Consider the following 57671-nt stretch of genomic DNA (forward strand, 5'->3'; position numbering starts at 1 on the left):
TATTCCTCGGTAGCTCAATGGTAGAGCACGCGGCTGTTAACCGCGCTGTTGTAGGTTCGAGTCCTACCCGGGGAGCCAGAATTTTTCAGCCCTTTCTGTTGGGCTTTAAATTCCTCGGTAGCTCAATGGTAGAGCACGCGGCTGTTAACCGCGCTGTTGTAGGTTCGAGTCCTACCCGGGGAGCCAGGTTGTAAAACCCGTCGCTTATGCGGCGGGTTTTTTCATGCCGCGATCGCTGTTCGCGAACGTTACCGTATCAACATTTCGTGTCGAGGATGTAATCCCGAGGCCCGCCACCTCAACATGGCGCGGTCGTTGTAGAATATTCCAATGATTGCTCCCACGAGATGGTGCCGCGAGCACCAGATAAGGAGATTCTTGTGTCTGAGACCATTAACGGCAGCCTGAGCGTCTCGAACGACGTTATTGCCGATATTGCCGGTTATGCCGCGATGACGTGCTATGGCGTCGTCGGTATGGCCGAACAGCTCCAGGGCGCCGAGAGCGTGCGCCTGCTTGCCGGTCAGCGCCTCCGCAAGGGCGTGCTTGTCTCCGCCGACGAGAACGGCCTTACGGTCGATCTTCACGTCGTGCTCGAGAACGGCGTCAACATGAAGTCCGTCTGCCACAATCTTTCGAGCTCCGTTGCCTTTACCCTGCAGGAGATCGCCCAGATCGATCCCGCCAGCCTTAAGATCGGCATCCATATCGACGCGCTCAAGAGCCGTCTGAACTAGCATCCGAAAACGGAGATTCAAATACCCATGATTGCAAAGACCATTCGCACCTGTTTTCCGATCGCTGCGGCTGCCGTTTCCGACAAGGCCGAGGAGATCAACAAGCTCAACGTCTTCCCCGTACCCGACGGCGACACCGGCACCAACATGTCGCTCACGCTCGCCTCGGTGACCAAGGAGCTTTCCGCCCTTCCCGCCGATGCCGATATGGAGGCCATCGCCGGCGCCATCACCCACGGCTCCCTGATGGGTGCCCGCGGTAACTCCGGAGTCATCACCTCGCAGATTCTGCGCGGCGTGGCCGAGGGTCTTGTCTCTGCCGACGAGCCTATTACGTCCGCCAACATTGCCTTCGCCTTCCGTCGTGCCGTCAAGGTTGCCTTCCAGGCTGTCCGCAAGCCCATCGAGGGCACGATCCTCACGGTCCTGCGCGATGTCTCGACCAAGGCCGATGAGTGCGAGAAGAAGAAGTTCTCGGCCGAGGATGCGCTCGATGCTATCGTCGTCGAGGCGTACCAGTCCGTCGCCCGCACGCCCGACCTGCTGCCCGTTCTGAAGGAGAACGGCGTGGTCGACTCCGGCGCCTTTGGCTTCGCCATCTTCCTTGAGAACTTTGTGGCTGCAGCACTTGGCCGCAGCACCGTTGTCGAGGATTTCTCCGCCACGTTTGATTCCGCTGTCTCTGCCCGCGACGCGGCCCTTGGTCGCGTTGAGATCGAGGCCAACGACGATTGGGAGGGCTCGGAGTTCCGCTACTGCAACGAGTTCCTGTTTAAGGCCGACGCCCCGTTTGACGAGGACGAGTGCCTTAAGTTCCTGGGTTCCATGGGCGACTGCGAGCTTCTCGTGGGCGCCTATCCCGACTACAAGATCCATGTGCACTCCAACACCCCCAACCTGGTGCTCGAGCACATGCTGCAGCTCGGTCAGATCTATGAGGTCTTTATCCACAACATGGAGATGGAGGCCCACGACCGTACCGCCAAGATCCACGAGGATCAGGAAAAGGCCGCCGAGCCCGCCAAGGCGCTGGGCTTTGTCGCCGTTGCCGCCGGTTCGGGCGAGGCCGACATCCTCAAGTCCCTCGGCGTTGACGTGATCGTCTCGGGTGGCCAGACCATGAACCCCTCGACCGCCGATCTGCTGGGCGCCGTCGACCAGGTCAACGCGACCTCGGTCATCATCCTGCCCAACAACGGCAACATCCGCATGGCTGCCGAGGCCGCTGCCTCTGCCTGCACCGATAAGAAGGTCGCCGTCGTTCCCACCAAGACCGTTCCCCAGGCGTTCTCCGCGCTGTTCGCCGTCCTGCCCGATTCCGAGCTCGAGGACGCCGTCGCCGCCATGGTCGACGCCATCAGCGAGGTCCGCGATGGCGAGGTCACCCGCGCCGTGCGCGATTCCAGCGCCTCGGACGGCTCTCCGATTCACTCCGGTGACGTCATGGGCATCATCGCCGGTTCCATCGACGTGGTCGGCTCCGATGTGAAACAGGTCACCCTCGACTGCATCAACCGTATGCAGGAGGAAGAGGAAGGCGACGCGCTGACGATTCTGGCCGGCGAGGAGCTGTCCGACGAGGCCTTCCAGGAGATCGTCGACGCCATCGAGGAGGCTCAGCCCGACTTGGAGATTGATGCCCATCGTGGCGAGCAGCCGCTCTATCCCGTGATCTTCTCGATCGAGTAGGCATCTGAGCATGTCCGAGCTATGCTCCGTGCCGCGCGTCTCGGAGCGCTTTGCCCAGAGCAATGCGCTCGGCGAGGATATCGCGCGACTCAAATATGTTTCGGGTAAACGTGAGGAGGCCCTTCGCCGTCTGGGAATCCGGACGGTGGGGGACCTCCTTCTCCATATCCCGCATCGATATCTGGACTTTACCCGCTCATGGTCCATCGAGATGGCGCCCATCGGGACCGTGTGCACCATCGTTGCCACGGTCGACCGCATTGTTCAAAAGCAGCCTCGTCCGCGCATGCAGGTGACCGAGGTATCGCTCGTGGATGACACGGGTGTGCTGCAGGTCGCCTTTTTCCGCCAGCCCTGGATTGCCCAGCAGCTTAAGCGGGGTGACCGTCTGGCCGTGATGGGTAAGGTCGAGTTTGCCTACGGCTTTAAGCAGATGGCCTCGCCGCATTTTGAAAAGCTTGAGGATGGTCGTGCCGCGGGTACCATTTTGCCGGTCCACTACGTAAGTGATGGCGTAAGCCAGGCATGGATGCGTCGCATTGTGAGCGGTGCTCTTGAGCTCGTCGGCAATCCCTTTGATCCCATCCCGGCACCGCTGCGCGCAAAGCGCAAGCTCATGAGCAATGCCCGTGCGCTTCGTTCGATTCACTTTCCCTCGAGTATGGCCGAGCGCGACATTGCGCGCCGCCGTTTGGCCTATGAGGAATGCCTGTACCTGCAGCTCGCGCTTCGTCTGCGCAATGACGGCGGCTTGGTCGAGGTGGTTCCCTACGCCCACACCGCGGGTGAGCACCTTGTTGCTCTTAGGCAGGCCCTGCTGTTTTCGCTGAGCGACGAGCAGGAGGCCGCATTCCAGGATATTTTGCACGATATGTGCGATGATACGCGCGTCATGAACCGTCTGCTGCTGGGCGATGTCGGTACCGGCAAGACGGCCGTTGCCGCCTGTGCGTTGGCCGTAGCCGTCGATAGCGGCACCCAGGCCTGCGTCATGGCGCCTACGGGCGTGCTGGCTCGTCAGTATGCCGATAAGACCGGCCCTTTGCTCTCTCAGGCCGGCATGTCTTGGGCGCTCCTGACGGGCGCCACGCCGGCGGCGGAGCGCGAGCTCATCCATTCGCAGTTGGAATCGGGCGAGCTTGACGTGCTCTTTGGTACGCATGCCGTGCTTTCCGAAGACGTGAATTTTAAGCACTTGTCGCTCGTGGTCATCGACGAACAACACCGCTTTGGCGTGGGCCAGCGCAATGCCTTGCGCGCGAAGGGTCCCGGCGCGGACCTGCTCGTCATGACGGCGACGCCCATCCCGCGCACGCTGGCGCTCTCGGTCTACGGCGACCTGGACACGAGCATCATTCGCCATCGTCCCGTCCCGGGTGCCGGCGTGACGACGCGCGTCCTTACCGAGTCGAGCCGCGACCTGGCCTATGGTGCCATCCGTGAGGCACACGAGAAGGGCCAGCAGGCCTACGTGATCTGTCCGCTTGTGGAGCCGAGTGACTCGGCCGACGAGCTCGAGGATGTGCCCGGTATCGCCCGTGACGACGAGGGCCGCGTGACCGTCCCCGTGCCGCTGCACGATACGGCAACCGAGCTCGACCGCCTGCGCCTGGCGCTGCCGGGTCTTACTGTCGAGCGCCTCCACGGCCGCATGCGGGCGGGGGAGAAGGATCGCGTGATCGACGCCTTTAAACGCGGCGAGATTGACGTGCTCGTCTCGACCACCGTGGTCGAGGTGGGCGTCGACGTGCCCAATGCCACCGTGATGGTCATCGAGAACGGTGAGCGCTTTGGTTTGGCCGCCCTGCATCAGCTTCGTGGACGTGTGGGCCGTGGTACCGTGGCGGGCACATGCCTGGTCATGACGCACTCCAAGGGCAACGGCGGTACATCGGCGGCACAAGATCGCCTGCAGTCGCTCGAGAAGACCGCAGATGGCTTTACGCTTGCACAGATGGACCTGCGACTTCGCCACGAGGGCGAAATCTTGGGTTACCGTCAGCATGGTGGCGTGACCCTGCGTTTTGTCGACCTTGATGCCGATGAGGAGCTCATCGAGTGGGCGCATTTGGACGCGGTCGAGCTCTTGCGGTATGCTAGTAATCTTGACTCTGTGGCGACGCGTCCCCTGCGCGATGCGGTCGCCAAGCGATATCGACATATTTTTAAGGAGGTCAGCGGAGGATGAGAATCATCGGCGGTGAATGGCGCGGTCGCAAGATCGAAGAACCGCGCGGTCGCGATGTTACGCGTCCGACGACCGACCGCGTGCGCGAGGCGTGTGCATCCATGGTCCTATCGGCCTTCGGCTTTGATTTGGACGAGGTTCGCGTACTGGATGCCTTTGGCGGCTCCGGTGCCCTAGGCATCGAGATGCTCTCGCGGGGCGCCCGTTCGCTCACGACGTTCGAGATCGATCGCAATGCCGCGAGGCTCATAACCAAGAATATCGAGTCGCTCTGTCGCGATCGCGCGCGTTGGCGTGTGGTGACGGGCGATGTCCTTGCGAGCGCTTCGCGCGGCCGCGTGCCGGGCGGCCCCTTCGATCTGGTCTTGCTCGACCCGCCCTATGCTTTTGGTGCCAAGCCGGTCGATGAGCTGCTGCAGAACCTGGCCCAGCAGGGTCTGCTCACCCCGGGCGCCTATGCTCTGTTTGAGCATGCTGCCGCCGACGCGGGTGCACATCCTGCCGGCTTTGTAACCGTGCGTGAGAAACGCTATGGCATCACCTCGGTCGATCTGCTCCGTTGGGTCGGCGAGGGCGAGGATGACGACATCGCCACCGATGCCGATGACAGCGACGGCACGACGTTTCAGGAGGATGCCCATGAGTGACACCATTAACCGCGTCATCGTTCCGGGTACCTTCGATCCCATCACGTTTGGCCATATCGACGTCATCCGCCGCGCCCGCCGCATTTTTCCCAGTGTGATCGTGGCCGTTGCCGAGTCGCAGGGCAAAAACGGCGTGGGCACCACGTTTACGCTCGATGAACGCGTGGCGCTGGCCCGTGAGGCACTCGGTGATATCGATGGCGTCGAGGTCCTGCCCTTTACCGGACTGCTCGTCGACTTTGCTCGCGAGCAGGGTGCCGGTGCCGTGGTCAAGGGCCTACGCGCCATGACCGACTTTGAGTATGAGCTGCAGCAAGCCGACCTCAACTACCGCTTGGATAACGAGCTGGAGTCCATCTTTGTCATGAGTGCTCCGCAGTATGGCTACATCTCGAGCTCGGTTGTACGCCAGATCGCCTCGCTCGGTAGTGATGTTTCGACGTTTGTGCCGGCTAATGTGGTCGAGGCGCTTAAACATCGCTTTTCGTGACGTTTTTTATTGCCAGGTGGCATGTGGTAAACTAGCACGATGATATGTTACCTATGAAAGGAGACCGGATGCCGGGCGAGAATTTTCCTGGCGACAGGATCGTGAGCCTTGTCGACGAGCTCGAGGGGCTCATCCAAGAGGCTAAGACGCCGTTCGGCAAGAACGCCCAGATGAAGGTCATCGATGCCGACGTCTTCTTTAACATCCTCGATGAGATCCGCATGAGCTATCCCGAGGAATGGCAGAAGTCCCGCCGTATCCTCAAAGAGCGCGAGGAGCTTATGGCTTCCGCCGCCGCTCAGGCCGATTCCATCATCGCCGACGCTCAGCAGCAGGCCCTCACTATTGCCGGTGAGCAGGAAATTGTTCGCCTTGCGCAGCAGCAGGCCGACGATATCCGCGACCGTGCCCAGCAGTATGAGCGCGAGACGCGCTATGCTGCCGAGGATTACGCCGAGCAGGTCTTTACGCACCTGGAGGAGAACCTCAAGAGTCTGACCGGCACCGTCACCCGTTGCCGCCAGCAGCTCAATGAGGGCGCCGCCCAGCAGAATGGTCAGTGGTAATGGCTGAGTTCCCGAGCGTTACCGTCGATCTTTCCGAGCAGCTCGAGTTTCCCGGAGACTCGTATCCGCTGACCGGTAAGGTCGATGTCGCTGCCTACACGGTGGGCGAGAAAGAGTACCAGCTGCAGGACGGTATCGACTATGACGTGGTCTTTACCAATGCCGGCACCGGTGTTCTGCTTACCGGCATGGTTCGCGCGCACGCCACCGGCGAGTGCGACCGTTGCCTGGAGCCTGCCTCGTTTGACATTGCCGGCGAGATCGAGGAGTTCTATCTCTTCCATGAGCCCGAGGACCCCGAGGCCTACGAAGACGGCTATGAGCTCTTGGGCGAGGATCGCGTCGTCGATCTGGGCGAGCCCATCAACGACGCCGTTGTCATGGACACGCCGTTTGTTGTGCTCTGCAAGCCCGATTGCCGCGGTCTTTGTCCCGTTTGCGGCGCCAATCTCAACGTGGAGCAATGCGATTGTGCTGCCCAAGCCGAGGCCGAATGGGCCGAAGCCACGGAAAATCCATTTGCAGCATTGAAGAATCTCAAGCTTGACGAGTAAAACTGTGGTAGTATCGCTACTTGCGCGTAATCGCCACACTGGATAGTTCATAAGGAAGGTCACTATGCCCGTACCTAAACAAAAGCAGGGTCGTATCCGCACTCACACCCGCCGTTCCGCCAACATGAAGATCTCGGCTGCGGCTCAGTCCACGTGCCCCCGTTGCGGTGCTGTCAAGCTCCCGCACCACGTGTGCCCTAGCTGCGGTTTCTACAAGGACCGCGAGGTTATCGTTACCGAGTAACGGTATACTCTGGATACGATGCCGTTCCAACTGGAACCACAATGGCCGGCTCATTGAGTCGGCCATTTTTGTATAAGGAGCATGTATATGAGTAACGTTCGCGTTTGTGTAGACGTTGTGGGTGGAGACGAGAAGCCGCAGGTTGTCCTCGACGGTATTGAGGCTGCACTTGCCGCCGATCCCGATATCGAGGTCTTGGCAGCTGGTCCCGCCGAAATCGTCAATCCCTTTGCAGCTTCCCATGCACGTGTTGAGGCCCTTGAGGCGCCTGACGTTATCGCCATGGATGACGATCCCATTCGCGCCGTGATGACCAAGCGTAAGTCGTCGATCGTGCTTTCTTGCCGCGCCATTAAGAAGGGCAACGCGGATGCGTTCTTCTCCGCCGGCTCCACCGGTGCCATGACCGCCGCCGCCACCGCCTATGTGACGCCGTTTAGGTATCAGGCCGAAGGCAAGAAGCAGCCGGTGCGTCCCTGTCTGACCAATGCGCTGCCCAATCGCGCCGGCGGTCTGACGGTGCTGTGCGACATGGGTGCCAACCCCGATGTGGAGGTCGATGACATGGTGCGTTTTGCCCAGATGGGTAGCGCCTATGCCCGCGTCGTCCTGGGCATCGAGCATCCTCGCGTGGGCCTGCTTGCCAATGGCACCGAGGATGAGAAGGGCTCCAACTTTACCAAGGCCTGTTTCCCTGCTATGAAGGCCGCCGTTCCCGGCTTTGTTGGTAACTGCGAGGGCACCGACCTCACCTCAGGTAACTTCGATGTCGTCGTTGCCGATGGCATGTCGGGTAATATCGCTCTCAAAGCTACCGAGGGCGCTGCCAAGTTTTTGCTGCAGGAGCTCAAGGGCGCCTTTATGGCCTCGCTCGGCACCAAGATCGCCGCGCTGCTCATCAAAAAGCAGATGCGCGAGATTAAGGCCAAGCTCTCTGGCGACGCCAAGGGCGGCGCGATTCTTCTGGGCCTGCGCGGCGTGGTCCTGATCGGCCATGGCGCCACCTCGGTCGAGGCTGTCAAAAACGGTACGCTCGCGGCGGCCGAAGCCGTGCGCGCCGGGCTGGTCGAGAATGTCGCCAACTCTATGGACAGTATCGTTTTGTAAGAGCGAGTTAGAGCGCTGTTATGTGCTTCGCGGCGCACGTCGTGGGGTAGAATCAGAACCGTGTCTTGGTACCGCCCGGGCGGTACCATTCTTTTGGTATTCATGTACTATGAGAGGAAGCGCTATGGACCGCTCCGAAATCTTCGACAAGATCGCCGAGGTCGCTGCTGACGTTCTGGGCGTCGATGTTGCCGAAATTAGCGAGGAGACCACCTTTGACGACCTCGATGCCAACTCGCTCGAGCGCCTGCAGCTGGTTACGGCTATCGAGGACGAGTTCAACCTCGAGATCGATGACGAGACCCTGCTCTCGCTCAACTCTGTCGCCGACGCCGTCGACGCTATCGAAGCTGCCAAGGAGGCCTAAGTCTTGGCTTTATCCGAACGACTTACGCGCGCCCAGGAAATCCTGGGCCACGAGTTCAACAATAAGGTGCTGCTGCGCGCGGCCCTTACGCATCCCTCGGCAGTCGAGGGCCAGCCGGTTTCTGCCAGCTATGAGCGCCTTGAGTTCTTGGGCGATTCCATTTTGGGCGCTGTGGTCGCACGCTCCCTGTTTGAGTCCTATCCCGAGTTTGACGAGGGCAAGCTCACTCGCTTGAAGGTGTCGCTCGTCTCGGGCGCCACGCTATCCGAGGTTTCTCACGAGTTGGGCATCGACGACATCATTATCTTTGGTGCCTCCGAGACCGGTACCGGTGCGCGCGGCCTGCATTCGGCCCTCGAGAACGTCTATGAGTCGCTCGTGGGCGCGCTGTACCTGGATGCCGGCTGGGACGTTGCGGCGGAGTTCATTCACCGTACGCTTAAGCCGCATTTGGCTTCCGAGCGTGCCGAGCATCCTGCGAACCCCAAGTCGTTTTTGCAGGAGTGCGTGCAAGCCGACGGTCACGAGCCCCCGGCGTACAAGCTCGTTGGCTCCGAGGGCCCGGCGCATGCGCCCACCTTTACCGCTGTGGTTTTGATCGATGGTATTCGCCAGGGTCGCGGCTCCGGCTCCTCAAAGAAGGAAGCCGAGGGAGCTGCCGCGCTTGAAGCGCTCGACCGCATGGGTTACACCACCAACGGCGTGATTCTGAACAAGAAGCACGTGTAAGCGAGGAACCGTGTATCTCAAGTCCCTTACGCTCAAGGGGTTCAAGTCGTTTGCCGACCGCGCCCATATGACGTTTGAGCCGGGCCTGACCGTCATCGTCGGTCCAAACGGCTCGGGAAAATCGAACATCTCTGACTCGATTCTGTGGGTCCTGGGCGAGCAGAGCGCCAAGCAGCTGCGCGGCCAGGCCATGGAGGATGTCATCTTCTCGGGCTCGTCGGCGCGCAAGCCGGTGGGTGTCGCCGAGGTCACGCTGGTGCTCGATAACTCGGACCATATGTTGCCCGTCGACTTTGACGAGGTCGCCATCACCCGTCGCATGTATCGCTCGGGCGAAAGCGAGTACCTCATCAACTCGAGTCCGTGCCGCCTGATGGACATTCAGGACATCCTGCACGATTCGGGCCTGGGCAAGGATACGCATTCCATCATCAGCCAGGGCAAGCTCGACGCCATTTTGCAGAGCCGCCCCGAGGAGCGTCGCGCCCTCATCGAGGAGGCCGCCGGCATTTCCAAGCACAAGCGCCGCAAGGAGCGAGCGCTCAAAAAGATTAAGTCGATGGACGAGCACCTGATGCGTGCCCGCGACATCAATAAGGAAATCGCCCGTCAGCTGCGACCGCTGGAGCGTCAGGTCGATCGCGCGCGCAAGTACAAAGAGCTGTCCTCGCGCGCGAACGAGCTTACGCAGATGCTGGCTGTCGATGAGCTTCGTTCGCTGCAGTCGCAGTGGAACGACCTGGAGAGCCGCTCCAAGGAAGGTGCTGCCGAGCTGGAGCTTGCGCAGTACCGCCTGGGTGAGAAAGAGCGCGAGCTCGAGAAGCTCCAGGTTATGCTTGAGGAAAAGGGCCTGTTTGTGGGCGACTTGGGCGAGCAGCGCCGCCATATGCAAGATGTGGTCGGCCGTATTAACTCCGACATGCGCCTGCTCGAGGAAAAGGGTCACAACATGGTGTCGCGCCTGTCTGACATGCGCGGGCAGATTTCGAGCTCCGAGCATCAGCGTCGTCGCGTGGTCGAGGAGCTCGAGGACGCGCGTGCGCAGCTTGAGGAAGTGACCGGCGCGCACATGCAGGCCCAGGAGGACGTTGACGCCGCTGGTCCTGCCGCCGCAGAGCTCCACGAGCGGCGCGTGGCGCTCGACAATCAGATTTCGCAGCTTACGCGTGAGCAACGCGATGTGCAGCGCGTGGCCGACAACGCCGCGCTCGAGCTCGCCAAGGTGAAGGACTCGCTGAGCAATGCCGAGGTCGAGGACAACATGTATGCCTCGCGCCTGGAGCAGATCGACGAGCAGCTCGAGGAGGTCATGGCTTCGCTCGAGAGCCGTCGCGACCGCGCCGAGGAGCTTGAGGGCGCTCTTGAGGAAGCGCGCCAGGCTCAGGTCGATGCGCGTGAGGCCACCGAGACGGCACGCGCGGCCCTGAAGGACCTGCGTGCCCGTGAGAGCGAGGCACGCAACAAGTTATCCGAGGTGCGCTCGGAGCTTGCCAGCCAAAAGAAACTCGATGCCCGCATGGCCGACAGCTCGCCGCTCGTGAGCCGTCTGGTGGGTGCGCTGGGCGACGATGTCTTGGGTCGTCTGGGCGACGTGCTGGAGGCCCCGCGCGAGCTTGAGGGCCTGGTTGAGCAATTGCTCGCCGGCGATATCGATGCGCTGCTGTTTGATGACGCCGCCACGCTTGAGCGTGCCGGTCGTGCGGCTCTGGACCAAAAGAAGGCCTCGGGCGAGGCACTGCTGGTGGCGCGCGGCGTGAGCGGCTCTACCGCCGCTGAGGGCGCCTCCGGTACCCGTCTGGTTGATCGTCTGTCCGTGCGCGCAGGCTACGGTCCCGTCGTCGAGGCGCTGCTCGGCGGCTATTACGTCGTTGACGATCTTGCTGCCGCGCTGTCGGCGCCGGTCGTTGAAGGCGTGACTTACGTGACCCCCGATGGCGCCCGCGTCGCCTGCGGCGGCCTGGTGCGCGTGGGGCTTGATGCCGGCGAGGCTTTGGGTGCCTTGGAGCGCAAGCGCCGCATCCGTGAGCTCGAGGGCCTGGAACCCGATCTGGCTGCCATCTTTGAGCATGCTTCGGACCAAGTCGTCGAGGCCAACGTTGCCGTCGAGGAGGCCCGTGCCGCCGAGGGCGATGCCGCCGGTGAGATCGCCCGTCTTGAGGGCGAGCGCCGCTCGCTGCTCTCCGAGATCGGCCGCTTGGAGCAAAGCGCCAACAATGCCGAGGTCGAGCGCGTGCGCATCTCCAAGCGCCGCGAGCAGGCTGCCGAGGCCGTTCGTGCCGCGCGCCCGCGCGTTGACGAGCTCACCCGTTCGCGTGACGAGGCGCGTGCACAGGCAAGCGACCTGGGTCTCCAGATTGCCGAGGCCAACGATGAGCTCGATCGCGTTCGCCGTGACGATTCCGAGGCCGCCGGTAAGCTCGCCGATGCCAAGGTGCGCCTGGCCCAGACGAGCGAGCGCCTGCGTTCGCTGAAGGGCCGCGTGCCCGACCTTGAGCATCGTCTTGAGGGCATCGACCGTCGTATCCGCGGAACACGCCAGGCTTCGCGCTCGCTCGAGCTGCTGCGCCTGCGCGTCGACCCCATGCACGAACGCTATTCTGCCCTGTTGGAACGCGCGTCGGATTGGGCAGCGCGCCTGCGTGACCAGGCCTCTCTGGAGGAGGCGGACTCCGCTTCGCTCAAGAAGACCATCGAGGATGCCAAGGCAGAGGTTGCCCGCGCTAAGGAGCGAGTCGATACCGCCTCCGCCGCGCAAAACGAGTTCAAGGTCGCGCGTGGCAAGCTCGAGGTGCAGGTCGAGGCTGCCATCAAGGCCATTACCGCCGATGGCACGACGGTGCTCGAGGAAGCGCTCATGCTTCCGGCGCCCACGGACCGCGATGCCGCCGAGCGCGAACTCAACCAGCTTGTGCGCCAGATCAACAACCTTGGTCCCGTTAACCAAGTTGCCATGGAGGAGTACGAGCAGCTCAAGCGCCGCGCCGACTACATCGAGGAACAGCTGGCCGATCTGGAGAGCGCGCGCAAGGCGCTCACCAAGATCACGGTGGCCATTGATCGCAAGATGCGGAAGGCCTTCCTGGTGACGTTTGAGAAGGTCGACGCGAACTTCCGCGAGATCTTCGCTATGCTCTTCCCGGGCGGCCAGGCTCATCTGGAGATGACCGATCCCGAGCATCCTGCCGAGACGGGTATCGAGGTCGTGGCGCAGCCGCGCGGCAAGCGCATCACCAAGATGATGCTCATGTCGGGCGGCGAGAAGAGTCTGACGGCGCTCGCCCTGCTTTTTGCCGTGTACCGCACACGTACGGTTCCGTTCTATGTGCTGGACGAGGTCGAGGCGGCGCTTGATGACGCTAACCTGTCCAAGCTCATCGGAGCCCTCGATGTGCTGCGTTCCGATACGCAGCTCTTGGTTATCTCGCATCAGCGCCGTACTATGGAGGACGCTGACGTCCTCTATGGCGTCTCGATGCAAGCCGACGGCGTCAGTCGCGTCGTCTCGCAAAAACTCGATCGCGAAACCGGAAAGGTCGTGAATGCATAATGGGATTCTTCGATGCTCTCTCGCGCGGACTTGAGCGCAGCCGCGAGGCCCTCAACGAGGTCTTCTACTTTGGCGGTGAGGTCGACGAGGATTTTTGGGAGGACCTGGAGGACACCCTCGTAATGGGTGACATGGGCGCCGAGGTCGCTATCAAGGTCTCCGATGACCTGCGCGATGCCGCGGCCAAGAAGAACCTCAAGACCGCTCCGCAGCTTCGCCGCGCCCTGGCCGAGCAGCTTGAGCAGCACTTTGTGCCCATCGAGCGAGATCCGTTCTCCGATACGCCGAGCTGCGTGCTGTTTGTGGGCATTAACGGTGCCGGCAAGACCACGACGGTCGGTAAGATCGCGAGCGCCATGGCTGCCCGCGGCAAGAACGTGGTGATCGGTTCGGCCGACACCTTCCGCGCCGCCGCCATCGAGCAGCTTGATGTGTGGGGCCAGCGCGCTGGCGTCCCCGTCATCAAGCGCGACCGCGGCTCCGACCCGGCAAGTGTTTGCTACGACGTGCTCGACGAGGCCGACAAGCGCGGCAGCGACCTGGTGCTTATCGATACCGCCGGCCGTCTACACACGAGCCCTGAGCTCATGCGCGAGCTTGCCAAGGTGGTCAATGTGACCCGTAAGCGCGCCGCCAATATGGCCGCCGGTCCCATGCCGGTTTCGGTCGTGCTTGTGATCGACGCCGCGACGGGCCAAAACGGTCTGAACCAGGCGCTCGAGTTTAACGAGGCGCTGGGCCTGGACGGTATTATCATGACTAAGCTCGACGGCACGGCTAAGGGCGGCATCGCCATGGCCGTGGCCGAGAAGCTCAAGCTCCCGATCCTGCGCATCGGCGTGGGCGAGCAGGTCGATGACCTGCAGGAGTTCAATGCCAAAGATTTCTGCCGCGCCCTGGTGGGCGAGTCCAATTAAGGAGTGACTAGTGTTTGATTCCCTGAGCGATCGCCTCAACGACACATTTGACCGCCTGCGCGGCAAGGGCAAGCTGACCGAGGCCGATATTACTTCGGCCATGCGCGATATTCGCATGGCGCTGCTCGAGGCCGACGTTAACTTTAAGGTTGTCAAGGAGTTCGTCGCCAAGACTAAGGAGCGCTGCATGACCGCAGAGGTCATGGAGTCGCTCTCTCCGGCGCAAAACGTCGTCAAGATCGTGCTCGACGAGCTTACCGAGATGCTCGGCTCCACCGAGAGCAAGCTCGTCTTTAGCAACCGTATTCCCAATGTCATCATGCTCGTGGGCCTGCAGGGCTCCGGTAAGACCACGGCTGCCGTAAAGCTGGCCTACCTGCTCAAGAAGCAGGGTCGCTCGCCGTTGCTCGCCGCGTGCGACGTCTACCGTCCCGCCGCTGCCGACCAGCTGGCCACGCTCGGTGGCGAGATCGGCGTGCCAGTCTTCCGCGGTGACGGCGCGCACCCGGTCGACATTGCCAAGGGTGCCATCCAGGAGGCCGTCGACCACCTGCGCGATGTGGTCATCGTCGATACCGCCGGTCGTCTGCAGATCGACGAGCAGATGATGCAGGAGGCCGTGGATATCAAGAAGGCTGTCAAGCCCGATCAGGTGCTGATGGTCGTCGATGCCATGACCGGCCAGGATATCGTCAACGTCGTCTCGACCTTCGCCGAGCGCACCGACTTTGACGGCGTGATCATCTCCAAGCTCGATGGCGACGCTCGTGGCGGCGGCGCGCTTTCCGTGCGCCAGGTGACCGGCAAGCCCATCAAGTTCGTGAGCATGGGCGAGAAACCCGATTCGCTTGAGCCGTTCTACCCCGATCGTATGGCCAAGCGCATTCTGGGTATGGGCGACGTTGTCGGAATTATCGAGAAGGCCCAGGAGGCCGCCGATGCCGAGCAGCTCGAGGCCGCCGAGCGCATGCTGCGCGAGGGCTTCACCATGAATGACATGCTCGACCAGATGAAGGCCGTCAAGAAGATGGGCGGCATGAAGGGCATCCTGGGCATGCTCCCCGGCGGCCAGCGTGCGCTCAACCAGATGGGCGGCAACCTGGACGAGGGCATCTTCGACAAGAACGAGGCCATCATCATGTCGATGACCAAGGAGGAGCGTCTGCGTCCTTCCATCATTAACGGCCAGCGCCGTGCCCGCATTGCCAAGGGCGCCGGCGTGACTCCCACCGAGGTCAATAGCCTTATGAAGCAGTGGGGCGAGATGAACAAGATGATGGGCCGCATGCGCACGATGGCCAATCAGGCTCAGGCCGGCGGCAAGAAGGGCAAAAAGGGCAAGAAGGGCAAGAAGATGCGCATGCCCAATATCCCTGGCCTGGACGCTATGGGTCTGGGCGGCATGGGCGGCCTGGGTACGGGCGGCCTCAAGTCCGATATGGACCTGCTGCGCCAGATGGAAGCGCAGATGCGCAATAAGAAATAACGACTGGTTGAGTCGTGTATGGCGAAGGCCGCCTGGATCGTATTCCAGGCGGCCTTCGCCGTTCGTTCGCAGGTTGTCGCACGCGCGGAAGCGTGTTGACGTTGAGATGCTTGCCGTTAGTGGCAGCCGCAGCCCTCGTGGCCCTCGTGCTCGTGATGGCCGTGGCAACCACAGGATTCGCCGTGCTCATGGGCGTGCTCGTGGTCATGGCCATGGCAGTCGCAGGTGGCCTCGTCGTTCTGTGCGAGCGTGCCGGCAATGAGGGCCTCGACGCAGGCATCGCAGCTGCCCTGGGCGCCCGCATAGACCGTGATGCCGGCTTGGGCAAGCGCGTTGATAGCGCCGCCGCCGATACCGCCGCAAATGAGCGTGTCAACGCCACCGTTGGCAAGCAGGCCCGCCAAGGCGCCGTGGCCGGTGCCACCGGTGCCTACGACCTGCTCGTTGAGCACCTTGCCATCCTGGATGTCGTAGATCTTGAACTGCTCGCTGCGGCCAAAGTGCATAAAGATGTTGCCGTTGTCGTACGTCGTTGCCACCCTCATGGTGCCGACCTCCTTTGCTGGCCATGCGGCCGTCGTCGTGGCGATGGGGGAGTACGCGATATTGCCGCCCGCGATGACGAGCGCTCGTCCGTTGACCAGCGCTTCGGCCACCTTGCGATGCGCGCGGCTGCAGATTGCCGCCACCGTGGCGCGGGCAATGCCCATGCACTGGGCGACTTCCTCCTGATTGAGGCCTTCCAGGTCGCATAGGCGCAGGACCTCGAGCTCGTCGACCGTCATGTCGATGGCATCTCCGCTGGCAAGGCCGTCGGGGGTAAAACCGCGATATTCGGGGATGATCCCTACGCGGCGTAGTTTCTCGCGTCTTCCTGCCATACACCCTCCAAATCTGACATATGTCAACAATAAGATAGCGCGCGAGCTGAACCGTGCAAGGCATTTTTGGCATATGTCAGAAAATGAGGGCTTATTTTTGGGCTGTGGGGCCGCGTGCGCCTGGGCTACAATGAATTTCGCTTATAGGCGACTGACAGGAGGGTCAATGAGCAAGGCTGATCAACAGTTTGTAACCATGTGCCGCGATATCTTGGACCATGGCACCACCACCGAGGGCCAAAAGGTCCGACCGGTGTGGGAGGACGGCACCCCTGCCTATACCATTAAAAACTTTGGCGTTACGGCTCGCTACGACCTGCGTGAGGAGTTCCCCGCGCTCACACTGCGTCGCACGGCGCTTAAGTCTGCCATGGACGAGATCTTGTGGATCTATCAAAAGAAGTCAAATAACGTCCATGACCTTAACAGCCATATTTGGGACGAGTGGGCCGACGAGACTGGCTCCATCGGCAAGGCCTACGGGTACCAGATTGGGCAGAAAAGCCATTATGCCGAGGGTGACTTTGACCAGATGGACCGCGTGCTGTACGACCTTAAGAACACGCCGTACAGCCGTCGCATTATGACCAACACCTACGTGTTTAGCGACCTGTCCGAGATGCACCTGTATCCGTGCGCCTACAGCGTGACCTATAACGTGACCCAGCGCCCGCAGGACGATAAGCCCACACTCAACATGATTCTCAACCAGCGCAGCCAAGATATTTTGGCCGCCAACAACTGGAATGTGTGCCAGTACGCCATCTTGCTGATGATGGTCGCGCAGTCGGTCGATATGATTCCCGGCGAGCTGCTGCATGTGATTGCCGATGCCCACATTTACGACCGTCATGTCGATATCGTCCGTGAACTTATCGAGCGTCCGCAGTTTGCGGCGCCTAAGGTAACACTTAACCCCGATGTGCACGATTTCTATGCGTTTACGACCGACGACCTGATCGTCGAGGGCTATGAGCACGGCCCGCAGGTCAAGAACATTCCCATTGCGGTGTAGGTGGCGCTCATGACGTGTAAGCTTTCTGCCATTGTCGCCGTGTGTGACGATTGGGGCATTGGGTGCGAGGGCGACATGGTGGTGTCCAATCGCGCCGACATGCGCCATTTTGTGGCCTGCACCAAGGGTTGCCCGGTCATCATGGGGCGCAAGACGCTACTGAGTTTTCCCGGCGGGCGCCCGCTCAAGAACCGCCGCAATATCGTGCTTACCCGCGACGAGGATTTTGCGGTCGAGGGCGTTGACGTGGTACATAGCGTTGACGAAGCGCTCGCCACGGTAGCCGATGAACCCGTTGCGTGGGTGATCGGCGGCGGCGAGGTCTATCGGCAGTTTTTGCCGTATTGCGCCGAGGCCGAGGTCACGCACAACCACTGTGTCCATCCCGTGGATACGCATTTTCCCAATTTGGATGCCGATTCTACTTGGGAAGTTGCGCGGCGCGAAGGAGTTGCCACGATTGCCTCGGGCGAGGGCGATGAGGGTGTCGATTATGAGTTCGTGACGTATCGTCGCGTTGAGGCGTAAATCTCCTATTTGCCCACGGTATTATCGGGTTGGAATGAGGAAGGGGCGGCGCCTGGCGTCGCCTCGTTTGATATAGATGTTGCTGTAAGAAGGGTACGGGCTTGCTGTTATGACTGATGCCGTTGAGGTGCTGCGAATTGACTCGCTTACGGATGAGCGGCTCGACGCCTACGTGCGACTGACCGAACGCGAGCTACGCTGCGTGCTTGAGCCGCAAAAGGGCATCTTTATCGCAGAGAGTGCCAAGGTTATCGAGCGCGCGGTGCGTGCCGGATATGAGCCGGTGAGCTTTCTTTTGGGCGAACGCTGGCTCGACCAGATGATGCCGCTGTTTGAGCGCCTGGTTGTGCGCGAGGACGCCGGCCCTGTTCCTGTGTTCGTTGCCTCCATGGAGCTCATGGAGAAATTGACGGGCTTTAACGTGACGCGCGGTGCGCTCGCGGCGTTTCGTCGCCCGCGGCAGATTCCAGTCGATGAGTTCTTGGGCGGCGTCGTCGAGGCGGCGGGGGAGCGTCCGGTGCGTGTGTGCGTGCTCGAGGGCATTGTCGACCACACCAACGTCGGCGCGATTTTCCGCTCGGCCGCCGCGCTCAATGTCGACGGCATTCTGGTGAGCCCTACGTGCTGTGACCCGCTGTACCGTCGCTCGGCCCGCGTGAGCATGGGGACCGTGTTTCAAGTGCCGTGGACGCGTATTGGCAGTGAGGCGCGCGTGTGGCCGCATGACGGCCTGGCGGCGCTGCACGATGCCGGTTTTTCGTGTGCCGCCATGGCGTTGACGGACGATTCAGTGTCGTTGGATGATCCCGCGCTCCAGGAGATTGACCGCCTGGCAATCTTTATGGGCACCGAGGGTGCCGGCCTGGGCGCCAAGACCATCGCGGGCTGCGACCGGGCCGTGCGCATTCCGATGGCGCACGGGGTCGATTCGCTCAACGTGGCCGCGGCGAGTGCCGTCGCCTTTTGGCAGCTGTGCCCGCATGTGAGCAATGAGTATCACTACCAGCCGGGTTTGTATCACTAGGCAGATAGTTCGCACCGGGCTCTGACTCGGGGTGTTTCGGTCGACGCCGGTCGGTGCTAAGCTGCTATTGGTTTTGGCCTTAAATTGCCGTTTTGTTGTTTGACGTATGCTGGTGGGGAGGGCGTGTGGCTAAGAAATCTACGGCTATCGATGTAACGCAGGGTGTTATTTGGCAGCAGCTGCTTTCGCTGTGCGTTCCCATCTTTTTTAGTTCGTTTTTTCAACAGGCCTACACGCTTATCGGTACCTATATCGTCGGCCAGTTTGGCGGCAAGCTTGCACTGGGTGGCATTCAGGCCACGATGGTGCTCACCGAGCTCTGCATTGGCTTTTGCGTTGGCGTCGGCGCCGGCTGCGCGGTCATTACCGGTCAGTATTTTGGCCAGCACGATGATGAGCGACTGAGTCGTTCGGTCCATACGGCCATGACCCTCGCGCTGGTGGGCGGTATCGTTTTCTCGATTCTTGGCATAGTGTTCGTTGAGCCCATGCTGGTGCTTATGAACACACCGCATGAATTATTGGCCGAGGGCGTGGCCTATGCTCGTTGCTATTTTGCCGCTATGGTTGCGGCGCTGCTGCTCAATATGGGAACAGCACTGCTGCGCGCCGTGGGCGACACGCGCGGACCTGCTGTGATCATCGCTTCCGGCTGCCTCGTTAATGCGGTGCTGGATGTCATCTTCGTTGCCGTGCTTCATATGGAGGCTCTGGGCTGCGGCATCGCGGTGGCGCTGACCATTTGCTCCAACGCCACGATGATCGTGATTCGCATGATGCACGCACCGGGTGCGTGGCGGCTTTCGCTGTCCAAACTCGGCATTGATCCTGGCATTTGTAAGAGCATGATCTCGTGTGGTCTGCCGCTTGGTTTTCAGTCTGCTGCGTATTCGATTTCCAACGTTTTGATTCAGGTGTCGGTCAACTCGTTTGGCGCCGATGTCACCACGGCGTGGGGTCTTTCGGGCCGCTTAGATGGCATTGTCTGGATGGTTACCGAGGCGCTTGGCGTTTCGATCACCACGTTCTCGGCACAGAACTTTGGAGCGCGCAACTACGAGCGCATGCGCAAGGGCTACCATACTTCGCTCGTGCTGTCGTTTATGCTCATTGGTGGCCTGTCTGCCGTGCTGCTGGTGTTCTCGGGTCCGTTGTCGCGTCTGTTTGTCGACGATGCTTCGATTTCGGCGTATACCACGACGATCCTTCATTTTATCGCGCCGTTCTACGCGATCTACTCGATTATCGAAAACGCGTCGGGCTCCATTCGCGGTGCCGGTGTGAGCTTGCAGCCCATGCTGCTCACGATTTTTGGCACCGTCGTGCTCAGGGTGATCTGGGTGTTTGCGATCATGCCGTTTGATCCGTCGCTTGAGCACCTGCTATTGGTTTACCCCGTAACCTGGCTCATCACGGCCACGATGTTTACCATCTACCACCACAGCGGCAACTGGCTCGGCCGCGCCACCGCCAAATGATCCGTATGAGACGGAGGAAAACGGATCATTGCTTTCCGTCGTGATGTCGATGATCCGTTTTCCTCCGTCCCCTTCGGATCAATTAGTATTCGATGCCTTGGCGGGCTAGGAGGCCTTCGTCGAAGTAGTGTTTGACGGGGCGCATTTCGGTGACTAGGTCGGCGAGGTCCGCGAGAGGCAGCAGCCCGCGGCCGGTGAGCACGAGCTCCGTGGTGGCAGGCTTCAGCGCGATCAGCCCCTCCACATCCTCGCGCGTCACGAATCCGCGGCGCATCGCTTCGCCGAGTTCGTCCAAAATCAGAACGTCGACCTGTGATATCTGCTCGCGTGCGAGCTCCATGATCTGCTCGGCGCAGGCCTCGGGTGTGTCGCGATCGGCCTGTACAATGCGCAGTCCCAGGCGCGGCGCGGCGTCGTGCTCGGCGCAGTGCAGCTTCTTGGCAAACTGCAGCATGAGTACGTCGAGCCCATAACCTTTGGCGCGCATCGCCAATCCCAGCGCAGCCGTGGTTTTGCCCTTGCCGTCGCCCGTATAGATCTGAACCTTGCCGACTTCAAGTGATGCCATCTCTGTCCTTTCGTGCCCGGCGTCGGTTTATCGCCGTCCGGGTTGGGTATTCTAGTTAGCATTATCAACCCCAGTAGATGGAGTTCAAGCAGATGGAGATGGATGACAACAAACGTAGACGGAATATGATCCTCTACGTGCTCATCGCCTTCGTCGTCTACCTCGTGCTCTCGACCGTTCTGTTCCCCAACATCGGTCACACGCAGCAGATTACGAAGACCGATTACTCGACGTTTGTCAAAGCGCTCGATAAGAAGAGCGTTGACAAGGTTGAGTACAACACGGACGATTACACGATTTATTACACCAAGAAGGGCGAGGACGAGAACATCGCCTACAAGACGACCGGTGTGCCGAATGATGCGGGCTTTACCGATCGCGTGCTTGAATCTGGCGCCTCGCTTGAGTCGGTCGTTCCCGATAAGAACTCGGGTCTGATGACCTACTACCTGCTCACCCTCATTCTTCCCATGGCGATTTTCTTCCTCATCGGCTGGTGGCTCAACCGCCGTATGAAGAAGGCCATGGGCGATGACGGTCCGTCGATGAACTTTGGCGGTGGTGGCTTTGGCGGCGGCGGACTGGGTAAGTCCGGCGCTCGCGTTATCGCCTCCAAAGATGTGGGCGTGACCTTTAAGGATGTTGCAGGCCAGGAAGAGGCCAAGGAATCCCTTAAGGAGGTCGTCGACTTTCTGGAGAAGCCGCAGCGCTACGAGGAGATCGGCGCCAAGCTGCCGCGCGGTGCCCTCCTTGTCGGCCCTCCGGGTACCGGTAAAACCTTGCTTGCCAAGGCTGTTGCCGGCGAGGCGGGCGTTCCGTTCTTTAGCATTTCGGGCTCTGAGTTCGTCGAGATGTTTGTCGGCCGCGGCGCCGCTAAGGTTCGCGATCTGTTTAAGCAGGCCAAGGAAAAGGCCCCGTGCATCGTGTTTATCGACGAGATCGACACGATCGGCAAGAAGCGCGATGGCGGCGGCTTTAGCGGCAACGACGAGCGCGAGCAAACGCTCAACCAGTTGCTGACCGAGATGGACGGCTTTGATAACCACAAGGGCATCGTCGTCCTCGCCGCTACCAACCGCCCCGACAGCCTTGACCCGGCCTTGCTGCGCCCCGGTCGTTTTGACCGCCGCATCCCCGTCGAGCTGCCCGACCTGACCGGCCGTAAGAACATCCTCGAGCTGCATGCGAAGAGCGTGAAGACGCAGCCACCGATCGACCTGTCCGCGATTGCCCGCGCCACGCCCGGCGCCTCGGGCGCCGACCTGGCCAACATCATCAACGAGGGCGCCCTACGTGCCGTCCGCGAGGGGCGCAAGCGTGCCACGCAGGACGATTTTGAGGAGTCGGTGGAGGTCGTTATCGCCGGACAGCAGCGTAAGTCCACGGTGCTGTCCGACCACGAGAAGCAGGTCGTTTCCTACCACGAGATCGGCCATGCTATCGTCGCCGCCCGCCAGAAGGGGTCTGCGCCGGTCACCAAGATTACCATCGTGCCGCGCACGAGCGGCGCTCTGGGCTATACCATGCAGGTTGAGGAGGATGAGCGCTTCCTGACCACACGCCAGGAGGTCCTGGACAAGCTCGCCGTCTACTGCGGCGGACGTGCCGCCGAGGAGCTCATCTTTGGTGAGATGACGACCGGCGCCGCCAACGATATCGAGCAGGCTACCAAGCTCGCCCGCAACATGGTGACGCGCTTTGGTATGTCCGATGAGTTTGGCATGATGGCGCTCGGTACCGTGCAGAATGCGTATCTCAACCAGGACACGTCGCTCACCTGCGCCCCCGGTACGGCCGAGCGCGTGGACGCAATTGTCGCCAAGCTGATCGAGGACGCGCACGACCGCGCTCTGCAGATCCTGAAGGAGAACAAGTTCAAGCTCCACGAGCTGGCTCGTTATCTGTACAAGAAGGAGACGATCACGGGCGAGGAGTTTATGAATCTCCTCACGCGCGAGAATCCGCTGATGCCGAAGCAGCAGTAATACTGGTTGCGCAGTCTCAATCGCCCCATTTGAGTGTCCATCTCAAATGGGGCGTTTTGCGTAGGGAGAGTTGTATATGAAGATCGTGGTAAGTGCCTGCTTGATGGGCGAGAGCTGCAAGTATAACGGGCTCGACAACTATCATCGAGAGTTGGTCGAGGCCTGCGAGCGCACGGGGACCGAGGTCCTCTTGGTGTGTCCTGAGGTCTTTGGGGGTCTTCCCACGCCGCGCAAGCCGTCCGAGATTGTGAACGGCGAGGTTCGTACCTGCGAGGGCATCTCGGTTGATCGCGAATTTCGCCTGGGTGCCCAACGTGCGCTCGATATGTGCGAGCAGGCGGGCGGACCGGAAGAGATAGTCGCGTGCATCCTTCAGGACCGCAGCCCCTCGTGCGGTGCGGGTCACATCTACGACGGCACCTTTAGCGGTACGCTCACCGCGGGCAACGGCGTTTTCGTTGATCTGTTGCTGCGTCACGGCTACCGCGTCATTCCGGCGAGTGAGTTCGACCCCAGCATACTGGAGCAATAAAAAACCACCACAAAGGTGCCTGTCCCCTTTGTGGTGGTTTTGGGCTAGACCTAGAGGGTGTGGCCGTAGGCGTTGGCGGCCTTGATGGCGGCGGCGAACTTCTCGTCGGTGAAGGGCTCCGGGTTGCCTTGCTTCCACTCGTTGGTGGCGTGCGCGTACTCGCACAGGGCCGGGATATCGGACTCGGAAAGCCCGACCTGCTCAAGTGTCACGGGCAGCCCCATCTGCTTGTTAAAGGCAGCATAGCGCTCAAGGTTCTCGGTGTCGCCCGTATAGGCAAACAGCACGAGTACGCCCAGGCTCACGACCTCGCCGTGCAGGTAAGTGCCCTCACGCGGAATGCTGCAGGTTGCGTTGTAGAACGCGTGCGCCACGCTCGAGTTGTAGTAGTAATCGTTCTGGTTGGTCAGGTTGGAGACGTAGCCCGTGTTGACCACGATGTCGAGCGCGATCTGCTTGACGGCCTCGCTCGACAGATTCTGACGCACATCCTCAAGACCCTGCACGCCGTAGGTAAACAGCGGTTCGGAGCAGGTGTGGGCGAGTGCCAGGCCAAGACCGGCGGTGTGCTCCAAGTTGCCGGCGCTCGTGGCGTACTCGACCTCGGGCTGTTTGGACAGGGCATCGCCCACGCCGGCCCAGAAGTACTCCGCTGGCGCCTCGGCGATGATCTTGGGATTGATGAAGATGTGCGCGGGGCGGTTGGGGTACGAATAGCCCTCGAGCGAGCCGTCGTCATTGTAGACAACGGCAATGGCGGTAGCGGCGGAGCAGTTGGAGCAGATCGTCGGCACCGTAAAGACGATCTTCTTGAGCTCGATGGCCGCCGTCTTCACGGTATCGAGCGCCTTGCCGCCGCCACAGGCAATGAGCACGTCGGCTTCCTGGCAGGCAGGGGAGTTCACGACCTTGGCGATATTGGCACGCGTACTGTTGGTACCGTAAACGCGCGTCTCCAGAATCTCGACGTCGGTACCTGCCAGCGCAGCTTCGATACCGGGAAGCGCTGCGGCCAGTGCCCGCTTGCCACCGATGATCGCGACCTTTGTCGCGCCGTACTCCGCCAGTGCGGCGGGCAGCTCGTCAAAGCAATCCTCGCCAACGGTGTAGTCGCTCATTCCAATCGTGCGCATAGCAACCTTCTTTCGTTCGATAAAGTGCTTTCAGGTATTTTGCTCCAAGAGAAGGTCCACAGCCGCGAGAAATTTCGAACGTATAAAACCAGTGTTGAGGGTTTTTCGTCGGCGCGGAACGTGCTAGCATACTCCGCATAAGCGTTGATGGGGACGAGTAGTCGGCCGTCCGCATGCCACAGAGAGCGGGGAGCGCTGAGAACCCGTGCATGCGACCGATGAAAATCACCCCGGAGCTGCGATCCCAACGGACGTGCCGCGCAGGTTCGTCTTAGTAGACATCGCCGAGATGGCCGTCGATACAGGCCAGCCGAGTAACGGATGCGAGCGCGCGAATACGCGGGCGAGGGCATCTAAGCTGGGTGGTTAAGCGAAGAGCTTTTACGGGCAGACTGCCTGTTTTATGGCGCTTCGTCCCAGCTTGTAGGGACGGGCGCTTTTTTGGTGCCCAGAGGGCGTGCGCGCCCACGACATGAAAGGGGTACCGTGGCAAACGAGTACAAGCAGACGATGAATCTGCCCAAAACCGGATTTCCCATGCGTGCCGGTCTTTCCAAGTCCGAGCCCAAGCGACTCAAGGACTGGCAGGACAACAAGGTCTACGAGCAAGTTCTAAAGAAGAACGAGGGGCATAAGAAGTTCGTGCTGCACGACGGCCCTCCGTACGCCAACGGCCCGATCCACATCGGCCATGCCATGAACAAGATCTCCAAGGACATGATCAACCGCTACTGGATGATGCAGGGCTATGAGGTTCCCTATGTCCCCGGTTGGGACTGCCACGGTCAGCCGATTGAGCACAAGGTCGAGGAGAAGCTCGGCACCGAGAACTTCAACCAGACCTCCACGGCTAAGATCCGCGAGCTTTGCAATAAGTTCGCTGTCGAGAATATCGAGCTGCAGAAGGCCGGCTTCCGTCGCCTGGGCGTGCTCGGCGATTGGGACAACCCGTATCTGACCCTCTATCACCAGCATGACGCCGCCGACATCGAGGTCTTCAAGGCTATGTTCGACAAGGGCATGATCTATCGCGGCCACAAGCCCGTCCACTGGTGTAAGCACTGCCACACCGCACTCGCCGAGGCCGAGATTGAGTACTCTGACGAGACGAGCCCCTCCATTTTCGTGCGCTTCGAGATGACTTCCAAGCCCGCCGGCCTCGAGAACTTCGACGGCCCGGTCGACTTTATCATCTGGACGACCACGCCGTGGACCATCCCCTCCGACCAGGCCGTTTCCCTTAAGCCCGGCGCCGCCTATGTCGCCGTTGAGCACGAGGGTCGTGCCGAGGTCATGCTCGAGGACCTGGCTCCCAAGTGCTGCGAGGAGTTTGGCTGGGAGTACACCCCGGTTATGGTCGACGGCAAGCCCTACGTGGTTCCTGCCGAGACCTTCCACCACATCCACTACAGGCAGCCGATCTTTGATGGTGTTGAGGGCGTGGCGCTGCTGGCCGATTACGTCGGTGTCGATGACGGTACCGGTATCGTCCACAACTCGCCCGGCCACGGCGTCGACGACTACTTTGCCTGCCTCAAGGAGGGCATCACCGACATCTGCATGCCGGTCGATGACGACGGTAAGTTCTACACCGGCGAGGAGTTTGGTACCGGTGGCCCCTTCAGCGGTATGGATACCGATGAGGCCAACCCGCACATCATCGAGTTCCTGCGCGAGCGCGGCACCCTTGTTCTCGAGAAGAAGATCACGCACAGCTATCCGCACTGCTGGCGCTGCAAGCACCCGGTGCTCTTCCGTGCTACCGACCAGTGGTTTGTCTCGATGGACAAGACCGGCTTGCGTGAGCAGGCTGGCAAGGAGGTCCGCGAGAACGTCAAGTGGTATCCGACCCATGCCGCCAACCGCATTGGCGCCATGGTCGAGCAGCGTCCCGACTGGTGCATCAGCCGCCAGCGCAACTGGGGTGTGCCTATCCCCAGCTACTCCTGCGCCGACTGCGGCGAGAAGGTCATGAACGACGCCACGCTCGACGCCGTCATCAAGCTCTTCCACGAGAAGGGCTCCGACGCCTGGTTTACCGACGCTCCCGAGAGCTACCTGGGTGAGGCCTGCGTCTGCCCCAAGTGCGGTGGCCATCACCTCAAGGCCGATAAGGACATCCTCGACGTGTGGTGGGACTCCGGCGTCTCCTGGAAGGCCGTCTGCGAGTATCGCCCCGAGCTTGAGTACCCGGCGGACGTGTATCTCGAGGGCTCCGACCAGCATCGTGGTTGGTTCCAGAGCTCGCTGCTCACCTCGGTGGGTGCCAACGGCCACGCTCCGTACAAGGCGGTCGTCTCGCAGGGCTTCACGCTCGACGGCCAGGGTCGCAAGATGTCCAAGTCGCTCGGCAACGTCATCGACCCCAATAAGGTCTGCGACGAGATGGGCGCCGACATCATCCGTCTGTGGGTCGCCTCGGTCGACACCAGCTCCGACGTCTCCATCGACCACGAGATCCTTGCCCGTACGTCCGATGCCTACCGTCGTTTCCGCAACACGCTGCGCTTCCTGCTCTCCGAGCTCGAGGGTCAGTTTGAGCCCGAGACCGACGGCGTCGCCTTTGTCGACCTGCTGCCGCTCGACAAGCTCATGGTTGCCCGCCTGACCCAGGTCCAGGCCGAGGTCGACGACGCTTACTCCTGCTACGAGTTCCCGCGCGCCTACCGTGCGCTTTACGACTTTGTGGTTACCGAGCTTTCCAACGTGTACCTCGACGCCCTGAAGGATCGTCTGTACTGCGAGAAGCCCGGCTCGCTCGAGCGCCGCAGCGCTCAGACCGTGCTCGCCGAGCTCTTCTCGATGCTCATGCGCGATCTGCAGCCGATCTTGTCCTACACCGTCGACGAGGCCATGGCCTATGCGCCCGCCGGCTGCGTCGATCACCAGAAGTACGCCGCGCTGCTCGATTGGTACAAGTCGCCTATCACGGTCGACGAGGCCAATGAGTTTGAGGGCGTGCTCGAGGCTTCGCTCGAGCTCCGTAGCGCCGTGACCAAGGCCCTTGAGGATGCCCGTTCTGCCGGCACCTTCACCAAGAGCCAGCAGGTTCGCGTCAAGGCGGTCGTTCCCGCCGAGATGTATGCGCTGTTGACCGGCGACAAAGCCGTCGACCTCGCCGAGTTCTACATCGTCTCCGATGTTGAGCTGACCCATGGCGAGGAGCTTTCTGTTGCTATTGAGGCTGCCGAGGGCGAGTGCTGCGACCGTTGCTGGAACTATCGCACCACTGTCGGCGAGTACAACGGCCACGCGCATATCTGTAAGCGCTGCGCTGATGCGCTGTAGGTTACGGCGTTCGTAGAACGCCGTAACCTACCGACGCTGCGCGGGCCGCATTTGGACAATCTGACGTTCAATTTCAAGGGCGCGACCGAAAGGTCAGCGCCCTTTCATTTCACGTCACCTTGTCTCAAATGCGACCTGCTCGCTCATTTATGCTCTACCTGCGGTGTTTCCGTTCTTGGGAGATTTGTCGCTTCTTGCTTGCGTCAATGTATGATTATCTACTGCGTTAAACGGAATTCGATTGTTCTTGAGGGTAGGGGATTTCTTTGGGTCGTGGTGCGGATATGATGCCGCCTTTGCGTTGGCGGTTAGGTGTTGCTGGTGGGGTAGCGCTCGTTGTGTTGCTTGTTGACCAGCTGACCAAGCTTGCGGTTCGTGCCGTGGGCGATGCTCTGCATGTGACCGTTATCCCCGGCGTGATCGATTTTCTGTTTGTTCGCAATATCGGAGCCGCCTTTAGCATGGGCGAGGGGCATGGCATCGCGTTTGCCGTGCTGGCGTTGGCAGTCATTATCGCTATTGCCGTGTACCTCGTTCGTGCACCCCAGCTCGCCCATCTTGAGGTTGTGGGCATGGCCATGGTTGCGGGCGGCGCCGTCGGCAACGCTATCGATCGCCTGACCATGGGCTTCGTGACCGATTTTATTGCCACCACCTTCATCGACTTCCCCGTTTTTAATGTGGCCGATATCGGCATTACGGTCGGCGTCGTGCTGGCGCTCATCGGTTACATGTTCTTGAGCCCCGCCGCTCGCGAGGTCGATGCGACCGCCGAACTCAACGCTCGTGATGAGGCTCGCGCCAAACGCAAAGCCAAGCAGCGTGGGGAGCGTGCCCGCAAGATTCGCGAAAGGAATGAGCGCTAATGGCCGACATCCATATTCTTGTTGCCGACGATTCCGCTGGTCAGCGTCTTGACGCCTATCTGGGCGCCAACGATGGCTGTCCCACACGCTCTGCCTGCGCGCATCTGATCGAGGGAGGCGCCGTTGCCGTCAACGGCGAGACCTGCCTATCAAAAAAGTATGCCGTTCGTGCCGGCGACCGTATCTCGGTTGACCTGCCCGAGCCGCACGACCCCACCGATGTGATTCCCGAAGCCATTCCCCTCGATATCCGTTACGAGGACGACTACCTTATCGTGCTCTCAAAGCAGCGCGGCCTGGTGTGCCATCCCGCCCATGGCCACGAGAGCGGCACCCTTGCGAACGCCCTGGTCTACCACTGCGGCATCGACCATCTGGGTACCGTGCAGGGTGAGGACCGCCCCGGCATCGTGCATCGCCTGGATCGCGATACCTCGGGCCTTATGCTCGCGGCAAAAGACGACGACACCCAGCGCGCGCTTCAAAATCTCATCCGCACGCGCACGCTCGACCGTCGCTATATCACGCTCGTTCACGGTCACATCGCCATGGACGAGGGCACTATCAACACTGGTATTGCCCGATCGACGCGCGACCGCGTGAAGATGGCGGTTTCCGATGACCCCTTTGCGCGCCAGGCCATCACGACTTTCAAGGTGCTCGAGCGCTTTGATTCCACGCGCTTTGACGACGGCTATACGCTCGTCGAGTGCCATCTGTTTACCGGTCGCACGCATCAGATTCGTGTGCATATGCGCCATATCAACCATGCCTGCGTGGGCGACCCGCTCTACGGTAAGTGCGAGGCGCGTGCCGATCAGGGTCTGACCAGGCAGTTCCTTCATTCCTGGCGCGTGGCGTTCGACCATCCCGTGACGGGCGAGCGCATCGAGTGCCGCGATGAGCTGCCGTGGGACCTTGCCGCGGTTCTGGATGACCTTGCCCCGCGCTCGCTTGGCCGCACCGCTGCCGGTGACGAAATTGTCCCGCAGCTCGGTCTGCTCGAAGCCTAGCCAGTATTAGGTGGTTTCTTGAACTCGGTAAGCCTGCGGTAAGATATACGTTTGTTTACGTAATGCGTTCTCGGGAGCCTGCATGCTCGCCTTTTTACAAACCAACACACCCATCGTGATCTTCAACCAGATTGTCGTCACGCTGCTCACGGTCTGCTTTCTGTACCAGGTGGTCTTCTTTGTCATCGGTGCTCTTCGTGGCGAGGTCGCGCCTCCCAAGGCCAAAAAACTCCACCGCTATGCGTTCTTTATCGCGGCGCATAACGAGGAAGCCGTGATCGCCAACCTCGTACGCTCCATCAAGGATCAGGACTATCCGTCCGAGCTTATCGAGGTCTTCGTCGTCGCCGACGCCTGCACCGACAACACGGCGCAGCTTGCGCGCGAGGCCGGTGCCATTGTTTACGAGCGCAATGATCTGGCCCGTAAGGGCAAGAGCTGGGTCATGGACTTTGGTTTCGACCGTATCCTTAACGAGTATCCCGACACGTTTGAGGGCTACTTCATCTTCGATGCCGACAACGTTATCTCCCGCGATTACGTGTCTAAGATGAACGATGCCTTTGACCAGGGTTTCCATGTGGTCACGAGCTATCGCAACTCCAAGAACTTCGGCAGCTCGTGGGTCTCGGCAGCTAATGCCACCTGGTATCTGCGTGAGGCACGCTTTCTCAACAACGCGCGTAATATCTGCAAGACGTCTTGCGCCGTCTCGGGTTCGGGCTATCTCATTTCTGCCAGCGTGATCGAAGGCATGCACGGCTGGCAGTTCCACACGCTGACTGAGGACATTCAGTTCACCACGTTCTGCGCCATCCATGGCATTCGCATCGGTTATGCACCGGCGGAGTTCTTTGACGAGCAGCCCGTGACGTTTAAGGCGTCCTGGAAACAGCGCATGCGTTGGACTAAGGGCTTTTACCAGGTATTCTTTACCTATGGTAAGCACTTGGTCAAGTCGACCTTCCGCTATCATCGCTTTGCCGCCTACGACATGTTTATGACCATCGCTCCGGGCATGCTGCTGTCCCTGATCTCTATGCTCGCCAACGTGACCTTCCTCGTCGTGGGCGGTCTTTCGCACGGCTTTTTGGCCACCGAGGTCGAGATGCAGGCGTGCGCCGCCTCGCTCATCATGACCTTCGCGATGATGTACCAGACCTTCTTTATCCTGGCGCTACTCACGACCATCTTCGAGTACAAGCATATTCACTGTGCGCAAAAGTGGCGTTTGGTGACCAACCTGTTTACCTTCCCGATCTTTATGTTCAGCTATATCCCCATCACGGTGGCTGCTCTGTTCCTAAAGGTCGACTGGGTCCCGACGCAGCACGCCGTCAACGTTACCCTCGATGAGGTCATGCAAGGCGCCAAATAACCACGATCAAAACCACCACAAAGGGGACAGGCACCTTTGTGGTGGTTTTTGCGTTTGAGCTGCTGCCCAAGGAGGTGTTAGATGGTCTATATTCCGTTTTGGATTTGCATCTTTGCCGGCGCGGCGATTGATGCCCGTGAGCGACGGTTTCCCAATCAGCTTGCCGGCGCGTGTGCGGTGGCGGCGTTTGCAGGCGTTTGGCTCGACAAGGGCGTTAACACGGCGCTTGACCATGCCGGTCTTGCTGCCATCGCCTACCTTGCCCTTATGCTTACTGAGTCGCTTTGGCGTCGTGTTCGCCACGCTCCCGGCATTGGTATGGGGGACGCCAAGGCGCTCTTTGCCCTTTGTACCTTCGATCCCTTGGGTGGTATCGTCGCGTTTGCGGCTGCGCTCCTGGCCCTTGCCGCCGCCTGTCTCATCGCAAAATCGCGCTCCCTGCCATTGCTGCCGTTTTTGGTGCCGATATTTGCCATAATCGAGGTTGTGGGTAGTACGCTGTAACCGTTTGCGCGCCCTTTTTAAGGAGCATGCCATGGCAATCAATCAACAGACAGCCGCCATCAAGGCGCGTATGGATCGCATTCCCTCGGCGTTGTCGCCCGAGCTGGTCGAGCGTATCGCTGCCGACCGTGCCTCGGGTGTCATTAACCCTTATCGATGCAACGATGGTCAGGTTATCCGCCGTGTTGATCGAGCCGCAGATGTGGGCACGCTCATGCGTCCGGCATTTATGCGCGATACCGAAAAGATTTTGCATCTGCCCGCATACACCCGTTATGCAGGCAAAACGCAGGTCTTTAGTTTTCGCAGCAACGACGACCTGTCGCGTCGCGGCCTGCACGTGCAGCTTGTTTCGCGCATCGCGCGCGATATCGGACGTGCCCTGGGGCTCAACTGCGATCTGATCGAGGCGATTGGCTTAGGCCACGACTTGGGCCACACGCCCTTTGGCCATGCCGGTGAGCGATTCCTCAACGATATCTATCACGAGCGCACGGGTCGTTATTTTTTCCATAACGTGCAGTCGGTCCGCGTGCTCGACGCGCTGTACGGCCGCAACGTGTCGCTCCAGACGCTCGACGGCGTGCTGTGCCATAACGGCGAGTACGAACAGCGCGTCTTTGAGCTCTCGGACATGAGCTCCTTTGAACAGTTTGATCAGACGGTTGAGGACTGCATTGCCACGGGTTATAGCGCAATTGAGCACCTGCGTCCCATGACGCTCGAAGGCTGCGTGGTCCGCATCTCGGATATCCTTGCCTACGTTGGACGCGATCGCCAAGACGCCATTGCGGCGGGACTGCTGTCACCCGAAGCTTTTGATGACGGTCGGGGCGGAGCATACAACAGCTGGATCCTCACGCATGCCTCCATCGATATCGTTGAACACAGCTATGGCAAGCCGCACATCGAGATGAGCGAGGACCTGTTTGAGGAAATCCGTCGGGCCAAGCGCGAGAACTACGAGAAGATCTATAGTAAGGGCGGTATCGAGGGCGACTCCGAAAAGGAGCTGCGCGAGGCCTTCGAAAAGCTCTACGACCGTTGCCTGCAGGATATAAACGAAGGCGACGAGTCCTCCTACATCTTTAAGCACCATATTTCGCGCATTGAGCAGCAGCTTTCCTACTACGATCGCACCTATGCGTGGCAGGAAGATAAGGACCAGGCGGTTGTGGATTACATTGCGAGCATGACGGACGGCTATTTCTGCGAGCTGACGAGCAAGTTGTTCCCGGGATTGAAGTTTCCGCACCGCACCTATATTAACGAACGGTAGTTCGTATTTATTCGGTATACTGTTGGTGGAAAACGTTTTTGATTGACGCACAGGATGGCTATGGACGACCTTTTTTCTGCTTCGACGCGTGAGCGTTCCTTTCAGAATGCGCCGCTTGCGGTGCGCATGCGGCCCAATTCGCTCGACGAGTATGTGGGCCAGCAAAAGGCCGTCGGTAAGGGTTCGTGGTTGCGTGCCGCAATTGAGCACGACGTGCTGTCGAGTGTGATTCTGTACGGGCCGGCCGGTACGGGCAAGACGACGCTGGCCCACATTATCGCCAACCATACTAAGAGCGAGTTTGTCGAGGTCAGCGCCGTGACGGGCACCGTAAAGGACCTTCGTCGCGTGATTGACGAGGCCAAGACGCGCCTGAATACCTACGACCGCCGCACCATTCTTTTCATAGATGAGATTCACCGCTTCTCCAAGTCGCAGCAGGATGCCCTGCTGCATGCAGTTGAGAACCGTACCGTCATAATGATTGGCGCCACGACGGAGAATCCGTACTTCGAGGTCAACTCGGCGTTGCTCTCGCGCGGTCGCGTGGTGGAGCTTGAGCATCTTAAAGACGAGGATATAGCCACACTCATTGAGCGTGCGCTCGAGGCTCCGCAGGGTTTGAACGGCAAGTTCTCGGCCGATGAGGATACGGTTAAGACCATCTGCACGCTGGCAGCGGGCGACGCTCGCTCGGCGCTCACTACGCTCGAGCTTGCGAGCGAGATTGCCGTCACGCGTCCCGATACGGAAGGGACGCCCGCGCCGGCGGCGGGGGAGCGCTATCCCATCACCGTTGACGACGTGAAGATTGCCAACCCGCGCCGTGGCTTTTCGTACGACAAAAACGGTGACATGCACTACGACATCATCAGTGCGTTTATTAAGTCTATGCGCGGTAGTGACCCCGATGCCACGATCTATTGGCTCGCGCGCATGATCGATGCAGGGGAGGATCCCAAGTTTATCGCTCGCCGTATTATGATTCAGGCTTCTGAGGATGTTGGCAACGCCGACCCGCAGGCGCTTTTGGTGGCGCATGCCGCATTTAAGTCTGCCGAGGTCATTGGCTATCCCGAGTGCCGTATTAATCTGGCTCAGGCTGCTCTCTATGTGTGCTTGGCGCCTAAATCCAACGCGTGCGAGGCCTCGATTGACGCGGCATTGGCCGATATTCATTCAAGTGGACTTCGCGAGGTGCCCAGTTACCTGCGCGATCGTCACCGTCCGGGCAGCGACGAATACGGCGTGTATAAGTATCCGCACGATTATCCCGAAGGCTGGGTCGATCAGCGCTATTTGCCCGAGGGGCTGGAGCGCGGCGCATTCTGGCAGCCTGCGGGCCGCGGCTGGGAAGAGTGGCGTGTGGAGCAAAGCGAACGCGACCGTAGCGGTAACGCACCCAAGTAGGTCATTGGCACCACGCACATTCCCTTTGGGTATCTTTCCCCTTCTTTGGGGTACCATGAACAGCGTCTGTATTTCGATTCCTTCGGGAGGCTTGTATGAGTCCCATTCAAATCGCCCTGCTGCTGCTCGCCGTTGCCGGTGTGTGGGCTGTTATCGAGCTCGCGCTCACGCTGCGTAAGACCCGCACCGTCGTTGATTCGCTCGACAAGACCGTAAACGATCTCAATAACACCATCGCCGAGGCTCAGCCCGTGGTGGCAAAACTCGACGGCGCTGTCGACGAGCTTACGCCGGCACTTGCCCAGATGGAGCCGTTGCTTAAGTCGAGCAAGACGGCAGTTGATGCCCTTACCTCCAACCTTGTCGAAGTTGAGGCAGTCGTTCGCGACATTTCCGAGGTTACGGGTAGCATGGCCGAGGCCAGCAACGCTGTGTCGAGCGTGACCGATTCTGCGGCCGGTGCCGTGCAGAAACTCTTTAACAAGGTGAAGGCCCCCGCGGCTGACGCCGAGCGCAAGCTTTCCGCTGCCGCCGAAGCCGAGCAGCCGACCGAGCGTGTCCTGATTGGCGAAGCCGGGGACGATGTCACTGCTGGTGACGATGATGCACAGAAGACTGCTGCTAAAGCAGCCCAGTATTACACCTACACGCCCGTCGAGACCTCCGAGGAGTCCTGCGATGAGTAGCGAAGCAACTTGCCCCATCACGCTGACTGTTGCCGGGGATCCGCGTCTGGCACGTCTCGTTCGTATGACGGCTGCCAACGTTGGTGCCCTGTGCTCCATGTCCGTCGATCGCATCGAGGACATCCGTATGGCTGCCGAGGAAGCCTTCATCTTTGGCTGCACGGCTGTTGATTCTGATGATATCTCGATTAAATTCGATGTCGACGAATCTCACGTGGGCATGACCTTTACCTTTGGCGATCAGGCGACTGTCGATGAGGATGACCAGGCTGCCGTGTATGCCGAGCTCATTTTAGCGAGCGTGTGCGATTCCTACGAAAAGACTGCGGCGCCCCTGACGCTTTCCCTCGACCTCAAGGCGGATATCTAATATGACCGAACGTTCCCGGAGCGGTAAGACCGCTTGGGACAAGGAGAAAACCCGCGAGTTGTTTCGTCGCTACAAAGAGACCGGTGATCCGGACGCACGTGAGCAGCTCGTTATGTCCCATATGAACCTGGTAAGGTTTCTTGCCAACAAATTTAAGAACCGCGGCGAGCCGCTCGACGACCTGATGCAGGTCGGATACCTGGGTTTGCTTAAAGCGATCGACCGCTTTGATCCGGAGCGCGGACTCGAGTTCACGACGTTTGCCACGCCTACCATCCTGGGCGAGATCAAGCGTCACTTTCGCGACAAGGGCTGGAGCGTGCGCGTGCCGCGCCGTCTGCAGGAACTTTCTGCCAAGGTCAACCAGGCCACCGACAAGCTCACCAATGAGTTGCAGCGCTCGCCTAAGGTTGAAGAAATCGCTGAGTACCTGGGCGTGACCGTCGACGAAGTGCTGGAGGCCATGGAGTCGTCTTCGGCCTATACCTCGGTGCCCATCGAGGCTCCTGGCGCGTCCGACTCCGACGATGCCCCTTCGATTCTCGACCGATATGCCGATGACGACAACGAGCTCGACTTTACCGATGACCGCCTGGTAATCGAGGAGGCCATCCGCGATTTCTCGCCGCGCGAACGCGAGGTGATCGAGCTGCGCTTTGTGAAGGGCATGACCCAGATCGAGATCGCCAAAAAGCTGGGTATCTCGCAGGTGCAAGTCTCGCGCCTGCTGCGCCGTACCCTTAAGAAGATTCAGGACAAGATCGACCCCGACGGAGTGATGGTTCGTTCATGAGTGAGCACCCCCAACAGACCGACCGCACGCTGCGCGATACCCGTATTCTGACGCTTCGCATTTGGGCCGTCGTCGGCTGCATTGTCATCGCCGCCGTCATCTTTAACCTTATGGGTATCCTGGCGCCGGTTATCGAGTTTCTAGCTGTCGGTTCCATTATCGCTTTTGTGATGTCGCCGATCACCAATTGGCTCGAGCATCACGGCGTCGGTCGTGGCATCGGTTCGCTCATCGCGCTGATCGTGGTTGTGGCAGTGCTCGTCGGCGTCGTCTGCATCCTGTCGCCTATTTTGCTCGGTCAGATTATGGAAGTCCTGAGCCGTCTGCCTGAGCAGCTTCGCGTTGCGGGCGGTGATCTCAACGAGATGATTTCGCACGCTAAGACGCTCAACAACACGCCGCTCAAGGAGTACCTGGACGATAATCTGTCCTCGCTGGTTACTGTGGCGTCCAAGTACGTATCGCAAATCGCCGCTGAGCTCGGTCGCGGCGTGTTCCCGCTGATCACCAACACGGCCTCGCAGCTGTTCGTAATCTTCCTGGGTTTGGTGCTTGCCTACTGGCTTGCCTGTGATTATCCCCGTATGCACCACGAGGTCTGTACCATCATCGGACAGGAAAAAGAGACCTCGTACCGCTTTATGGTCGCGATTCTTTCGCGCTCGGTCGGCGGTTATATGCGCGGCATGGTCGTGACGTCCATCTGCGGTGGCATCCTCGCCTTTATCGGCTTTACGCTCATTGGCCATCCCTATGCGGCACTCATGGCCATCTTTACCGGCATCATGCACTTGGTCCCGGTTGTCGGTCCCTGGGTAAGCGCAGCGATCGCCACGGTGCTCGGCTTTATGTTCAGCCCCATGCTGGCGTTGTGGACGCTCGTTGTGACCATGGTGGCTCAAAACGTCACCGATAACGTCATTTCCCCCAAGGTCATGCAGAGTTCGGTGCAGGTGCATCCCATCATGAGCCTGACGGCCCTCGTTATTGGTTCGGCACTTATGGGTCCCATCGGCATGGTCATCGCCATTCCGCTGTGCGCGGCCCTCAAGGGCATTTTCGTCTACTACTTTGAGAACGAGACCGGTCGCCAGCTCGTGGCATACGACGGCGCCGTGTTTAAGGGCACGCCGTATCGCGATGCCGAGGGTAACCCGGTCGCCGCCTACGACGCGCTTGGAGACGATACGTTCATTTACGAGTCCGAGCTCATCGGCAACGAGACCGCGCCCGAGGCCCAGGCGATGCCCAAGCCCGAGCTCGAGAATCCCTGGATCAAGCTCTCGGGCCTGCAGCCCGATGCGACGAGCTTTTTCAAGAATCCCTTCGCCAAGGACGATGACTCCAACTCGGACGACGATACCAAAACCGGCATCGACGGCTCCATGGACGATTCGGATTCCAAATAGGCACCGCTAGCGTTTCTTGAAGTTGTAAATGACAAGAAACGCGAGCAAAGCGATTGATAAGGGGCCGGCTACATAGAAAAAGAGAACGTCAATTGCGCGTAGAGTGTAATAAGCCTTATCGCCGGACATTACTGCATACAATACGTAGCCAAATGCTGGTTGGTTTGCGTACCAGCATGAGAAGGCCAAGAGCGCTAAAAGTGCTACAACCAAAAGTGCATTCAGGACAAATCGTCTGCTTTTCATCGATCGCTCCTTCCGGGTGTATCTTATATGTAATTCTACAGCAGTCTTTTTTCAAAGGATCGCGCAGTACTAAATAACGTGCACTTTCGCTGGAGGGTCGCTGTTTGGCGACCCTCTTTTTTGCGCTGGGGCGGTGGGATGGTAATATCGTTACGTTTGAACTGTTTCGATGTGAAACCGAGGAGATTCCCTCTATGAGTGCTGACTACCCGTCAATGACTACGGCCGAGATCCGCTCCAAATTCCTCAACTTCTTTGAGGAGCGCGGTCTTAAGCTCTATCCTTCTTCGTCCCTTGTTCCTGACGACCCCTCGCTGCTGCTTGCCAACGCCGGCATGAACCAGTTTAAGGAGTACTACCAGGGCAAGAAGACCATGAAGGAGATCGGCGCGATCTCCTGCCAGAAGTGTGTCCGCACCAACGACATCGACTGCATCGGCGAGGACGGCCGTCACCTGTCGTTCTTCGAGATGCTCGGTGACTTCTCCTTTGGCGGCGTCTCCAAGCAGCAGGCTTGCGCTTGGGCCTTCGAGCTCATCACCAAGGAGTTCAAGCTGCCGCTCGACCGCCTGTACTTTACCGTCTTTACCGAGGACGACGAGACTCATGACGTGTGGCGCTCTCTGGGCGTTGCCGAGGATCACATCTCCCGCCTGGGCGAGGACGACAACTTCTGGGCCGCCGGCCCCACCGGCCCCTGCGGTCCCTGCTCCGAGATCTACTTTGACATGGGCGAGGAGGTCGGTTGCGGCAGCCCCGACTGCAAGCCCGGCTGCGACTGCGACCGCTTCCTTGAGTTCTGGAACCTCGTGTTTACCCAGTACGACCGCCAGGAGGACGGCTCCATGCCGGAGCTGCCGCACCGCAACCTCGATACGGGCATGGGCCTGGAGCGCATGGCCGCCATCATGCAGCACAAGACCGCCAACTACGACGGCGATTTGATGCAGCACCTCATCAAGCTGGGCGAGGAGATCAGCGGCAAGACCTATGACGCCGACGATTACTCCGGTGCCAGCCGCTCCCTGCGCATCATCGCCGACCACTCCCGTGCCGTCGACTTCATGATCTCTGACGGCATCCTGCCCGGTAACGAGGGTCGCGAGTACGTCCTTCGTCGCCTGCTCCGCCGTGCCGTGTTCCACGGCCGCCTGCTGGGCATCGAGGGCGCCTTCCTGACCAAGTTCATCGACGAGGTCAACGCTCAGATGGGCGAGGCCTATCCCGAGCTGCTCAAGAACGTCGCGCTCGTTAAGGGTATCGTCGCTTCCGAGGAGGAGCGCTTCTCCACGACGCTCGACAACGGTCGCGTCTACCTGGACGAGGCCCTGGCAGCGCTTGCCGATGGCGCCGTGCTCCCGGGTGATGTCGCCTTTAAGCTGCACGACACCTTTGGTTTCCCCATCGACCTGACCGTCGAGATTGCCGGCACCGCTGGCCATGACGTCGACATGGACGGCTTCACCGCCTGCATGGAGGACCAGAAGGCCCGTGCTCGCGCCAATGTCAAGGGCGACGCCTGGGGTAGCTTCAACGACGTGTGGGTCGAGCTTTCGGACAAGGTCGCTGCGACCGAGTTCGACGGCTATGACAACGATGTGATCGAGGGTGCCAAGGTTGTCGCCATCGTGCGCAACGGCGAGTCCGTCGAGTCCGCTGTCGCGGGCGAGGATGTCGAGGTCGTGCTCAACCGCACCCCGTTCTATGCCGAGATGGGTGGCCAGCAGGGTGACGCCGGCGAGCTTTCCGCCGAGGGCGTTTCGCTGACCGTTTCCGATACCAAGAACCACAACGGCCTGTATGCCCACGTCGCGCTCGTCGCCGAGGGCACGCTGACCGTCGGTGCTACCGTGACCGCCGCGCTCGACGCCGAGCGCCGTGGCTTCCTGCGCCGCAACCACACCGCCACCCACCTGCTTGACGCCGCGCTTAAGCAGGTCCTGGGCGAGCATGTCTCTCAGGCCGGCTCGCTGGTGACGCCCGAGCACCTGCGCTTTGACTTCACGCACTTTGAGGCCCTGTCCTCCGAGCAGCTCAAGGCTGTTGAGGACCTGGTCAACCAGCAGATCTTTGCTTCCAAGCCGGTCGTGACCCGTGTTATGGGCATCGACGAGGCTAAGGCTGCCGGCGCTGTCGCTCTGTTTGGAGAGAAGTACGGCGATGTCGTCCGCGTCGTCTCCGTGGGCGCCGAGGACCAGCCGTTCTCTCGCGAGCTCTGCGGTGGCACACACGCTGCCAACACCGCCGAGATCGGCCTATTCAAGATCATTTCCGAGTCCTCCACGGGCTCCAATGTCCGCCGTATCGAGGCCGTGACCTCTAAGGGTGCCCTCGACTATATGGCCGACCGCCTGGCACTCGTTGACGCCGCTGCTACTGCGCTCAAGTGCCGCGTGGATGAGGTTCCCGCTCGCGTGGAGAACCTGCAGGCCGAGCTGCGCGAGACGTCCAATAAGCTCAAGAAGGCTCTGACCGGTGGCTCCTCCGACGCCATCTCCAGCGCCATCGAGGGCGCCGTCGAGCTCGACGGCTATAAGCTCGTTGTCGCTGAGCTCCAGGGCCTTGAGGCTACCGACCTGCGCAACGTATGGGATACCGTGCATCAGAAGGTCGCCGGCCCTGTTGCTTGTGTCGTCGCCAGCGTGACTGAGAAGGGCACTCCGGCCCTGCTCGCTGCCGGCTCCGATGACGCCGTCAAGGCCGGTTTCCACGCCGGTAACGTGATCAAGCAGATCGCGGGTCTGGTCGACGGTCGCGGTGGCGGTCGTCCGAACATGGCCCAGGCCGGTGGCAAGAATGCTGCCGGCATCGCCGATGCCCTCGCGGCCGCTAAGACCGCGCTCGGCGCCTAAGAATCTAAGAAGTCGCTGTGGTTGCGCTCGCGCTGGACATAGGGGAGACCAGGATTGGCATCGCCGTCTCGAGCCGTGATGGCAAGATGGCGATGCCTGTCAAGGTGCTTCCGGCTGCCGAGGTCACCGGTATGGCCAAGACGTTCCGCTACCTGGTTGAGGACTATGAGCCCGACATCCTGGTAAGCGGACGTCCCCTGACCATGGCCGGTGAGCCCGGCCCTCAGGCCGAGCGCGTTGCCGCTGTGGCGCAAAAGATTGCCGACGAGCTCGATCTTCCGTTGGAGTTTGAGGACGAGCGTCTGTCCTCGCAAGAGGCCAAGCGTATCCTGCGCGAGCAGGGACTCAACGAAAAGCAGATGAGGGGCAAGATCGACATGATTGCCGCCAGCCTGTTTTTGCAGACGTGGCTCGATCGTAAAAACGAGGAGGTTTCGCATGCCTAGTGCTTCCGATCCGCGCCAGCCGAATCGTACACAGCAGCCGGCGTCGCGCCCTGCCCAGCCTGGCCAGCGTCCGGCACAGCCGACGCAGCGCGCAGCTCAGCCTGCCGCGCGCCCGGCGCAGTCCTTCTCTCGTTCGGCCCAACCTGTTCAACGGACGGGTCAGCAGCCTTCTGCTCGTTCGGTTCAGCATTCGGCTTCTCACGCGGCTCAGCAGCCCACTGCTCGTACGGCCCAGCCTGCAGGCGGCACCCGCTTTAAGCAGCAGGCACCTACCCAGCGAACGCAGGCCCCCCAATCACATTCGCATCACGCTCGTGGTTCGCATGGCGTTGCTCCGGCGACCCGCTCGAGCTACAACACGCATGCTCGTCGCGGTGCTCAAAAGAAGAGTTCTCCGGTTCCCATGATCATCGGCGTTGTGTTGGCGGTGCTCGCGCTTGCCGCGATCGTTTTCTTTGTCGTGCCAGCCGTCAAGGGCTTCTTTGGCGGTGAGGGTGCGAAAGTCGTTGCAGGCCAGCAGGTTACTATCACGATTCCCGATGATGCCTCGGGTGACAGCATCGCTTCGATTCTCTCCGAGAACCATATCGTAGAAAATCCCAAGGATTACTATGCGGCGGTGAAAAAGCTCAACGCCGATATGTCGCTCAAGCCTGGTGATTATTCGTTCACCACACTCATGGATGCGACCAAGGTTGTTCAGCAGCTCATGGAAGGCCCCAACGCGGGCTCCAATACGCTGACTATCCCTGAGGGCCTGACGGTCGATCAAGTCGCCGACCGTGTGGCCCAGGCCTACGACAGCATCTCTAAGGAAGACTTCCTCAACCAGGCCAAGGCCTCCAACTACGTGGACGACTATAGCTTCCTTAAGGGTGCCGCCAACGACTCGCTCGAGGGTTTCTTGTTCCCCAAGACCTATTCGTTGGGTGATTCGCCGACGGCCGATGGCGTGATTCGCGCTATGCTCGATCAGTTTAAGACCGAGTACAAGTCGCTTGACTTTGCGAGCTGCGAAGCCAAGATCAAGGAACGCTACGGTGTGGAGATGTCCGACTACGACATCGTCAACTTGGCCTCCATCGTTGAGCGCGAGGGCCTCAACGCCGATCAACGTGCGCACGTGGCCTCGGTCTTCTACAACCGCCTTGCCGGCAAACTCGACGGTCTGCGCTATCTCAACAGCGATGCGACCATGATGTATGTCACCGGTGGCGAGGTTACCGCCGACGACCTGCAGAGCGATAGTCCGTATAACACCTATAAACACGAGGGTCTGCCGCCCACGCCCATCTGCTCTCCGTCGCTCGAGGCACTCAAGGCCACGCTTGAGCCGACCGACTCCGAGGACCTGTATTTCTACATTACGCAGGACGAGGAGTACTTCTCGCAAACCTACGAAGAGCATCAACAGTCTTGGAATTAGCATGAGGATTTTTAGCCCCAAACGATACGTTGCCTCGGTCGATCGCATCGACCTTGATACCCTGTGGGCCGATGGCAAACGCGCCATTCTGCTCGATCGCGATAACACCCTGGTGCCGCGCGACACCGAGCAGGTTCCCGCCGCGGTTTCTGCTTGGCTCGACGCCGCCCGCGCCAAAGGTTTTAAGCTGTGCATGGTGTCCAACAACTGGCATCGCGACCAGGTCATGAGCTCTGCACGCGAGCTGGGACTCGAGGCCATCAGCCACGCCATGAAGCCGGCGCCGTTTGCCCTCAAGGCGGGTCTTAAGCGCCTCGGCGCCACGGCCGACGAGGCGGTGCTGATCGGTGATCAGCTCTACACTGACGTGTGGAGCGGCAATTTCGCCGGCGTCGATACCATACTGGTAAAGCCGCAGGCGACGCAGGACCTGTGGTATACGCAGATCTTCCGTATCTTTGAGCGCCGGGCCCTGCGCGACCTTCCCTGCGAGGAATAGGTTTCGCCATGTCTCAGCACATCAAACACGGCTGCGACCATATCTTCTTTATCGGCTTTTTGGGCGCGGGCAAATCGACGCTCGCGCGCAACGTCGGCACCATGTTCAAGCGGCGTTTTATCGATACCGACCGCCTGGTCGTGCGCCGTTGCGGTAAGTCGGTAACCGAGATTTTTGAGACCGAGGGCGAGGATTGTTTTCGCGAGCTCGAGACCTCGGCGCTCCGTTCGCTCCAAAGCGAGCGCAGCCTGTTGGTTTCGTGCGGGGGCGGTATCGTCGAAACGCCGGTGAATATTGAACTGATGCACGAAATGGGTACGTGCGTGTACCTCGAGGGCGACTTCGAGGATTCGATTCGACAGATTCGTCGGTCCGACACGCGCCCCGATTTCCGTTCGCCCGAGCATGCTGCGCGCCTGTTTGAGCATCGCCGTCCGCTGTATCGCCAGGCCGCCAACCTTACCCTTGATATTCGCAACAAGTCCTTCGAGGACGTTTCCTACCTTTGTGCCGAGATGCTTTTGGAGCGTGGGCTGCTATGATTCGCCGTCAACTGATCAATTTCCAAAACCGCAGCGTCGATGTCCGTGTCGGATTGGGCGCGTTCGATGAGCTTTCGCGCATGTTTGCCTCGGCCGTGGGCAAGCCTAAGCGCGCGATGGTGGTTTGGAACGACGCTATATCCGAGCGTTTTGGCGAGGTCGTCGAGCATGCGCTGGTCGACGCCGGTTTTGCCGTGTCGCTGCTCGTCCTTGAGGTTTCGCCTGCTGGTGCCACGCTGGCCGATGCCGATGCGATCTTTGGCGCCCTGTCTGCCAACGGCGTTACCTGCGACGATCTGGTTGTCGCCGTTGGCGATGCCGCAACCTGCTCGGTTGTTAGCTGGTGTGCCAACCAGTGGTGTGGCCGAACGGAGTGCGCGCTGCTGCCGACGACGTTCGACGCCATGCTCACGGTCGCGACGACCATGAAGCCGCTCGTCGCCTCGTCGGCGTATGCGCTTCCCGCTATCGCGTTCCGTCCCGAGCCGGGCTTGGTCGTGTGTGACCTCAACCTTGTTCGCGAGGCGGACCCCGAGGACCTCAAGCTCGGCTATGTGGTACTTGTTGGTACCATGCTTTCGAGCAGTAAGTCCCGCTGGAATCAGTTTACTGAGACCGTCCCCGAGATTCTTGCGGGTGAGGAGGTCGCGCTCGTTAATGCCGTTCAATGGTCTCAAACTGCCTGCAAGGACGTACTGATGGCCACGAACCCGAGCGCCCGCCATGCGCTCGATTTTGGCAAGACGGGGGAGCGTACCCTGCGCGCCTGCTTGGGCGATGCCGCTTCGCAGGTTCCTGCCTACCAGCTGTTGTCCGAGGGCATGCGCTTTGAGGTGCGCCTAGCACATGATGCCTGCGACTTCGATATCGATTACGTCTTTGAGGTCGATGACTGCCTTGAGGACTTTGGTATCGAGGAGCTTGCCTTCGACCTGGAGCCCACCGCGTTTATCGAGGAGTTCCGCAAGCAGCAGTTCGCTCGCTCGAATCGCAGCATGCTGCCGCTGCCCGCAGCACTCGGTGCCATTCGCCTAACGAGCGTTGAGGACGAGGTTCTTGAGCGCCATGCTCACGCCTACTTGGCTTCTCGCAAAGAACTTCTCTAAGATTTATTGACATCCATCGTCTTTCGTATCATGTTGAGGGGCGGGTTTTCAATCGGTTGCGGATCGCATGCGATTCCGTCGTTCGGTTGAGACCCGTCCCGTCTATATAGAGACAACAAGAAAGGAATCTGCATGTCTGAGTTTGCTGCCGGTCCTGCCGGTCGTATCGAGCGTGTCCGTGCCCTGATGGCCGAGCGTGGCTACGATGCCATCGTGGTGCGCGACGAGGCCAACCTTCGTTGGCTTACGGGCGTGAAGGGCGTATTCGACTACACCTTCGAGTTCCCGCACGCTGCGTTTATTACGGCCGACCAGTGCCTGTTCCATACCGACTCGCGCTACCTCAACAGCTTTGAGGAGAACACGCCCGCCGGCAGCCCCTGGGTCTACGACATGGACGAGGGCACCATCCCCGGTTGGGTCGCCGGCAAAATCGCGGCCAACAAGTGCCGCGTCTGCGCTGTCGAGGACGACATGCAGATCAACTTCTACCAGGGTATTCAGCGCGGCCTGGAGGACCGCTCCGTTGCCTGCATGCTGCCACTGATGCATGACGACATCCGCAAGATGCGCGCCATCAAGGATGCCGAGGAGATCGAGCTCATGCGCCATGCACAGTCGATCACTGACGCCGCCTTCCAGCACATGCTCGGCTTTATTAAGCCCGGTATGACCGAGAAGCAAGTTCGCAACGAGCTCGAGAACTTTATGTTCGCCAATGGCGCTGACAGCCTTGCCTTCGGCTCCATCGTAGCGAGCGGTCCCAACACCGCCAACCCGCATGCCGTGCCGAGCGACCGCGTGATCGAGAAGGGCGACTTTGTCCTCATGGATTACGGCGCGGGCTACTGTGATTACCGCTCCGACATGACGCGCACTGTCGTGATTGGCGAGCCCACCCAGGAGCAGCTCGACCTGTACGCACTCGTGCGCCGCACGCACGAGGAGTGCGTCGCCGCCATCCATCCGGGCGTTGAGGGTAACGACATCTTCAAGCTTTCCAAGAAGATCATCGGCGATGCCGGCTATGGTGATTACTACAACCATGGTCTGGGCCACGGCGTCGGTATCGACATCCACGAGCTGCCCAACTTCAACCGCAGCAAGAACACCATCGAGATCGGCTCGGTTGTCACCATGGAGCCCGGCGTCTACCTGCCCGGCGTGGGCGGCGTGCGCCTTGAGGACTACGGCGTGGTCACCGAGAACGGCTACGAGCCCTTCACCAAGACCCCGCACGACCTGCACGTCATCGATTGCTAGCCCATTTCGATAGATTTTTGGGGCGGGGCGTCCGGATCGATTCGGACGCCCCGCGTTCTCTTTTTATGCGCTCGCTGCAGGCGCCGTCAGCAAGTGTATAATTTCGGTCGTATGTAATTTGGACGCTTGTGCGTTCTGCCCATAACAAGAAAGGTCGCTATGCCTACCATTTCTACCGCCGACTTCAAGAACGGCCTCGGTCTCCGCATCAAGGACAAGGTCTACACCATCGTCGAGTTCCAGCATGTCAAGCCGGGCAAGGGCGGCGCGTTTGTGCGCTACAAGACCCGCGACATCAAGAGCGGCCGTGTCGTCGAGAACACCTGCAACGCCGGCACCAAGTTCGAGAGCGTCATGCTCACCACCCGTGAGTTCCAGTACCTCTACAACGATGGCGCCGACTACATCTTCATGGACAACGAGACCTATGAGCAGGTTCCCGTTCCCGAGGACATGGTGGGCGAGAACTCCAAGTGGCTGCGCGAGAACGACATTTGCCAGCTGCTCTTCGCCGACGATGAACTCATGGGCGTGACCCCGCCGATGTTCATCGAGACCACCATCGTCCAGACCGACCCGGGCTTTAAGGGCGACACCGTCCAGGGTTCCACCAAGCCGGCCACGATTGACACCGGCGCTGTCATCCAGGTCCCCATGTACCTCAACGAGGGCGAGGTCATCAAGGTTGACACCCGCGACGGCAAGTTCGTCTCCCGCGTCTAGCAACCAACTCTTCTAGGAGGACTCATGCCCCAGGAAATCAAGATTGACGGCATCGGCATTTCGCCCGATGTTCTGACCGCCATCGTCTCGCGCGCCGTGTCGGATGTCGAGGGCATCGCCTCCGTTGGCGTCAAGGACCTTGCCACCAACCTTGTCTCCATGATGCTCTCGTCCAAGGCCCCTGCTTCCGAGCCGGCGGTCGAGGCCGAGGTCGTCGGCGACAAGCTCGCACTCACCGTGCGTGTCGTGGTGTTCTTTGGCTATCCGTTCAAGAAACTCGCCGAGGCCGTTCGCGCCGCCGTGGTCGCCGCCATCGATGCCCAGGTTGGCGTCGAGGTCGAGCGCGTTGACGTTTGCATCGACGGCCTCGTTTTCCCCAAGGAGTAACCTTTGAGTCTTAAGGTTTATCGCGGGCGTACGCTTGCCCGCAGTCAGGCGCTGCAGCTGCTGTTCCAGGCCGAGGCCACGGACAGCCCGCTCGAGCGCGTCCTCGAGGGTGATTTCCTGATCTCGAAGGGTCCCCTCGACCCCTATGCGTTGGAGCTGTGCCGCGGTGCCTACGAGCATATCGACCGCATCGACTGCGCTCTGCGCTCCGTCGCCAAGAACTGGGATCTTATGCGCATGCCCGGCGCCGACCGTAATCTGCTGCGTATCGCCGTTTACGAGATGCGTTTCCTCACCGACGAGGAGGTTTCGGACGCCATCGTGATCAACGAGGCTGTCGAGCTTGCCAAGGCCTATGGCACCGACCAGTCCGCGTCGTTCGTCAACGGCGTGCTGGGCAAGATCGCTCGCAGCGAGGAGCTGCCGGGCGAGGACCTGTACCAGGAGCTGATGGCCGAGGATCGCGCTCGCGAGGAGGCGCAGGCTGCCGAGGCGGCCGCCAAGGTCGCTGCCGCTCAGGCTGCCGCCGGTGTACTTGCCGAGGATGCGGACGCTGCTGAGGCCGTCGAGGCCGACTCCGTCGAGGAGTAGTCATGCCAGAGGGTTCCGTCCGCAACTTCGACGAGATCTCGGACCGCTTGGACCAGATCATCGCTACCGTTCGCTCAAAGGATACGTCCTTGGAGCGTTCGCTCGATCTGTTTGACGAGGCGATTGAGCTGGGCTCCCGTGCGGTCGACATGGTCGATAAGTTTGAGCTGACGCCGCGTGAGGCCGACAAGCTCGAGCAGGAATACGATGAGGATGCGGCAAACGAATCCCAGGATAGCTAGGCCGCATCTCCGGATACGAATGGTTGATGGCATTCATGAAACGTGTGCGTCTTGATGACGAACTGATTTCACAGGGCATCTGCGCTGATCGCGCGGATGCCCTTCGCACTCTTATGGCCGGCTTGGTCTCGAGTGGCGGCGAGCGCTTGACTTCGCCGGGCCTTAAGGTAATCCCGGGCCTTCCGCTGCACGTGAAGGGGCGCATTCCCTATGTTGGCCGCGGCGGTCTTAAGCTCGAAGGCGCGCTTGATGCGTTTGGCATCAATCCGACGGGCCTTGCCTGTCTGGATGTGGGCTGCTCTACCGGCGGCTTTACCGATTGTCTGCTCAAGCGCGGAGCTGCGACCGTTGTCTCGGTGGACGTGGGTCGCGCCCAGTTCGATTGGTCGTTGCGTCAGGACGATCGCGTGACGCTGCATGAGCGCACAAACGTGACGCAGCTGCCTGAGCTTGGCTATGCCGGCGTCATCGACCTGGCTGTGTGTGATGTCTCGTTTACCAGCATCGCGAACATTATCGATGCGGTACTGGCGTGCCTGGCTCCTACGGGAGCATTCTGCACGCTCGTAAAGCCGCAGTTTGAGGCTCCGGCGGCGCTGGTGGGCGAGGGCGGCATTGTGACCGATCACGCCGTGCGCCGCGATACACTCGTGGCGGCGGTTGAACTCTTTGCCGCCAAGGGCCTGTTCCCGGTCGATGTGTGCGTGTCGCCCATTCATGGTGCCAAGGGCAACGTTGAGTTTTTCCTGTACGGCACGAGATTTGACCCCGGCGATCGCTCGCAAGACGAGCTGCAATCCCAGGTATCGGTTATGAGCGAGAAAGCTGCAACGCTATGAAGGTCTTTCTGGTTCCCAATTACTACAAGCAAGAGGCGGTCGAGAGCGGCCTGATGCTCGAGCTTTGGCTGACTCGCCAGGGCTATGAGGTCGCATGGGCTGCCGACCAGCGATCCAAGATTCAGAGCACGCCTGATATTGACGGCTCCGATCTGGTCATTACGCTCGGCGGCGACGGCACGTTGCTGCGCGCTGCCCGCATCCTCAACCATCGTGAGATTCCTATCCTCGGTCTTTCCTATGGTCACCTGGGTTTTTTAACTGCTGCGAGTCCCGAGGAGCGCGACATTCTGAAGGTCGTGAGCGACGCCCTGTCCGGCGAGCTGCATGTGAGCCGTCGCGCTACCATCGCCGCGGATATCGTGTCCGTGCGCGAAGATGGTACGAAGGATGTCGTGCGCACCTTCGCCCTCAACGACATGGCGCTTACGCGCGGCCCCCTGTCCGATATGGTCGAGTTCGACATCACGGTGTCCGGCCATCATATCGACCGTCTGCGTGGCGACGGCGTGGTCGTGTCCACGGCGACTGGTTCTACGGGTTACGCACTCAGTGCCGGTGGCCCCATCGTGAGCCCCGACTATACGGGCATGGTCTGCGTACCCATTGCGCCGCACACCATTCAGGCCCGTGCCTTCTTGACTTCGCCGAGTGATGTCGTCGAGATCTTTATGTCTGATGACCGTCCGAGTGTTCCGGCGATCGCTATCGATGGACAGTTTATTACCTGCGATGGTACCGTTGACAGCGTGGCCGTGCGCCGCGGGCCCGGAGATGTGCTGCTCCTCGATTACGGCCCCGAGAGCTTCTATAACTCGGTGAGTCGCGTTTTCTACGGAGTCCGTCATGATCGATGAGCTGCAGGTTTCTAACATTGCACTCATTCGCGAGGCGACGTTGGTGCCGAGTGCCGGCCTGACTGTCCTGACCGGCGAGACCGGCGCTGGCAAGACCGCGCTGCTCTCGGCTCTTAAGCTTATTTTGGGCGAGCGCGCGGATTCGTCGACGGTGCGCGAGGGCGAGGCGCTCGCGAGCGTCGAGGCACGACTCTTCGACGGGCCGCACGACACGGAAGGGTTCACCGTGCAGCGCAGTCTTTCTGCCGAGGGCCGCAGCCGCGTGAAGATTGACGGCCGCATCGCCAGCGTGCGCGAGCTTTCGGAGCGCGTTGGCGTGATGATGGATCTGTGCGGCCAGCACGAGCACCAGCGCTTGCTCGATCCGGCGCATCACGTTGCGATGGTCGATGCGTGGGCGGGGCGCTCTGCGCTCGAGGCGCTCGAGCACTACCGTGCTTGCTTTAAAGCCTCGCGCGCGGCCGCTAAGGAGGTCCGTCGCGTCGAAGAGGCCTCGCGTGCGCAGGGGAGCCGCGTCGAGGAGGCGCGCTTTGCCCTCGAGCGCATCGGCGAGGTCGACCCTAAGCCGGGCGAGTATGAGGAACTCGAGGAACTGCTGCCGCGCTCCGAACATGCCGAGGTACTGGTTGCCACCGCTAACGATGCCCATGCATCGCTTGCCTCTGAAGGGGGAGCGCTCGATGCCGTGAACAGTGCTGTGGCAGAGCTTTCCCGAATGGCTACCGTCGATCGCAAACTGGGCGACATTGCCGATGCACTTTCGGATGCCTGTATCTCCCTTGAGGATTGCGCGAACGAGCTTCGTACCTATCGCGATGCCGTCGCCTTCGACCCGCGCGAGCTCGCTCGCATGCGTGAGCGGTATTCCGACCTCAAGGGTCTGTTGCGTCAGTGGGGTCCCACCATGGACGATGTTTTTGCCATGCGCGATCGCTCGCAAGAACTGCTGTCCTTGGTCGATGATGGCGATGAACAGATCAAAAAGGCGCGTGAGGCACTCGGGAGCGCCGAGCGCGAGTTGTTTGCCGCTGCCAAGGCACTTAAGCGCGCTCGCAATACGGCGGCCCCGCGCTTCTGCCACGAGGTCGGCCGCCAGATGGCTCGCCTGGAGATGGGTAGTGCCGAGCTCGTTTGGGAGTCGCGTGATCTTCCCCGTGCTGAGTGGACGCCCGTTGGTCCTTCGAGCTACGAGCTGCTATACCGCAGCGGTGCCGGTTTGACGCCGCGCCCCTTGCGTCGAATTGCGTCGGGCGGTGAGCTAAGCCGCGTCATGCTGGCGAGCAAGGTTGTCCTCGGTAACGCGGACGGTGTCGATACACTGGTGTTTGACGAGGTCGATGCTGGTGTCGGTGGCTCCACGGCGCGTGCACTTGCGGGCGTGCTGGCAGATCTCGCCGCTACGCATCAGGTGATTGTCGTAACCCACTTGGCGCAGGTTGCCGTCATGGCTGACAAGCATTATGTCGTCAGCAAGGAACCGGGCGATGTTCCCCAGACGCATTTGGACGAGGTAACCGGCGAAGCGCGTACCGCCGAGATCGCCCGCATGTTGAGTGGCGATCAGTCCGAGGCAAGCTTGGCCCACGCAAAGCAGATGCTGGAAGAAGCTCGAGGTTAGATCGTATCAGCGGTGTTGGTGGGACAAATAGACTGATATTTATGTCCCACTACGCGTTTTACTCCACAACCTTATCCGGCTGGATGAGCTCCTCGTAGTAGCTGATATGCTCGCGAGCGTCTTCAATCTCGGGCAGCAGGAAGTTGTAGATGACTTCGATGATCATCGTGGCGCTGATCTTGGAGAACGCAAAGTCTCCCGTCGTCAGCAGCGCTTCGTGGTTGACGGTATTAAACGTGTAGTCTGCCAGGCGCGCGAGCGGGGATTTGCTGTCGCTGCTGATAACGACTACGGTTGCGCCGCAGTCGCGAGCCGCTTTTGCCATGCGATTCAGTCGGCGCGATTTGCCGGAGTTTGAGATTAGCACGATGACGTCACCCGGGCGCAACGTGAGCGCAAAGCCGATTGATGTCTCGCTAATGGTGCTCGCCATGCAGCGCAGGCCCAGCTGCGAAAACTTAAACGTCGCATCGAGCGCGACCGCGTTCGTATTGCCCACAGCCGCAAACTCAATAATCCCTGCATGCTTAAGGGCATGCACAACAGCCGCCAGCGTATCGTGGTCGATACCGTCGATGGTTGCATTAAGCTCGCTCACCTTGGCAGCCAGGATGTTCTTGAGGCTCTGCTCCATATTGTCGAGCGAGACCTCGTCGGTCAGGCCCTCGTTGCGCTGGCTTTCCAAATCCCTCGCCAACGAAAACTGAAAGCTGCGGAAGCTGCCAAACCCAAGCTTGCGGCAGAAGCGCGAAACGGTCGCCTCGGACGTGGCAGCGGCGCGCGAGAGCTGAGCGGCCGTGAGGCGTGGCGCCTCGGACTGGTGCTCCAATATATAGTCGACAATGCGCTGCTCGGACTCGCTGTATCCCTGATGGGTGCTAATGAGGGAAAGTGCGCTCTTGCTACTATCGGTCATGGATGGCTCCTGGTTGGCATGAAAATCGGACTCGTTTTGTAATGCCATAGTATAGGGGGATTTTCAATTACAAGATACACCTTGCCGTTTCAAGTGTTGATGGTAAACTTTCACCTACCGTTTACGGTTATGAAAGAACCTTTCACCGGAGAATTGCACCTTGTCTCTTCTCACGCGGACGGTAGGTTGGTATCTTTCAGTTGTGGAAAAACGCGCATCGAAGCGCGTGTAGGGGAGCGCCCGCGGGCGCTGTACTCAAGAAGGAGGGACACATGGCTAAGTTTGACATCATCGCCGCGACCGGTTGCCCGACCGGCATTGCGCACACCTTCATGGCTAAGGAGGCGCTGGAGAAGGCAGCTGCCGAGCGCGGTCTGACCATTAAGGTTGAGACTCATGGCCAGGTCGGTGTCGAGAACGAGCTCACCAAGAGTGAGATCGCTGGTGCCAAGGCCGTCGTCGTCGCAGCCGACAAGGATGTCCAGGCTGAGCGTTTCGCCGGCAAGCCCATGGTTTCCGTTGGTGTTTCCAAGGCCCTGTCCGTTGAGGCCGCCGGTAAGCTGATTGACCGCGCGCTCGCCGCCAAGGGTGACGACACGGTTGCAGCTGCTGCCGATATCGAGGATGAGGTCGAGGAGAAGGAGTCCATCGGCCACATCATCTACAAGCACCTCATGAACGGCGTCAGCCACATGCTGGTCTTCGTTGTTGCTGGTGGTGTTCTGACCGCTGTCTCGTTCCTGTGGGGCATTACGTCCTTCGATTCGACGGCGTCTGACTACAACAGCTTTGCTGCGATGCTCAAGATCATCGGCGGCATCGCCATGAACCTTATGGTTCCGGTGCTTTCCGCCTACATCGCCGAATCCATCGGCAAGCGCCCGGCGCTCGTCCCCGGCTTCGTTGCCGGTATGATCGCCATCCAGGGCCTGCCTGTTAACGCCGAGACCGGCATGATCGACGCCGGTGGCGCCGGCGTGGGCTTCGGCTTCCTGGGCGGCATCGTCGGCGGCTTCCTTGCCGGTTATGTCATCCTGCTGCTCGAGAAGGTCTTTGCCGGTCTGCCCAAGAACCTGGACGGCCTCAAGGCTATCTTCCTGTACCCGCTGTTCTCGACGGCTATCGTCGGCCTGGTCATGCTCGGCATTTCCGGCCCCATGGCTGCCATCAACACCGCCATGATGGACTTCCTCAAGGGCCTGTCCGCCTCTGGCGCCGTTGTCCTGGGTCTTGCTATCGGCTGCATGTGCGCCTTTGACATGGGTGGCCCGGTCAACAAGGCTGCTTATGTCACCGGTACCGCTATGCTCACCGAGGCTCTGGCCGCCGGTGTTGGCACCGATACCTACAACTTCGGCACCAACTTCATGGCTGCCGTTTCCGCCGCCTGCATCGTTCCGCCGCTGATCACCACCTTCGCCGTCGTTGTCGGCAAGAAGTACTTCAGCCAGGAGGACCATGACGCCGGTGTCGTCAACCTCATCCTTGGTTGCACCCACATCACCGAGGGCGCCATTCCGTTCATGACCAAGAACATCTGGCCCGTCATGCCCATCATGATGCTCGGTTCTTCTATCGCTTCGATCCTGACCATTATGTTCAACGTTCACGATCCGGCGCCTCACGGTGGCTTCCTGGTCCTGCCCGTTGTCGAGAACGGTCCGCTGTGGGTTCTCGCGATCCTCATCGGCGCTGTGGTCGGTGGCATCCTGTTCGTGGCCTTTAAGAAGTACGACTTCGAGAAGAACCAGAAGGCCGCTCCTGCAGCCAAGCCGGTTGAGGCTCCCAAGGCCGTTGCCGTCGAGGCCCCCAAGGCCGAGGCTGCCGACTTCGTTAAGGTCGAGAATGTCTTTGTTGCCGAGGACTTCGCTTCTCGTGACGAGGCTCTGAGCTTCGTTTCCAACCAGGCTGTCAAGGCCGGTATCGCCAGCGACGCCGACGCCGTGTTGAACGCCTTCCTGGCCCGCGAGGCCGAGGGCACCACGGGCATGATGGAGGGCTTCGCCATCCCGCATGCCAAGTCCGACGCCATTACCGAGGCTGCTGTTATCGTCGTCAAGGACGAGTCCGGCGTGACCGGTTGGGACACCATGGACGGCGCTCCCGTCAACGTGGCTATCGCCCTGCTCATCCCCGGTGCACAGGCCGGCACTACGCACCTCAAGATCCTGTCCAAGGTCGCCGAGGCGCTCATGGACGAGGGCTTCCGTGCCACCGTCAAGGGTTCCACCGACGCCGCCAAGATCGCCAAGACGATCAACGCTCGTCTGGTCTAATCCCGGCGCTCGCGAATAACATCGCCCCCTGTATATCAGGCGGAGACCCACTCCCGGGCCTCCGCCTTTTTCTTTCCAACTTGGCACTTAAGGACGTTCCTATCCTGCCGGCACCCAGGGACACTCCTCAGTCCGCAGACGGGCATAGATAACCGCATCAACCAGATCTCCCATACGATCAGAGATCCAGCCAGAATTCCGTTCGCACGATATTACTTTGGACCGACCGAGTTTCCGCAGCTCGCCTGCCGGGCGGGGCGGTTAAGTTTGTCGCGAGTTCCGCACGCAAAGGAAAGCACTTAATGTGCTTTCCGTCTTGCGCAGGACTGTAGAGCAGCAAACTTAACCGCCCCGCCCGGCAGGCGAGCGTGCAGGAACGACATCCGTCCAATAATTCGTCCGAAACACAATGAAAAACCGTTTGATGTGAGTTAATATAAACAACGTCGTGAATCTGACTCCTGCCGCACGCACGACAGGGGTTAAACACAAAAAAGGAGTCAATTATGGTTTCTGAGAAGGCTACCCTCGTTAATCCTCAGGGTCTGCACATGCGTCCGGCTGGTCTGTTCGCCTCCACCATGGGCAAGTACGCCTGTGACGTGACGGTCGTCACCCCCGAGAAGGAGGTCAACGGCAAGTCCCCGATGGCCCTCATGGCTGCTGGTATCCCCTGCGGTACCGAGGTCGAGGTCAAGTGCGACGGCGCTGACGAGGCCGAGGCTCTGGCTGCTGCCATCGAGCTCATCAAGAGCGGTCTTGGCGAGTAGAACTCAAACGGGTCGCATGTTGAACAACTAAGTTCATATTTGGGGGCGCAGTGACCTGTTGTAAGGTAGCTGCGCTCTTTTGTCATGGATATGGCAAAACGCTTTATCACATGACACGGAGAGAGGAATGGGAATGTATCAGGGAGTCAACGCTTCCGAGGGCATCGGTATCGGCACCGTCATGGTCGCCGTCGATCCCGACTTGACGTTTGAGCCGCACGAGGTTGCCGATTCGGCAGCAGAGAAGGAGCGCTATCAGTCCGCTCTTTCGGTCTTCTGCGAGAAGACCCAGGCTCAGGCCGACCACATGAAGGAGACGGTGGGCGAGGCCGAGGCCGAGATCATGAGCGGACACATTGTCCTGGCTCAGGACCCGGGCATGACCGACGCCATCAACGCCGCCATTGACGGCGGTACCTGCGCCGAGCAGGCGCTCATGGACACCTCGACCATGTTCGAGAACATGTTCCTGTCCATGGACGACGAGATGTTCCGTCTGCGCGCGGCCGACATCGCCGACATCCGCACCGGTATTCTGGCCGAGCTGCTGGGCAAGGAGGTCGTCGACCTCTCCGTCCTGCCCGAGAACACCGTCGTTGTCGTGCATGACCTCACGCCGTCCATGACCGCCACGATCGATAAGGCTCACGTTGCCGGTATCGTCACCGAGACCGGTGGCCGCACGTCGCACTCCGCGATCATCGCGCGTGCCCTCGAGATCCCGGCTGTCCTTTCGGTTTCCAACAGCTGCACCGCGCTGCGCAACGGTATGACCGTTGTCGTCGACGGCGGCAAGGGTATCGTCGAGGCCGATCCCGACGAGGAGACGCTTGCTGCCTACACCGCCAAGGCCGAGGCCTTCGCTGCCGAGAAGGCAGCCCTCGAGGTCTTCCGTGGCAAGCCGTCCGTGACTGCCGATGGCATCAAGAAGATCATCGCCTGCAACATCGGTAACCCCGATGACGTGCCCAACGCGCTCGATCACGACGCCGAGGCCATCGGTCTGTTCCGCTCCGAGTTCCTGTTCATGGACTCTGCCGAGCTTCCTTCCGAGGAGGAGCAGTTCAACGCCTACCGTAAGGTCGCCAGCGCGCTCAAGGGCGCTCCGGTCATCATCCGCACGCTCGATGTGGGTGGCGACAAGGAGATTCCGTATCTGCACATGGTCAAGGAAGATAACCCCTTCATGGGCTTCCGCGCCGTGCGTTACTGCCTGGCCAATCCCGACCAGTACAAGGTCCAGCTCCGCGCTCTGCTGCGCGCTAGCGCCTTCGGTGACGTAAAGATCATGATCCCGCTCGTCACTTGCGTCGAGGAGGTCTTGGCTGTCAAGGAGCTTGTCGAGCAGTGCAAGGCCGAGCTGACTGAAGAGGGTCGCAAGTTCAACGAGAACATCGAGGTCGGCATCATGGTTGAGACGCCTGCCGCTTCGCTGCTCGCAGACCGTCTTGCCGAGGTCGCCGACTTCTTCTCCATCGGCACCAACGACCTGATCGGCTACACCATGTGCGCCGACCGTGGCAACGACACCATCTCCAACCTGTACCAGGTTTACTATCCCGCCGTGCTCCGCTCGCTCAAGAACATCATCGAGAGCGGCGTGAAGGCCGGCATCATGGTCGGTATGTGCGGCGAGGCCGCTGCCGATCCGCTGCTCGAGCCGCTGCTGATCAGCTGGGGCCTGGAGGAGTTCTCGATGAGTGCTCCCTCGATCCTGCGCGCTCGTAAGACCATCAGCCAGTGGACCAAGGCCGAGTGCGACGAGCTCGCCGAGAAGGCGCTCGCCTGCAACACCGCCGCCGAGGTCAAGGCACTGCTCGAGTCCGCAGCTCGCTAATTTGGTATCAGAGGTAACTGCGTGGTTGGAATGGGCCGGCCACGCGGCCCTCACATATACAGGGGGTACTGTAAATGTTCTACACGCTAACCGCTAACCCGGCTGTCGACATGACGGTTTCGAGCTCTCCGCTCGAGCCCGACGAGAACGTCCGCACCGGTTCGGCCAGCTACACGGCTAACGGCAAGGGCCTCGACGTGTCCTTCGCCTTTAAGAAGATGGGCGTCGACACCGTCGCGCTCGGCTTCTTCGCCGGCTTCACGGGCAAGTTCATCGTCGAGGAGGTCATGAACCTTGGTTGCCTTTGCCGCCCGGTCTGGACCGACGGTATCACGCGCATTAACACCTACGTCAATGATGGCCAGCACGAGTACGGCATCCTGAACCCGGGTGCTCCGATCACGCCGCAGCACCAGGAGGAGCTCTACAACATCCTGGACACCGCGGGCGATCTCGAGTGCCTGATCGTTTCCGGCTCCGTGCCTCCCAAAGCTACGCCTGACTTCCTGGCTAAGGTCATGGAGCACGCTCAGGCTCGTGGCGCCGATGTCGTCTTGGACCTGTCCTCCGACAAGCTCAAGGAGCTCGCTCACAAGAAGCCGCTGCTCATCAAGCCGAACCATCACGAGATGAAGGCCATCTTCGGCGTGCCGGTCGACACCGACGACGAGGTCCGCGTTGCCATGAAGATGGCTCACGACGCCGGCGTTCAGAACGTGCTGCTCACCCGTGGTAGCCGCGGCGACGCTTACTTCTCCAACGGCGAGGACATCTGGTACGCCAAGCGTGAGTTCAACATCAAGCTGGTCTCTTCCGTCTGCGCCGGC

Annotated in this window: 53 protein-coding genes and 2 tRNA genes (1 of these 55 only partly in view); 51 read left to right on the forward strand and 4 right to left on the reverse strand. The window is 60.3% G+C overall.

Annotated features, from left to right (window positions below; translation table 11 throughout):
• The first annotated feature begins 3 nt into the window (after positions 1-3).
• The 16 genes from ACESWY_RS04195 (at position 4) to ffh (ending at position 15268) form a co-directional block, all read left to right on the forward strand.
• Positions 4-78: transfer RNA gene (locus ACESWY_RS04195), tRNA-Asn, on the forward strand.
• Positions 79-111: 33 nt separating this feature from the next.
• Positions 112-186, forward strand: a tRNA-Asn gene (locus ACESWY_RS04200).
• 161 nt (positions 187-347) lie between these two features.
• The gene (locus ACESWY_RS04205) at positions 348-737 is read left to right on the forward strand and encodes an Asp23/Gls24 family envelope stress response protein (protein WP_187361832.1); all 390 of its coding nucleotides are present in this window, start codon (positions 348-350) and stop codon (positions 735-737) included.
• 27 nt (positions 738-764) lie between these two features.
• Complete coding sequence (fakA, locus tag ACESWY_RS04210; protein WP_161161449.1) at positions 765-2426, forward strand: DAK2 domain-containing protein; 1662 nt, start codon at positions 765-767, stop codon at positions 2424-2426.
• A gap of 10 nt (positions 2427-2436) precedes the next feature.
• Positions 2437-4614: an ATP-dependent DNA helicase RecG gene (locus ACESWY_RS04215; RefSeq protein ID WP_195245811.1), complete on the forward strand. Its 2178-nt coding sequence runs from the start codon at positions 2437-2439 to the stop codon at positions 4612-4614.
• A complete protein-coding gene (rsmD, locus tag ACESWY_RS04220) occupies positions 4611-5261 on the forward strand; it encodes a 16S rRNA (guanine(966)-N(2))-methyltransferase RsmD (RefSeq protein WP_138374827.1) in 651 nt (216 codons plus the stop codon). Before ACESWY_RS04215 ends, rsmD begins: the two co-directional genes overlap by 4 nt.
• The gene (gene coaD / locus ACESWY_RS04225) at positions 5254-5751 is read left to right on the forward strand and encodes a pantetheine-phosphate adenylyltransferase (RefSeq protein WP_138374828.1); all 498 of its coding nucleotides are present in this window, start codon (positions 5254-5256) and stop codon (positions 5749-5751) included. The genes rsmD and coaD overlap by 8 nt, the downstream gene beginning before the upstream one ends.
• Positions 5752-5819: 68 nt before the next feature.
• Complete coding sequence (locus ACESWY_RS04230) at positions 5820-6317, forward strand: ATP synthase subunit B family protein (protein ID WP_138374829.1); 498 nt, start codon at positions 5820-5822, stop codon at positions 6315-6317.
• On the forward strand, positions 6317-6871 hold the full coding sequence (locus ACESWY_RS04235) for a YceD family protein (RefSeq protein WP_138374830.1): 555 nt from the start codon (positions 6317-6319) through the stop codon (positions 6869-6871). The genes ACESWY_RS04230 and ACESWY_RS04235 overlap by 1 nt, the downstream gene beginning before the upstream one ends.
• Positions 6872-6935: 64 nt before the next feature.
• The gene (gene rpmF, locus ACESWY_RS04240; protein ID WP_022094017.1) at positions 6936-7115 is read left to right on the forward strand and encodes a 50S ribosomal protein L32; all 180 of its coding nucleotides are present in this window, start codon (positions 6936-6938) and stop codon (positions 7113-7115) included.
• Positions 7116-7202: 87 nt separating this feature from the next.
• A complete protein-coding gene (plsX, locus tag ACESWY_RS04245) occupies positions 7203-8222 on the forward strand; it encodes a phosphate acyltransferase PlsX (RefSeq protein ID WP_138374831.1) in 1020 nt (339 codons plus the stop codon).
• A gap of 124 nt (positions 8223-8346) precedes the next feature.
• Positions 8347-8589 (forward strand): acyl carrier protein, encoded by a 243-nt coding sequence (locus tag ACESWY_RS04250; RefSeq protein WP_055286398.1) that lies wholly within the window; start codon positions 8347-8349, stop codon positions 8587-8589.
• 3 nt (positions 8590-8592) lie between these two features.
• The gene (rnc, locus tag ACESWY_RS04255) at positions 8593-9318 is read left to right on the forward strand and encodes a ribonuclease III (RefSeq protein ID WP_055286400.1); all 726 of its coding nucleotides are present in this window, start codon (positions 8593-8595) and stop codon (positions 9316-9318) included.
• Between the two features lie 10 nt (positions 9319-9328).
• Positions 9329-12865, forward strand: a complete 3537-nt coding sequence (gene smc, locus ACESWY_RS04260; protein ID WP_373093162.1) for a chromosome segregation protein SMC — start codon at positions 9329-9331, stop codon at positions 12863-12865.
• Entirely contained in the window at positions 12865-13782 is a 918-nt protein-coding gene (gene ftsY, locus ACESWY_RS04265) for a signal recognition particle-docking protein FtsY (protein ID WP_055286404.1), read from the forward strand. Before smc ends, ftsY begins: the two co-directional genes overlap by 1 nt.
• A 10-nt stretch (positions 13783-13792) precedes the next feature.
• Entirely contained in the window at positions 13793-15268 is a 1476-nt protein-coding gene (gene ffh / locus ACESWY_RS04270) for a signal recognition particle protein (RefSeq protein WP_373093161.1), read from the forward strand.
• Positions 15269-15384: 116 nt separating this feature from the next.
• On the opposite strand, the gene ACESWY_RS04275 is transcribed toward ffh, so the two are convergent.
• Positions 15385-16149, reverse strand: a complete 765-nt coding sequence (locus tag ACESWY_RS04275) for a NifB/NifX family molybdenum-iron cluster-binding protein (protein WP_373093160.1) — start codon at positions 16147-16149, stop codon at positions 15385-15387.
• 166 nt (positions 16150-16315) lie between these two features.
• On the opposite strand from ACESWY_RS04275, the gene thyA reads away from it, so the two are divergent.
• From thyA to ACESWY_RS04295, 4 genes are all read left to right on the forward strand, one after another.
• Positions 16316-17164: a thymidylate synthase gene (thyA, locus tag ACESWY_RS04280; protein WP_117629294.1), complete on the forward strand. Its 849-nt coding sequence runs from the start codon at positions 16316-16318 to the stop codon at positions 17162-17164.
• Between the two features lie 9 nt (positions 17165-17173).
• Positions 17174-17692, forward strand: a complete 519-nt coding sequence (locus tag ACESWY_RS04285) for a dihydrofolate reductase (protein WP_373093159.1) — start codon at positions 17174-17176, stop codon at positions 17690-17692.
• A gap of 109 nt (positions 17693-17801) precedes the next feature.
• On the forward strand, positions 17802-18716 hold the full coding sequence (locus ACESWY_RS04290; RefSeq protein ID WP_373093158.1) for a TrmH family RNA methyltransferase: 915 nt from the start codon (positions 17802-17804) through the stop codon (positions 18714-18716).
• 125 nt (positions 18717-18841) lie between these two features.
• Positions 18842-20194, forward strand: coding sequence for an MATE family efflux transporter (locus ACESWY_RS04295; RefSeq protein WP_373093157.1), 1353 nt, complete (start codon positions 18842-18844; stop codon positions 20192-20194).
• A gap of 82 nt (positions 20195-20276) precedes the next feature.
• Here the strand turns inward: ACESWY_RS04295 and ACESWY_RS04300 are convergent, their stop codons facing one another.
• Entirely contained in the window at positions 20277-20762 is a 486-nt protein-coding gene (locus ACESWY_RS04300) for a cob(I)yrinic acid a,c-diamide adenosyltransferase (protein WP_161115831.1), read from the reverse strand.
• Between the two features lie 92 nt (positions 20763-20854).
• On the opposite strand from ACESWY_RS04300, the gene ftsH reads away from it, so the two are divergent.
• Positions 20855-22747: an ATP-dependent zinc metalloprotease FtsH gene (ftsH, locus tag ACESWY_RS04305; RefSeq protein WP_368138542.1), complete on the forward strand. Its 1893-nt coding sequence runs from the start codon at positions 20855-20857 to the stop codon at positions 22745-22747.
• A 76-nt stretch (positions 22748-22823) separates the two neighbouring features.
• Positions 22824-23279, forward strand: coding sequence for a 2-thiouracil desulfurase family protein (locus ACESWY_RS04310; protein WP_373093156.1), 456 nt, complete (start codon positions 22824-22826; stop codon positions 23277-23279).
• A 50-nt stretch (positions 23280-23329) separates the two neighbouring features.
• On the opposite strand, the gene ACESWY_RS04315 is transcribed toward ACESWY_RS04310, so the two are convergent.
• Entirely contained in the window at positions 23330-24412 is a 1083-nt protein-coding gene (locus ACESWY_RS04315; protein WP_373093155.1) for an iron-containing alcohol dehydrogenase family protein, read from the reverse strand.
• A gap of 510 nt (positions 24413-24922) precedes the next feature.
• On the opposite strand from ACESWY_RS04315, the gene ileS reads away from it, so the two are divergent.
• From ileS to ACESWY_RS04440, 25 genes are all read left to right on the forward strand, one after another.
• Positions 24923-27700 (forward strand): isoleucine--tRNA ligase, encoded by a 2778-nt coding sequence (gene ileS, locus ACESWY_RS04320; protein ID WP_373093193.1) that lies wholly within the window; start codon positions 24923-24925, stop codon positions 27698-27700.
• A gap of 338 nt (positions 27701-28038) precedes the next feature.
• Positions 28039-28566 carry a signal peptidase II gene (lspA, locus tag ACESWY_RS04325; protein ID WP_373093154.1) on the forward strand — a complete coding sequence of 176 codons (528 nt, stop codon included), beginning with the start codon at positions 28039-28041 and terminating at the stop codon, positions 28564-28566.
• Entirely contained in the window at positions 28566-29579 is a 1014-nt protein-coding gene (locus tag ACESWY_RS04330; RefSeq protein ID WP_373093153.1) for an RluA family pseudouridine synthase, read from the forward strand. Before lspA ends, ACESWY_RS04330 begins: the two co-directional genes overlap by 1 nt.
• 82 nt (positions 29580-29661) lie before the next feature.
• On the forward strand, positions 29662-30957 hold the full coding sequence (locus ACESWY_RS04335; protein ID WP_373093152.1) for a glycosyltransferase family 2 protein: 1296 nt from the start codon (positions 29662-29664) through the stop codon (positions 30955-30957).
• Between the two features lie 81 nt (positions 30958-31038).
• On the forward strand, positions 31039-31461 hold the full coding sequence (locus ACESWY_RS04340; RefSeq protein WP_118237460.1) for a prepilin peptidase: 423 nt from the start codon (positions 31039-31041) through the stop codon (positions 31459-31461).
• 31 nt (positions 31462-31492) lie between these two features.
• Positions 31493-32740, forward strand: a complete 1248-nt coding sequence (locus tag ACESWY_RS04345; RefSeq protein ID WP_373093151.1) for a deoxyguanosinetriphosphate triphosphohydrolase family protein — start codon at positions 31493-31495, stop codon at positions 32738-32740.
• A gap of 60 nt (positions 32741-32800) precedes the next feature.
• Positions 32801-34150 (forward strand): replication-associated recombination protein A, encoded by a 1350-nt coding sequence (locus ACESWY_RS04350; protein WP_118237456.1) that lies wholly within the window; start codon positions 32801-32803, stop codon positions 34148-34150.
• 95 nt (positions 34151-34245) lie between these two features.
• Positions 34246-34836, forward strand: a complete 591-nt coding sequence (locus tag ACESWY_RS04355) for a hypothetical protein (protein WP_373093150.1) — start codon at positions 34246-34248, stop codon at positions 34834-34836.
• Complete coding sequence (locus ACESWY_RS04360) at positions 34829-35206, forward strand: hypothetical protein (RefSeq protein ID WP_022094590.1); 378 nt, start codon at positions 34829-34831, stop codon at positions 35204-35206. The genes ACESWY_RS04355 and ACESWY_RS04360 overlap by 8 nt, the downstream gene beginning before the upstream one ends.
• A 1-nt stretch (position 35207) precedes the next feature.
• A complete protein-coding gene (locus ACESWY_RS04365) occupies positions 35208-35999 on the forward strand; it encodes an RNA polymerase sigma factor SigF (RefSeq protein ID WP_118237452.1) in 792 nt (263 codons plus the stop codon).
• Positions 35996-37408: an AI-2E family transporter gene (locus tag ACESWY_RS04370; protein WP_373093149.1), complete on the forward strand. Its 1413-nt coding sequence runs from the start codon at positions 35996-35998 to the stop codon at positions 37406-37408. Before ACESWY_RS04365 ends, ACESWY_RS04370 begins: the two co-directional genes overlap by 4 nt.
• A gap of 440 nt (positions 37409-37848) precedes the next feature.
• Entirely contained in the window at positions 37849-40506 is a 2658-nt protein-coding gene (gene alaS, locus ACESWY_RS04375; RefSeq protein WP_373093148.1) for an alanine--tRNA ligase, read from the forward strand.
• A gap of 17 nt (positions 40507-40523) precedes the next feature.
• Positions 40524-40952, forward strand: a complete 429-nt coding sequence (gene ruvX, locus ACESWY_RS04380; RefSeq protein ID WP_035138185.1) for a Holliday junction resolvase RuvX — start codon at positions 40524-40526, stop codon at positions 40950-40952.
• Entirely contained in the window at positions 40945-42378 is a 1434-nt protein-coding gene (gene mltG / locus ACESWY_RS04385) for an endolytic transglycosylase MltG (RefSeq protein ID WP_373093147.1), read from the forward strand. Before ruvX ends, mltG begins: the two co-directional genes overlap by 8 nt.
• Position 42379: 1 nt before the next feature.
• Complete coding sequence (locus ACESWY_RS04390) at positions 42380-42877, forward strand: YqeG family HAD IIIA-type phosphatase (RefSeq protein WP_117646451.1); 498 nt, start codon at positions 42380-42382, stop codon at positions 42875-42877.
• Between the two features lie 8 nt (positions 42878-42885).
• Positions 42886-43419 carry a shikimate kinase gene (locus ACESWY_RS04395; protein ID WP_373093146.1) on the forward strand — a complete coding sequence of 178 codons (534 nt, stop codon included), beginning with the start codon at positions 42886-42888 and terminating at the stop codon, positions 43417-43419.
• Positions 43416-44525 (forward strand): hypothetical protein, encoded by a 1110-nt coding sequence (locus ACESWY_RS04400; protein ID WP_373093145.1) that lies wholly within the window; start codon positions 43416-43418, stop codon positions 44523-44525. The genes ACESWY_RS04395 and ACESWY_RS04400 overlap by 4 nt, the downstream gene beginning before the upstream one ends.
• A 132-nt stretch (positions 44526-44657) precedes the next feature.
• Entirely contained in the window at positions 44658-45788 is a 1131-nt protein-coding gene (locus ACESWY_RS04405; protein ID WP_373093144.1) for a M24 family metallopeptidase, read from the forward strand.
• A gap of 159 nt (positions 45789-45947) precedes the next feature.
• Entirely contained in the window at positions 45948-46511 is a 564-nt protein-coding gene (efp, locus tag ACESWY_RS04410) for an elongation factor P (RefSeq protein ID WP_117806186.1), read from the forward strand.
• Positions 46512-46535: 24 nt separating this feature from the next.
• A complete protein-coding gene (locus tag ACESWY_RS04415; protein ID WP_006233982.1) occupies positions 46536-46898 on the forward strand; it encodes an Asp23/Gls24 family envelope stress response protein in 363 nt (120 codons plus the stop codon).
• A 3-nt stretch (positions 46899-46901) separates the two neighbouring features.
• Positions 46902-47489: a transcription antitermination factor NusB gene (gene nusB, locus ACESWY_RS04420; RefSeq protein WP_373093143.1), complete on the forward strand. Its 588-nt coding sequence runs from the start codon at positions 46902-46904 to the stop codon at positions 47487-47489.
• Between the two features lie 2 nt (positions 47490-47491).
• A complete protein-coding gene (locus ACESWY_RS04425; protein ID WP_006233978.1) occupies positions 47492-47731 on the forward strand; it encodes an exodeoxyribonuclease VII small subunit in 240 nt (79 codons plus the stop codon).
• Positions 47732-47766: 35 nt separating this feature from the next.
• Positions 47767-48570 carry a TlyA family RNA methyltransferase gene (locus ACESWY_RS04430; protein ID WP_373093192.1) on the forward strand — a complete coding sequence of 268 codons (804 nt, stop codon included), beginning with the start codon at positions 47767-47769 and terminating at the stop codon, positions 48568-48570.
• Positions 48567-49427, forward strand: a complete 861-nt coding sequence (locus tag ACESWY_RS04435; RefSeq protein ID WP_373093142.1) for an NAD(+)/NADH kinase — start codon at positions 48567-48569, stop codon at positions 49425-49427. The genes ACESWY_RS04430 and ACESWY_RS04435 overlap by 4 nt, the downstream gene beginning before the upstream one ends.
• The gene (locus ACESWY_RS04440) at positions 49417-51045 is read left to right on the forward strand and encodes a DNA repair protein RecN (protein ID WP_373093141.1); all 1629 of its coding nucleotides are present in this window, start codon (positions 49417-49419) and stop codon (positions 51043-51045) included. The genes ACESWY_RS04435 and ACESWY_RS04440 overlap by 11 nt, the downstream gene beginning before the upstream one ends.
• Before the next feature lie 58 nt (positions 51046-51103).
• Here ACESWY_RS04440 and ACESWY_RS04445 read toward each other — a convergent pair whose 3' ends face one another.
• Positions 51104-51961 (reverse strand): MurR/RpiR family transcriptional regulator, encoded by an 858-nt coding sequence (locus tag ACESWY_RS04445; RefSeq protein ID WP_373093140.1) that lies wholly within the window; start codon positions 51959-51961, stop codon positions 51104-51106.
• 272 nt (positions 51962-52233) lie between these two features.
• Between ACESWY_RS04445 and ACESWY_RS04450 the strand changes: the two genes are divergently transcribed.
• The 4 genes from ACESWY_RS04450 to ACESWY_RS04465 form a co-directional block, all read left to right on the forward strand.
• Positions 52234-54237: a fructose-specific PTS transporter subunit EIIC gene (locus ACESWY_RS04450; RefSeq protein ID WP_373093139.1), complete on the forward strand. Its 2004-nt coding sequence runs from the start codon at positions 52234-52236 to the stop codon at positions 54235-54237.
• Positions 54238-54743: 506 nt separating this feature from the next.
• A complete protein-coding gene (locus ACESWY_RS04455; protein WP_022094575.1) occupies positions 54744-55007 on the forward strand; it encodes an HPr family phosphocarrier protein in 264 nt (87 codons plus the stop codon).
• A gap of 133 nt (positions 55008-55140) precedes the next feature.
• Positions 55141-56844 (forward strand): phosphoenolpyruvate--protein phosphotransferase, encoded by a 1704-nt coding sequence (gene ptsP, locus ACESWY_RS04460; RefSeq protein WP_373093191.1) that lies wholly within the window; start codon positions 55141-55143, stop codon positions 56842-56844.
• Positions 56845-56918: 74 nt separating this feature from the next.
• Positions 56919-57671 carry the 5' portion of a 1-phosphofructokinase family hexose kinase gene (locus tag ACESWY_RS04465; protein ID WP_055309489.1) on the forward strand. It continues 180 nt past the right edge of the window, so the window shows 753 of its 933 coding nt (coding positions 1-753); its start codon is at positions 56919-56921; its stop codon lies beyond the right edge, outside the window.

The sequence above is a fragment of the Collinsella aerofaciens ATCC 25986 genome (assembly GCF_964237925.1).
GTDB classification, from domain to species: Bacteria; Actinomycetota; Coriobacteriia; order Coriobacteriales; family Coriobacteriaceae; genus Collinsella; species Collinsella aerofaciens_BJ.

What these genes read in the sequence shown, in the direction of transcription:
- ACESWY_RS04205 (WP_187361832.1), top strand. Translation starts at nt 348, where the DNA reads ATGGTGCCGCGAGCACCAGATAAGGAGATTCTTGTGTCTGAGACCATT.
- fakA (WP_161161449.1), top strand. Translation starts at nt 765, where the DNA reads ATGATTGCAAAGACCATTCGCACCTGTTTTCCGATCGCTGCGGCTGCC.
- ACESWY_RS04215 (WP_195245811.1), top strand. Translation starts at nt 2,437, where the DNA reads ATGTCCGAGCTATGCTCCGTGCCGCGCGTCTCGGAGCGCTTTGCCCAG.
- rsmD (WP_138374827.1), top strand. Translation starts at nt 4,611, where the DNA reads ATGAGAATCATCGGCGGTGAATGGCGCGGTCGCAAGATCGAAGAACCG.
- coaD (WP_138374828.1), top strand. Translation starts at nt 5,254, where the DNA reads ATGAGTGACACCATTAACCGCGTCATCGTTCCGGGTACCTTCGATCCC.
- ACESWY_RS04230 (WP_138374829.1), top strand. Translation starts at nt 5,820, where the DNA reads ATGCCGGGCGAGAATTTTCCTGGCGACAGGATCGTGAGCCTTGTCGAC.
- ACESWY_RS04235 (WP_138374830.1), top strand. Translation starts at nt 6,317, where the DNA reads ATGGCTGAGTTCCCGAGCGTTACCGTCGATCTTTCCGAGCAGCTCGAG.
- rpmF (WP_022094017.1), top strand. Translation starts at nt 6,936, where the DNA reads ATGCCCGTACCTAAACAAAAGCAGGGTCGTATCCGCACTCACACCCGC.
- plsX (WP_138374831.1), top strand. Translation starts at nt 7,203, where the DNA reads ATGAGTAACGTTCGCGTTTGTGTAGACGTTGTGGGTGGAGACGAGAAG.
- ACESWY_RS04250 (WP_055286398.1), top strand. Translation starts at nt 8,347, where the DNA reads ATGGACCGCTCCGAAATCTTCGACAAGATCGCCGAGGTCGCTGCTGAC.
- ftsY (WP_055286404.1), top strand. Translation starts at nt 12,865, where the DNA reads ATGGGATTCTTCGATGCTCTCTCGCGCGGACTTGAGCGCAGCCGCGAG.
- ACESWY_RS04275 (WP_373093160.1), bottom strand. Translation starts at nt 16,149, where the DNA reads ATGGCAGGAAGACGCGAGAAACTACGCCGCGTAGGGATCATCCCCGAA.
- thyA (WP_117629294.1), top strand. Translation starts at nt 16,316, where the DNA reads ATGAGCAAGGCTGATCAACAGTTTGTAACCATGTGCCGCGATATCTTG.
- ACESWY_RS04285 (WP_373093159.1), top strand. Translation starts at nt 17,174, where the DNA reads ATGACGTGTAAGCTTTCTGCCATTGTCGCCGTGTGTGACGATTGGGGC.
- ACESWY_RS04290 (WP_373093158.1), top strand. Translation starts at nt 17,802, where the DNA reads ATGACTGATGCCGTTGAGGTGCTGCGAATTGACTCGCTTACGGATGAG.
- ACESWY_RS04300 (WP_161115831.1), bottom strand. Translation starts at nt 20,762, where the DNA reads ATGGCATCACTTGAAGTCGGCAAGGTTCAGATCTATACGGGCGACGGC.
- ftsH (WP_368138542.1), top strand. Translation starts at nt 20,855, where the DNA reads ATGGAGATGGATGACAACAAACGTAGACGGAATATGATCCTCTACGTG.
- ACESWY_RS04310 (WP_373093156.1), top strand. Translation starts at nt 22,824, where the DNA reads ATGAAGATCGTGGTAAGTGCCTGCTTGATGGGCGAGAGCTGCAAGTAT.
- ACESWY_RS04315 (WP_373093155.1), bottom strand. Translation starts at nt 24,412, where the DNA reads ATGCGCACGATTGGAATGAGCGACTACACCGTTGGCGAGGATTGCTTT.
- ileS (WP_373093193.1), top strand. Translation starts at nt 24,923, where the DNA reads ATGAATCTGCCCAAAACCGGATTTCCCATGCGTGCCGGTCTTTCCAAG.
- ACESWY_RS04330 (WP_373093153.1), top strand. Translation starts at nt 28,566, where the DNA reads ATGGCCGACATCCATATTCTTGTTGCCGACGATTCCGCTGGTCAGCGT.
- ACESWY_RS04335 (WP_373093152.1), top strand. Translation starts at nt 29,662, where the DNA reads ATGCTCGCCTTTTTACAAACCAACACACCCATCGTGATCTTCAACCAG.
- ACESWY_RS04340 (WP_118237460.1), top strand. Translation starts at nt 31,039, where the DNA reads ATGGTCTATATTCCGTTTTGGATTTGCATCTTTGCCGGCGCGGCGATT.
- ACESWY_RS04345 (WP_373093151.1), top strand. Translation starts at nt 31,493, where the DNA reads ATGGCAATCAATCAACAGACAGCCGCCATCAAGGCGCGTATGGATCGC.
- ACESWY_RS04350 (WP_118237456.1), top strand. Translation starts at nt 32,801, where the DNA reads ATGGACGACCTTTTTTCTGCTTCGACGCGTGAGCGTTCCTTTCAGAAT.
- ACESWY_RS04355 (WP_373093150.1), top strand. Translation starts at nt 34,246, where the DNA reads ATGAGTCCCATTCAAATCGCCCTGCTGCTGCTCGCCGTTGCCGGTGTG.
- ACESWY_RS04360 (WP_022094590.1), top strand. Translation starts at nt 34,829, where the DNA reads ATGAGTAGCGAAGCAACTTGCCCCATCACGCTGACTGTTGCCGGGGAT.
- ACESWY_RS04365 (WP_118237452.1), top strand. Translation starts at nt 35,208, where the DNA reads ATGACCGAACGTTCCCGGAGCGGTAAGACCGCTTGGGACAAGGAGAAA.
- ACESWY_RS04370 (WP_373093149.1), top strand. Translation starts at nt 35,996, where the DNA reads ATGAGTGAGCACCCCCAACAGACCGACCGCACGCTGCGCGATACCCGT.
- alaS (WP_373093148.1), top strand. Translation starts at nt 37,849, where the DNA reads ATGAGTGCTGACTACCCGTCAATGACTACGGCCGAGATCCGCTCCAAA.
- mltG (WP_373093147.1), top strand. Translation starts at nt 40,945, where the DNA reads ATGCCTAGTGCTTCCGATCCGCGCCAGCCGAATCGTACACAGCAGCCG.
- ACESWY_RS04390 (WP_117646451.1), top strand. Translation starts at nt 42,380, where the DNA reads ATGAGGATTTTTAGCCCCAAACGATACGTTGCCTCGGTCGATCGCATC.
- ACESWY_RS04395 (WP_373093146.1), top strand. Translation starts at nt 42,886, where the DNA reads ATGTCTCAGCACATCAAACACGGCTGCGACCATATCTTCTTTATCGGC.
- ACESWY_RS04400 (WP_373093145.1), top strand. Translation starts at nt 43,416, where the DNA reads ATGATTCGCCGTCAACTGATCAATTTCCAAAACCGCAGCGTCGATGTC.
- ACESWY_RS04405 (WP_373093144.1), top strand. Translation starts at nt 44,658, where the DNA reads ATGTCTGAGTTTGCTGCCGGTCCTGCCGGTCGTATCGAGCGTGTCCGT.
- efp (WP_117806186.1), top strand. Translation starts at nt 45,948, where the DNA reads ATGCCTACCATTTCTACCGCCGACTTCAAGAACGGCCTCGGTCTCCGC.
- ACESWY_RS04415 (WP_006233982.1), top strand. Translation starts at nt 46,536, where the DNA reads ATGCCCCAGGAAATCAAGATTGACGGCATCGGCATTTCGCCCGATGTT.
- ACESWY_RS04425 (WP_006233978.1), top strand. Translation starts at nt 47,492, where the DNA reads ATGCCAGAGGGTTCCGTCCGCAACTTCGACGAGATCTCGGACCGCTTG.
- ACESWY_RS04430 (WP_373093192.1), top strand. Translation starts at nt 47,767, where the DNA reads ATGAAACGTGTGCGTCTTGATGACGAACTGATTTCACAGGGCATCTGC.
- ACESWY_RS04435 (WP_373093142.1), top strand. Translation starts at nt 48,567, where the DNA reads ATGAAGGTCTTTCTGGTTCCCAATTACTACAAGCAAGAGGCGGTCGAG.
- ACESWY_RS04440 (WP_373093141.1), top strand. Translation starts at nt 49,417, where the DNA reads ATGATCGATGAGCTGCAGGTTTCTAACATTGCACTCATTCGCGAGGCG.
- ACESWY_RS04445 (WP_373093140.1), bottom strand. Translation starts at nt 51,961, where the DNA reads ATGACCGATAGTAGCAAGAGCGCACTTTCCCTCATTAGCACCCATCAG.
- ACESWY_RS04450 (WP_373093139.1), top strand. Translation starts at nt 52,234, where the DNA reads ATGGCTAAGTTTGACATCATCGCCGCGACCGGTTGCCCGACCGGCATT.
- ACESWY_RS04455 (WP_022094575.1), top strand. Translation starts at nt 54,744, where the DNA reads ATGGTTTCTGAGAAGGCTACCCTCGTTAATCCTCAGGGTCTGCACATG.
- ptsP (WP_373093191.1), top strand. Translation starts at nt 55,141, where the DNA reads ATGTATCAGGGAGTCAACGCTTCCGAGGGCATCGGTATCGGCACCGTC.